Below are 57,671 nucleotides of genomic sequence, written 5' to 3'. Positions count from 1 at the left end.
CAGGGCGTACTGTTGGACGTCGTGGAATTTCGTAGTCGGGTGCGCAGTCTTCCGTATCGCATATACGAGGCCCGGCTGGCCAAGCAGCTGGTGGGCAAGCAGCATCCCCGGCACGTCGCGGTGATCTGCGACGGCAATCGGCGCTGGGCCAGGGAGAACGGATTCACGGACGTCAACCACGGGCACCGGGTCGGGGCGTTGAAGATCGCCGAACTGGTGAGCTGGTGCGAGGCCGAAGGTATCGAACTCGTCACCGTCTACCTGTTGTCCACCGAGAACCTGCGGCGTGCTCCCGAGGAAGTGGAAACGCTGTTCGAGGTCATCACCGACGTGGTCGAAGAACTGTCGGCGCCCGAACAGAACTGGAGTATGCGCATCGTCGGCTCGCTGGACGGATTGCCGGAGCTGGTCGCCAAACGGCTACGCACCGCGGCCGAACGCACCACCGGACGCACCGGAACCCACGTCAATGTGGCCGTCGGTTACGGCGGACGCCAAGAGATCGCCGATGCGGTGCGCAAACTGGTCCGCCAGGAAATCGCGGCCGGTGAGACCGGGGAAGACCTGGTCCAGTCGATTACCGTGAACGCGATCGACCAGCACCTCTACACCTCCGGACAGCCGGACCCGGACCTGGTCATCCGCACTTCCGGCGAACAACGACTCTCCGGCTTCCTGCTCTGGCAGAGCGCCTACTCCGAGATCTGGTTCACCGAGGCGTATTGGCCGGAATTTCGGCGGGTCGATTTCCTACGGGCCCTGCGCGATTACGCCGCGCGCCACCGCCGGTACGGCACCTGAGCCGGCCGGCCACAGCGGTGCGGGTCTTCCCCTCCGCTGTGTCGATGTGATGCCGGCTGTCCTCTGCCCGGAGCCGGGTGGGGTCCGACCATCGAAGTGAGTGTCCGAGAAGGTGGCGACCGGGACCGGTCGCCCGGGATCTACCTCGCGGGCGTTGTTGCTGTGTGACCTGCTTTCGGCCGGTTCGGGTTCGGTAGGGGCCCGATTGTCGCGGTGGGTGTCCGAGAAGGCGGAACGGTCTCGGTCACCCGGGGCGGGTATCGCTCAGAGTTTGCGGAGTCGAATCCTGTTGATGCTGTGATCGGAATCCTTGCGGAGGACCAGTGTGGCGCGGGGGCGGGTGGGGAGAATGTTTTCCACCAGATTGGGACGGTTGGTCGAGTTCCAGATGTCCTTGGCTGCCGATGTCGCCTCGGAATCGGTGAATCTGGCGTAGTGATGGAAATGGGCCTTGGGGTCGGCAAATCCGGTTTTGCGCAGGCTGAGAAACCTTTGCACGTACCAGTTCTCGATATCCTCGATACGAGCGTCGACATAGATGGAGAAGTCGAACAGGTCCGACACCATCAGCCGGGGACCGGTCTGCAACACGTTCAGTCCCTCGACGATGAGGATATCCGGCTGGCGCACACAGTGGAATTCGCCGGGAACGATATCGTAGGAGATATGTGAATACACCGGCGCACACACCTCCGGTGCGCCCGATTTCACCTCGGTGACGAAACGCAGCAGTTTGCGTCGGTCGTAGCTTTCCGGAAAACCCTTGCGGTGCATGATGCCGCGTCGGGTGAGTTCGGCCGTGGGATAGAGGAATCCGTCGGTGGTGACCAGATCCACGCGCGGATGGTGGTCCCACCGGGCCAATAGCGCCTGCAGGACGCGCGCTGTGGTGGATTTGCCGACCGCCACGCTGCCCGCCACCCCGATCACGAAGGGGACCTGCTTGTCGGGGTGGGTTTCGCCCAGGAAGGTGGCGGTCGCGGCGAACAATCGCTGTTTCGCGGCGACCTGTAGATGAATGAGTCGGGCGAGGGGAAGGTAGACCTCGGCGACCTCTTCCAGATCGATCTGCTCACCCAGGCCGCGCAGGCCGATCAGTTCTTCTTCGGTGAGTACCAAGGGGGTCGATTTGCGCAGCGTGCGCCACTGTTTCCGATCGAATTCCACATACGGACTCGGCTCGTTCGCTTTTGCCATTTACCCAGCGCTCCGCTCCGCCGAACATGCACAGTGGCCGTGCCGTTGTTGTGAGATGCGGTCCGTCTGTGCCCTCATGGCTGAATTCTGCGCCTTGGACGGATTCGCCTGTAAAAGGGGGTCCATTATCCGCTGGTCACCCGTAATCTCCACCACCTCTCCGGCGTGTCCGGAACGCTCGTCCACCTCCATCTTCCATATCCACTCCGGCCTGCTCCCACACCTGCGAATCCGGTTCCGCAGGCCTCTGCCCGGCCGAGCGCGCCACCGGGGTTCGAGCGTTGGAGGGGTATCGGCATCACTTTCTCGGACACCTCGTTCCTCCGAGGGAAGCCCCCGTGGCTCGGCCCGCGCCGCCGCCGAATACATAGACTCCGCTTCATGGACGCGCACCCCCTCGTAATCGAATACCTACGGCTCGGCCTGGCCTTCGACCGTCTCGAAGAGGGTTTCGTCGATGCCTACACCGGTGATCCGCGGTTGCGTCGCGAGGTGGAGAACGCGCCCGCGCCCGACCCGCGTGAGTTGGCCCGTCGGGCGACGGTGCTGCGGTCGGAATTGCCCTCCGCCGGACTGTCCCCGGAACGGACCGAGTTCCTGGATGTGCATCTGCGGGCCCTGGAGTGCTCGGCGCGCAAGTTCGCCGGTGACGAGATCGGTTTCGTGGACGAGGTCCGCGCCTATTTCGATGTCGAGATCGGCATCGGTGATCCCGACGACTACCGGGACGCACACCGCAAGATGGACGAGGTGCTTGCCGGCGACGGGTCGTTGGCCGAACGGATGGCGGCGCATCGCCGCGCCGACGAGATACCGCCGGAACGGTTGTCGGCCTGTGTGGAGGCGTTTTCCGGCGCGCTGCGGGAGCTGGTGCGGGCTCGGTATCCGCTGCCGGACCACGAGCACGTCACCTATGAGGTGGTCGGCGACAAGCCCTGGTCCGGGTTCAACTACTACCAGGGCAACTACCGCTCCACGGTGGCGATCAACTCCGATCTGCGCCAGTACATGGCGAATCTGCCGCGGTTGATCGCGCACGAGGCGTACCCGGGTCATCACACCGAGCACTGCCGCAAGGAGGCCGGGCTGGTGGCGGCGGGGCAGGTCGAGCAGACATTGTTCCTCGTCAACACGCCGCAGTGTCTGATGGCGGAGGGCTTGGCGGATCTGGCGCTGCGTTCGATCGTCGGTCCGGGCTGGGGGGTGTGGGCGCAGGAGATCTATGCCGACCTGGGGCTGCGATTCGACGGGGAACGCGCGGAGCGGCTGTCGGAGGCGTCGGCGCAGCTGCTGAGTGTGCGCCAGGACGCCGCATTGATGCTGCACGACCAGGGCCGGGACCCCGACGAGGTGGTGGGGTTTCTACAGCGGTGGAGCCTGACCTCCCTCGAACGGGCCCGTCAGTCGTTGCGTTTCCTGTCGTCTCCGCTGTGGCGCGCCTACATCAGCACCTATGTGGAGGGTTATCGGCTGCTCGGCGGATGGCTGGATCGGGCCGTCGACGCCGACGACCGCGCGGAGCGGTTCCGTCGATTGCTCGACGAGCCGCTCACCCCGGGCGCCGTCCGCGCCATGTGCTGACGGCCGCGCGACGTCGCCGAAACGGTGTGTTCCGTCGGTCGGTTGGGAGGCGGTGCCGGGCCGACCGACGCCATGGGGACCGCGCCGTGTGATGTGTCTCTCCATGGCGCGAAACCGGTCGAACCCGATGCCGGCCCGTTCATCCGGGGCTCATAGACTGGCCGGGTGACGCAGACGACCGCCTCTGTCAATACCCAGTCTCTCGGTGAACTCGACCCCGAGGTCGCTGCCGCGCTGGCAGGAGAGCTCGCCCGCGAGCGCGACACCCTGGAGATGATCGCCTCGGAGAACTTCGTTCCGCGGGCGGTGCTACAGGCGCAGGGCAGCGTACTCACCAACAAGTACGCCGAGGGCTACCCGGGTCGGCGTTACTACGGCGGTTGCGAGCACGTCGATGTCGTCGAGACCCTCGCCCGAGAACGCGCCAAGGAGCTGTTCGGCGCGGAGTTCGCCAATGTCCAGCCGCATTCGGGGGCACAGGCCAATGCGGCGGTGCTGATGGCGCTGATGGATCCGGGCGACCGGCTGTTGGGGCTGGATCTGGCCCACGGCGGTCACCTCACCCACGGGATGCGGCTGAACTTCTCCGGCAAGCTGTACGAGGTGCACTCGTACGGGGTCTCCAAGGAAGACCACCGGATCGATATGGACGAGGTCCGCAAAACCGCCCTGCAGGCGCGCCCGAAGGTGATCGTGGCCGGGTGGTCGGCCTATCCGCGGCATCAGGACTTCGCGGCGTTCCGCGAGATCGCCGACGAGGTGGGCGCCTACCTGTGGGTGGATATGGCGCATTTCGCGGGACTGGTCGCGGCCGGGTTGCATCCATCGCCGGTGCCGTACGCCGATGTGGTGTCCTCGACGGTGCACAAGACCCTCGGTGGTCCGCGTTCCGGTCTGATCCTGGCCAAGCAGGATTACGCCAAGAAGCTCAACAGCTCGGTGTTCCCGGGCCAGCAGGGCGGTCCGCTCATGCATGTCATCGCGGCCAAGGCGGTGGCGTTCAAGATCGCCGGCAGCGCCGAGTTCGCCGAACGGCAGCGGCGCACCCTCTCCGGCGCGAAGATCCTCGCCGAGCGTCTCACCGGCTCCGATGTGGCGGGCAAGGGCATTACGGTGCTCACCGGCGGTACCGATGTGCATCTGGTGCTGGTGGACCTGCGCAACTCCGAACTCGACGGTCAGCAGGCCGAGGATCTGCTGCACGAGATCGGAATCACGGTGAATCGCAATGCCGTTCCGTTCGATCCGCGTCCGCCGATGGTGACCTCCGGTCTGCGGATCGGTACCGCCGCACTGGCCACCCGCGGTTTCGGAGACGCCGAGTTCACCGAGGTCGCCGATATCATCGCGACCGCACTGGCCGGTGGCGCCGACCTGGACGCGTTGCGGGCCCGGGTGCGCAAGTTGGCGAGCGATTTCCCGCTGTACCAGGGCCTAGAAGACTGGAACCTGCTCGGCTGAGTCCGGTCCTGCGGCATATCTCGTTCTGTTGTCGACGCCGCTTCGGCCCGTTCGAGCGGTGTCGACAACAGGCATGGTCTTCTGTGAGCGGTGGCCACCGCGAGGGCGTTACCGTTGGGTGGGCGTGCTGTCGATACCGCCCGCGAGCAGAGTCGGATAGTCGCGCAGGTCGATATTGTTCTTGGCGTCCGCCGCATACCGCTCCATCAGGCCGAAAAGGCGGGAGCCGAGGAACCGGTCGCGCAGGCGGATGCCGTAGCGGGTTTTGGGAGTGAGGAAGCGTCCGGGGTTGCTGTTGCCCGCGAGCGCGGCGTAGTCACGCATGATCGCGTCGTAGCGGGCGAAGGCGACGGTGTGATCGCCGCCGGCGACGGCGAGTTCGCCGGCGAGGACGTAGGCGCCCACGATCGCCAGTCCGGTTCCGAACCCGGCCAGGGTGTTCCCGTACGCCGCGTCGCCGATCAGCGCCACTCGTCCGCGGACATAGGTGCGCATTCGGACCTGGGCCAGGGCGTCCAGATAGAAGTCCTCGTGATGCGCCATCTCGGCGAGCATCTCCGGTACCTTCCAGCCGACACCGGCGAAGGCCTCGGTGAGGATGCGTCGCTGCTCGGCTTCGTCGTCGCGGGCGTAGGAGAGTTCGGGCGCGGCGAACATGTACATCTGCTCGGCCTTGGGGCCGCCGGCGACCGCGAGTCGGCCGGGGGCGTTGTATGCGTAGGAGACCGCGCGGGCGGGGCCGTCCGTCTGCCGGGCTCGCGGTTGTGAGCCGGTGATGCAGTAGTAGTAACCGCGGTGCCGAACGAATTCTCGCTCTGGTCCGAAGGCCAGTGCGCGAACCCGGGAGTGGATACCGTCGGCGCCGAAGACGAGGTCGAAGGTGCGAGCCGGTCCCTGTTCGAACTCGACCCGGACGCCTTCGTCCGTCTCGGTGAGGCCACTGATCGAATCGCCGAAGATGTAGGCGCAGTTCTCGGCGGTTCGGGCGTAGAGGATCTCGGCCAGGTCGCCGCGCAGGATCTCGATATCCCCGCCGGTGAAGTCGCCGGACAGGCTCGCGCGCCGCTTACCCGTCTCGTCCACGAACACCACATCGGCACCACCGGTCTGTCGGGCCCGGACCGCATCGAGTATGCCCATGCGTTCCAGCACCGTGAGGTGGGTTTCCCCTTTGAAATCGACGGCTTGACCGCCGGGGCGGAGCGCGGGCGCGCGTTCCACGACGGTGACATCGAACCCGTAGCGGTTCAGCCAGTAGGCGAGGGCGGGGCCGGCAATGCTCGCACCGGAGATCAGGACGGTCTGGTTGCGCATGGTCACTCCATTCGAGAAATTGCGTCCACCGGTATCTGTTTCCGGTGGACGCGGAATAGCGTATGGTAGACACAGTTTCAGTGTCAACATATTTTCGGAAGGGGCCCGAGATGCCGGCGCCGAGCGTTGTCGAGTTGTTGTGGGGTACCGGACGGCCGCCGCGCCGCGGTCCGAAACCCTCCCTGTCGACGGAGGTCATCGTCGGTGCGGCCATCGAGCTGGCCGACGCGGAAGGTATGGGCGGGGTGTCGATGCAGCGGGTCGCCGAACGCCTCGGCTACACCAAGATGTCGCTGTACCGCTATATCCCCGGCAAGGCCGAACTCGCCGCGCTGATGCTGGAGGCGGCGATGGGAGCGCCTCCGGATCTGACCGCGGTGCAAACGCTTCCCCGCGAGGAGCCGTGGCGGGCCGGTCTGCGCGCCTGGGCCGAGGAGATCTTCCGGCGCTACCGCGCCCACCCGTGGACGTTGGAACTGTCCACCGGTGTCCGCCCCATGGGGCCGCACGAGCTCGGATGGTTGGAGGCGGCGCTCGGGGTGCTGGCCGCGACGCCCCTCACCGGACCGGAGCAGTTGGATGCCGTCGTCGTGCTCAATGGTCATGTGCGGAGCCTGGTGCAACAGGCGGGGGTCGGCAGTGTCGATGGGCTGGAGGAGGGTCTGATCGAGCAGATGGCGGAGGTGATGGCCATTGCCGGAGACCGCTATCCCCGGGTGACCGCGGTCATGCGGGAACAGTCCACCGGTGGTTCGGAACGGGACGACGCGCTGCATTTCGGCATCGATCGAGTTCTCGACGGATTGGCGGCGCTCATCGATCGTCGGGAATCTCGGCCGTCCGGCGGTCGCAACGGCCGCAATCGACCTACCCTCGGTGAATGACCGAAAAAGACGTGGATCAGGATGCGATCACCACGGTGCGCGAATTCTTCGACGCCTTGGAATCGGGGGCGGTCTCCGAGGCGCTGGAGTTGGTGCACCCGGATATCGTCTGGAAGAACACCTCGCTGCCGGATGTGCGTGGTTGCGACCGGGTCGCCAAACTGCTGCGCGGTCTCAACCGAGACCAGTTCGGATTCGCCGCCGAAATGCACCATATCGCCGCTCGAGGTGATGTCGTACTCACCGACCGAACCGACATCCTGCGCGTGGGGCCGGTTCGGATCTCCTTCTGGGTCGCCGGCACCTTCGAACTGCGAGACGGCCGAATCATCCTGTGGCACGACCATTTCAGCTGGGAGAACTTCCTGCGCGGCGCGGTGGTCGGATTGGCTCGGGCGGCGCTGCGTCGGTGATATGGCGGCGTGTCCGCGCCGTTTGCCGGACGATCGGGCGTTCTTCTTCGGGGAACACTCCGGTGGGGCATTATCGAAGTGATCTGCATCACCATCATGGAGAGTGGGCATCAGTCTTCGATTCGCCAGGAGCATGCGCTATGACCTATGCAAAGCCCGGAGCCGACGGCAGTATCGTGAGCTACGCCGCCCGATACGACAACTTCATCGGCGGCGAATGGATCGCTCCGGTCGAAGGCCGCTATTTCGACAATCCGTCCCCGATCGACGGGGAGAAATTCTGTGAGGTGGCCCGTTCCTCGGCCGCCGATATCGATCTGGCCCTGGACGCCGCGCATGCCGCCGCCGACGCTTGGGGCGCCACCTCGGTCGCCGAGCGCGCCAATATCCTCAACCGGATCGCCGATCGGATCGAGGGGAACCTCGAAGCCCTGGCGGTGGCCGAGGCCTGGGAGAACGGCAAACCGGTCCGGGAGACCAAGGCCGCCGATCTACCGTCGGCCGTCGATCATTTCCGCTACTTCGCCGGTGCCATCCGCGCCCGGGAGGGCGGGATCAGCGAAATCGACTCCGATACCGTCGCCTACCACTTCCACGAACCCCTCGGCGTGGTCGGCCAGATAATCCCGTGGAATTTCCCCATCCTGATGGCCGCCTGGAAACTGGCCCCCGCGCTGGCGGCCGGTAATGCGGTGGTGCTCAAACCCGCCGAACAAACCCCGGCCTCCATCATGAAGGTGGTGGAGCTGATCGCCGATCTGCTGCCACCGGGCGTGCTGAACGTGGTCAACGGGTTCGGGGTGGAAGCCGGTAAACCATTGGCGTCGAGTCCCCGGGTGGCCAAGGTGGCCTTCACCGGTGAGACCACTACTGGGCGGCTGATCATGCAGTACGCCAGTGAGAACATCATTCCGGTCACCCTGGAATTGGGCGGTAAGAGCCCGAATATCTTCCTGCCCGATGTGATGGCCGCCGACGACGAGTTCCTCGACAAGGCGGTCGAAGGTTTCGTGATGTTCGCCCTGAATCAGGGCGAGGTGTGCACCTGCCCGTCGCGTGCGCTCGTCCACTCGTCCATCTACGACGAGTTCATGGCCCGCTGTATCGCGCGAACCGAAGCCATCAAGGGCGGTAATCCGCTCGACGAGGCGACCATGATCGGCGCACAGGCCAGTAACGATCAATACGAGAAGATCCTGTCCTATATCGACATCGGTCGAAAGGAAGGCGCCGAGGTCCTCACCGGCGGTGGTCCCCGCAAGGTGGAGGAGTTCCCCAACGGCTACTACATCCAGCCCACCGTGTTCTACGGCAGCAACGATATGCGGATCTTCCAGGAGGAGATCTTCGGTCCGGTCGTCGCGGTGACCAGGTTCGACACCCCGGAAGAGGCGCTCGAAATCGCCAACGACACCCTCTACGGGCTCGGCGCCGGTGTCTGGACCAGAGACGCCAATACCGCCTACCGGCTGGGTCGGGGGATCAAGGCGGGCCGGGTGTGGACCAACTGCTACCACGCCTACCCGGCGCACGCGGCCTTCGGTGGATACAAGAAGTCCGGTATCGGTCGGGAGAACCACGCCAAGATGCTCGACCACTATCAGCAGACCAAGAACCTGCTGGTCAGCTACTCGCCCCAGAAGCTGGGTTTCTTCTGATATCGCCACCGCCACCGCCACCGCCACCGCCACCGCCACCGTCCTCCGGGCCGAACCGGGTGGAGCTCACCGAAGCGGCGGCGCGGTTGCTGCGGGAGCTGATCGAGCGGCACGGGCCGTTGATGTTCCACCAGTCCGGTGGGTGCTGCGATGGCAGTTCGCCCATGTGCTATCCGCGCGGTGAGCTCCGGGTGGGCGCCTCGGACGTGCTGTTGGGGCGGGTCGACGCCGATACCCCGTTCTGGATGAGTGCCGACCAGTACGAGTACTGGAAACACACCCACCTCACGGTGGATGTGGTGCCCGGGCGGGGTAGCGGGTTCTCATTGGAGGCGCCCGAAGGTGTCCGGTTTCTCATCCGTTCCCGGCTGCTCACCGACGACGAGCTCGCCGCGTTGGAAGCGGTGCCGCCCCCGCCCACCGGGGCCGAGCTCGACGTATGAGCGAGTACCGGCCCGGTTCCGAGCGCGCGGGATGTCCGGCCCGCCGGTCGTGGGCCGGACCATGGTTCAGGAGCGGCCGGTCAGGTAGTCGAGGTAGAACGGGCGCAGCGCGTCCGCCAGCTCTCCGTCACCGGCGTGGATGTAGTCGTCTATGAGCGGGACGACCCATTTGATATCGGCTTCGCTATCGCCCACCCGCCCCGCGGTCGCCTCCGCGGCGGGGATCCGGGTGAGGAGTTCCCAGAGGAACTTGATGTCGGCGTGGCGCACGGCCTGTTTGACCGCCCGATCGTGCAGTTCCTTGGAGGAGAGTTTCTCGAGCTCCGCGTTGCCGCCCATAGCGTGACTCTAATCCGCACGGGCGTGGTGTCCAGGGGCTTTCGGCTGCAAGTCGAGGCGGAAGCGCCGCCGGGCGGTACTGGCACGCTCGATTGATGTTGTGCTGCTATGGATTCATGGGTGATGAGAAGCTCGCACCGCCGCCCGGCTTCCGGACGAAACGTGTCTACGACGAACCCGGCCCGGACGATGGGCATCGGGTACTGGTCGATCGGTTGTGGCCACGAGGGCTGACGAAGTCCGAGGCCCGGATCGAGGAATGGGCGAAGGAGATCGCACCGTCCACCGAGCTGCGGCGCTGGTTCCACGCGGACCCGGACGGCCGGCGCGGGGTGTTCGTCCAACGGTATGCCGATGAGTTGTCCGGTTCCCCGGCGCGGGAGGAGCTGGAGCGGTTGCAAGACCTCGCGGCGAACGATCCGCCGGTGACCCTGCTGACGGCGACACGGGAGCCGGAGCGAAGTCATGTGCCGGTGTTGCTCGATCTGTTGCGCGGCGAGGAGGCGGGAAACCTTCGCTGAAATGTCGCCAGTTCACACCGTGGCGGTCGCTGGCCGATAAAGCTGCTGATCAGCGGAAACGTCGGTCGACGTCGCGGCGTTAACGACGAATTCACCGATATGGTTTCCCGTCTCCGGGCGCGTCGCACCCAAACACAGGTAGTTTCGATGTGGCGGGCTGCGTCGGTGTGGCCCGTTCGGGAGGTCCTGACCGTGACTGAGCAACTCAGTACGAGGGGGCCGGCACCCGGCCCTCGTGGTGGCTGACGTTTCCGTCGACACCATCAGGACCGACCGGCCCAGCGAGACTGTCTGTGTGGGTGCCGCGCAGACGATAGGAGCCTACCGTGACTGCTGCACGCTCCGTATCCGCTCCCACGGCGACCGCTCGCTCCCTCGAGAAAGGCCTCAAGACCTTCGTTGTCGACACCTCGGTTCTGTTATCGGACCCCTGGTCGGTGACCCGATTCGGTGAGCACCGTGTGGTGCTGCCGCTGGTGGTCATCAGCGAACTCGAAGGCAAACGTCATCATCACGAGCTCGGCTGGTTCGCCAGGGAAGCGTTGCGCATGCTCGACGACCTGCGGGTGCAGCACGGACGGCTGGATCAGCCGTTGCCGATCGGCACCGAAGGCGGCACATTGCACGTGGAGTTGAACCACACCGATCCGGCGGTGCTACCGGTGGGCTTCCGCACCGAGACCAACGATTCCCGCATCCTGGCCTGCGCGCTCAACCTCGCGGCCGAAGGCCAGGAGGTGGTATTGGTGTCGAAGGACATCCCATTGCGGGTCAAGGCGAGTTCGGTGGGTCTGCGGGCCGAGGAATATCACGCCCAGGACGTGGTGACCTCCGGCTGGACCGGTATGACCGAAATCGACGTGGCCTCCAATCGCATCGATGAGCTCTACAGCGAATCGGTGATCGATCTGGACGAAGCGCGAGAGCTGCCGTGCCACACCGGTATTCGTCTGTTGGGCCCCACCTCCAGTGCTTTGGGGCGGGTGACGCCGGACAAGCGGGTACAACTCGTCCGGGAGCGAGAGGCATTCGGGTTGCACGGGCGCTCCGCCGAGCAACGGATCGCATTGGATCTACTGCTCGACGAAAGTGTCGGCATCGTGTCCATGGGCGGTCGCGCGGGCACCGGTAAATCCGCGCTCGCCCTGACCGCCGGGCTGGAAGCGGTATTGGAACGCCGCACCCAGCGGAAAGTGGTGGTTTTCCGGCCGCTGTATGCCGTCGGCGGCCAAGAGCTGGGTTATCTGCCCGGCACCGAGAGCGAGAAGATGGGGCCGTGGGCGCAGGCCGTCTTCGACACCCTCGACGGGCTGGCCAGTCGGGAAGTGATGGAAGAAGTGCTCAGCCGCGACATGCTGGAGGTGCTGCCGCTCACCCACATCCGGGGCCGCTCCCTGCACGACTCCTTCGTCATCGTCGACGAGGCGCAGTCGTTGGAACGCAATGTGCTGCTCACGGTTCTCAGCCGATTGGGCACCGGGTCCCGGGTGGTGCTCACCCACGATGTGGCCCAGCGGGACAATCTGCGTGTCGGCAGGCACGACGGTGTCGCCGCGGTAATCGAGAAACTCAAGGGTCATCCCTTGTTCGCCCATATCACCCTGACCCGTAGCGAACGCTCGCCGATCGCTGCATTGGTCACGGAGATGCTGGAGGAATACGGCCCCAACGTCTGATCGACAACCGAGCGGCCCACCACGGCATCCGGTCCGTGGTGGGCCGCTCGGCCTTCTCTGGTCGATCATCTGCGATCGGCCGCGCACCACGATGACACCGCATCCCACGATGACACCGCATCCGATGCGGGTGGTTTCCGAGCGGAAACGGAACTATCGGCCGAGCGAAGCCGAGTTGGCCATGCGGGCGCGTAGGCCCACCACCGGGGTGGGATTCTCCGGTGATATTCGGGGCCGGGGCATGCGTAGCTCCACCACGGTTCGGCTGTTTCTTTCCGACGATGGGGAATTGAACGTCTTCGAACCCCGGCAATGGCGAAAAATGTGACCGGACCTCCATTCGTACACGCTCCCGGCGCGTTGACGAGCAAGGAGATCTCGGCATATCGGGTCAGCGAGTTGCTCGGCCTCGGAGCGGTGTCTCCAACAGCCTGGACCGATGGTGAAAGGAACACGGGCCTTGGTCGGCGCCGGATCGACCGGTGCCGACCATCGAGGAGCCGATTTTCGTTATGAAGATGGACACCTCGGGTGCTAGCGTGTCGAGCGGGAGCGGGATCGGGTGGGAACAAGATCGGGTGGGAACGACGAGTGCGGGGGCTACATCACCGTGCGGTAATGCGGGTCGAATCGCTTTGCGGCGGGTCGAATCGCTTTGCGATGGGAACCGGTGTCGCCTCGTCTCGGATGTGGGTGTCGAATGGTCAGCGGATGGTTTCGTAGAGTAGTCGTTACACGTGCGCTCGAAGCGTTCCGGAAGGCGGGTGCGGCAGGCGAGACGGTTCCGCGCGCAACCTCCCACGAGCTGAAACAGACTGCCGAACAGAGTGCGGGGAGCTCCCGGGATGCCGCCTTGTTCGTACAGGGGTCCGGCCTCGACAACGGCGGGAACGCCCCATGGCAGGCCGGGCACCCGGTGAATCGGGCTTTTCTCGACGACGTGCTCAATGGTCGGACCGGCCAGTTGGGCAACGACTACCAACACAAATATGCGGACTATTTCCGTCCTGGGTGCCCCGACGACGAACTTCCCGCGCATCTCACGCGCCGTCCACCTTCGGGAGCGCTGTCGGATGCGGCGGTGCCGATCGACCTGAGACGGATAGTCGTCAACTACGAAGGAGACGGTTTGGTGCCGGTCTGGCGTGATCGATGGGCCGGAGGCGCTTTTCTCCGACCCGAGCACGCGCTGTACCGGATGGACCAGCGCGGGCCGGAGTTGTTCGAAAGTGGCTTTCATCCGAAGAATCCGAACGACCTCAATGTCAGCGCCCATACCGGCGGCTTGCCCCATGGGAGTGGGTTCGTTTCGCTGAGTATGAGCCCGGAGCACACCGTGGGGCGGAGTTTCCTGCTGGACCGCGTCAAGAACGGTCGTGTCGATCACACCGATATCGAGAACCTGGTGGCCAAGGGCGACCTGGAGGAGGATTTATTCAGCGGTACCTACCGCCAGCGCCACTACATGCACGAGGTCTACCATCCCTACGGTATCGACGTCGGCGCCACCTTCCATGATGCCCAGGCACGTTACGGCCGATACGCACCCGACTCCTACAACGAGTCCGAGATTCTGGCGCCCGGTGGACTTTCCGGTGACACCATCTACCGCGCATGGCCGCGCGACATCATCCTCGACGCGCAGGGGAGGATTCTGTCGGTTCATGTCGGCGACCCCATCGTGAACCCCGGTTTCGGACACGCGGGCAGCTGAAGAGCATTGTCGATGCATCCGACTCGCAAGAACCTCGGCTCCCGCATCGGAGTCGGTGGGTCGCGCGGTCTGTCGGCGGGCCGGGGCCCGGTAACGCCATTAGGGTCGAGTCATGGAGGAAACGCAGTACCGCATCGAACACGACACCATGGGCGAGGTTCGCGTTCCCGTGCACGCGCTGTGGCGGGCCCAGACACAGCGGGCGGTGGAGAACTTCCCCATCAGCGGACGTGGGTTGGAACGCGCCCAGATCCGGGCGCTCGGTCTGCTCAAGGCCGCCTGTGCCACGGTCAATCGCGATCTGGGATTACTGGCCGAGGACAAGGCGAACGCGATCATCGCCGCGGCGAACGAGATCGCCGAAGGCCGCCACGACGACCAGTTCCCGATCGATGTCTTCCAGACCGGTTCGGGCACCAGCTCGAATATGAACGCCAACGAGGTGATCGCCTCGATCGCCGCGGCCAATGGCGTCACCGTGCATCCCAACGACGATGTGAACATGTCGCAGTCGTCCAACGACACTTTCCCCACGGCCACCCATCTGGCCGCCACCGAGGGGGTTATCACCGAACTCGTTCCCGCACTGGAACATTTACGGTTGGCGTTGTTGGACAAATCGGTGGAATGGCGCACGGTGGTGAAATCCGGTCGCACCCATCTGATGGACGCGGTGCCGGTGACCCTCGGCCAGGAGTTCGGCGGCTATACCCGGCAGGTCGCCGCCGGTATGGAACGTCTCATGGCGACCCTGCCGCGGTTGGGGGAACTTCCCATCGGCGGTACCGCGGTGGGAACCGGTCTCAACGCTCCGGCGGATTTCGGGGCGCGGGTCGTCGCGGAGTTGGTGCGGATCACCGGTCTGGACGCGCTGCGTGAGGCCCAGAATCATTTCGAGGCGCAGGCGGCGCGCGATGGTCTGGTCGAGGTATCGGGCGCATTGCGCACCGTGGCGGTGAGCCTGACCAAGATAGCCAACGATATCCGGTTGATGGGGTCGGGTCCGTCGACCGGACTGGCCGAGCTGCGACTGCCGGATCTCCAGCCGGGCAGCTCCATCATGCCGGGCAAGGTGAACCCGGTACTGCCCGAGGCGGTTACCCAGGTCGCCGCGCAGGTGGTCGGCAACGATGCGGCCGTCGCCTTCGCCGGGGCCGGTGGGCATTTCGAGTTGAACGTCTACATCCCAATGATGGCGCGCAATGTGCTCGAATCCATCCGACTGCTGGCCGCGGTTTCGCGACTGTTCGCCGACCGGTGTATTCGCGGACTGGTCGCGGAGACCGAACGGCTGCGCATCCTGGCCGAATCGTCGCCGTCCATTGTGACGCCGCTGAATTCTGCCATCGGCTACGAGGAGGCCGCGGCGGTCGCCAAGGAGGCCTTGCGGGAGAAGAAGACCATCCGGCAGACGGTGATCGATCGGGGGCTGATCTCCGACCGGCTCACCGAGGAAGAGCTCGACCGACGCCTCGATGTGCTGTCCATGACCCGGGTCGAAGATCAGGACTGACCCCTGATCGCGCCATACCGGGTGATGACGCGATCGGGGACGCCCCGGTTGTCACCGAGCCGCCGGACACACGGGCTCGATCAACCCGCGAGCCCGCCGAGTTCGGCGCGGGCTGCCTCGCCGAGTTCGCCCAGGTCGGTGCGGGTGAACACATTCCATTCGGCCAATAGCGGGGCGAACACCAGTTCGCCCTGTCGGGCCGGATCGTAGATACCGGCCTCGGCCAGGGCCTGATCGGTGCTGCGCCCATCGGGCAGGGTGAAGGAGGGAACCCGGAAGGCGGCGACCCGGTCGGCGACGGCGCGCATGGTCTGATCCGGCACCTGCTCGAAGGCGGCGCCGATGACCTCGGTGAAGAAGCGTGCCTGGAGTTCGTCATCGGCTGCGAGTCGCTCACCGATCGAGGTGACCAGCGGGTTTTCTCCCAGGGCCGCGGTATTGCGATGCCGGACGGCCGCTGCCTTCTCCTCGAAGGCAGCGGTGGCCAGGATATCCAGCAGATGCAGCGGTTCCCGACGGAAACCGGCGGTCATCTCCGCCATGCGCCGCCGTTCCAGCTCCACCGGGTCCACCGCGCGGGTGACCATGAGGTAGTTGCGGAGCAGGATGGCGTGCCGGTTCTCCTCGGCGGTCCACCGGCCCACCCAGCGCCACCAGGGGCCGGTGCGCAGGTGCTTGCCCAGTTCCCGGTGGTAGGAGGGCAGGTTGTCGGCGATCAGCACGCTCACGGTGAGCGCCAGTTTGGCGACCTCGCTCAGTTCGGACTGTTCGGGTTCCCAGTCGCTGCCACCGAGGAAGGCGAAATTGCGGCCGTCGTCCCAGGGGACGTAGTCGTGCGGCTGCCATTCGACGGCCGCGTCGATGTGGCGCCGCAAGGCGGTTTCCACCTCGACCGCGAGCGATTCCAACAGTTCACGGTCGGTCAAGAGAGTTTGCACCCCCACAACCTAGCCGGTGTTCGTCCGAGGTGGGAGTCGGCGGGCCGTGGGTGGTGGCCGATCGACTCCCACCATCATGGATCGAGGTGAGCTGCTACTTCTCGGTAACCGTGGTGGAGCGGTCCGTGGAGTTCCACGTGATGGTCCCACCCTGGAATTCGCTCTTCTTGCCCTCGGGGGTGTCCTCCTCGTCGGAGGTCGGGAAACCGAGCGGGCCCTCGGCGCCGCCGCTGCGCTCCCACTCCTCCCGAATATCTCCCCAGACGATATGGCTGCCGGTTTCATCGCTGGAGAAGATGGTGCCGCCCTCGAAGTCCTGATAGCGGCCGCCGTTGGGGGCGGTCTCCTCGGGACCCTCCGGTAGCCCGAGAGGGCCGGAGGGGCCGCCGGCCTCGTCGTACTTCTGGTAGATCGTGCCGGCGACGCTGATCTCCGAACCATCGGGTGTACGGACCTTGGTCTCGCCGGCTTCGGCCCCGGGGGTGGCGGTACCGGTGGCCGTCCCCTCGGCTCCGGTGGTTTCCGTGGGCGAGCCCTCGGCCGGGCTGCTCTCGGCGGTGGTGCCGCCGGGCAGAACAGCCGAGGTCAATGAGCCCACGGCATCCGATACCGAGGAATCGTCATCGCCGCATCCGGCTACGAGCAGGCCCGCTGCGGCGAGCGCGATGGTCAATCCGGCCGAACGTCGAACGAAGTGTTCCATTGTCCGTCCTCTCGCGAAATGGCCGGCGCGATGAGGGATACAGCTCGGGTTCACCGCCTGGCCGATGCGTGGCGGCAGCACCGCGGCGCATCCGGGGGAGTCGCCACGATGCTGCCGAATAGGGGTTTACGTGGATCTTGTCACGGAAATACCTGCATCGAACCTTATGCCAGAAATTTGCCGGATAGGCGAATTCGGCGGCCGGGTGTCGCGAGAGCGGAACGGATCAGGGCAGGGGCGGCGCGGCGTGCTCGTCGCCGTGGAAATCGACCGAGGAGTATTCCCGCAGCTTGGTCAGCCGGTGGTAGGCGTCGATCATGCGCACCGTGCCCGACTTCGACCGCATCACGATGGACTGCGTGGACGCGCCGCCACCGAAATAGCGCACACCGCGCAACAGATCGCCGTCGGTGACACCGGTGGCGCAGAAGAAGACGTTCTCCCCGGAGACCAGGTCCTCGGTGAACAGCACCCGATCGAGATCGTGGCCGGCGTCGATTGCCTTCTGCCGTTCCTCATCGTCCTTGGGCGCCAGCTTGCCCTGCAGCGCACCACCCATACACCGCATCGCCGCCGCCGCGATGATGCCCTCCGGGGTGCCGCCGATGCCCACCAGGATGTCGGTGCCGGAGTCCGGTCGGGCGGCCGCGATGGCGCCGGCCACATCGCCGTCGCTGATCAGGCGGATACGCGCCCCCGCCTCCCGCACCTGGTGGATCAGTTCGGCATGCCGCGGGCGGTCCAGGATGCACACGGTGAGATCGGATACCGAGGCCTTCTTGGCCTTGGCCACGCGGCGGATGTTCTCACCGATCGGGATGGTGATGTCGATGACATCGGCGACCTCGGGGCCCACGGCGATCTTGTGCATGTAGAACACTGCCGACGGGTCGAACATGGCGCCACGTTCGGCCACGGCGAGCACCGAGATGGCGCCCGGCGAGCCCTTCGACATGAGCGTGGTGCCGTCGATAGGGTCCACCGCGAAATCGACCTCGGGGCCGGTGCCATCTCCGACGAGTTCGCCGTTGTACAGCATGGGCGCCTCGTCCTTCTCGCCCTCACCGATCACCACGATGCCGCGCATGGACACCGAGCTGACCAACTGCCGCATGGCGTCGACCGCGGCGCCGTCGCCGCCTTCTTTGTCGCCGCGTCCCACCCAGCGACCGGCTGCCATGGCGCCCGCCTCGGTCACCCGGACCAGTTCGAGCGCGAGGTTGCGATCGGGTGCCTCGCGGCGGCTCGGTGCGGTCGATGATGCCGTCATTGGGGGGTGCCTCCTTGGCGTCGTGCGTACCGGACAATTGTCTCATCGTCGCGATGTATCCCGGCGCACACCTGGTACGCCGGTACCGGGGGCGGAACCGCTCGCGCCGCGACCGAGTGGATACTTGAGGCGTGTCGTATCAAAAGCCACGCATCATGAACGACTATCGGGACCTGCTGCTCTCGCTGATCCCGTTGGTGCTGATCGCCGTGGTCTTCGCCGGTGCGGCCAGCCAGTGCAGCTTCTCCGCCGGCGGTCCCACCCAAGGACCGATCCCCAGCTTCGACGCCGCAGCCGCGCTGCGCTCGGACGCCGAGAATCTGTCGTTTCCCATTCGGGAACCGCGACTGCCCGCCGACTGGTCGCCGAACTCCGGCAGCCGTGACACCATCACCGAGGCGGGCGGCGGCACGGTGAGTACCATCGGCTACATCACGCCTCGGGGCACCTATATGCAGCTCAGCCAGAGCAATGCCGCCGAGGAGGTATTGGCTCGGCATATCGCGGACACCCGTTACGCGAACGGCACCCGGCAGATCGGCGAGCAGAAATGGGTCGTCTACGGCGATCCGGACGTAGAACCGGCATGGATCGCCGACTTCGGGGCGAGTCGGGTCCTGATCCGCGGTGCCGGCGACGACGACGCCTTCACCACTCTCGCGCGGGCGGTCACCGAGGCGAGTCCGCTGCGGAAATGAACCGTTCGCCGGGGCGCGCGGCCCGGCGGATGCTCACGATTCGGCTTCGTCGGCGCTCTCGTCGGCATCCGCCTCCTCGGCGCGCGCGAGGGCTTCCTCGATCCGTTGCCGGGCACCGGCCAGGTGTTGCTCACACCGGGCGGCGAGGGCTTCCCCGCGTTCCCACAGGGCCAGCGAATCGTCGAGGTCGAGTCCGCCCTGTTCGAGCATCTTGACCACATTGACCAGTTCGTCGCGGGCACGTTCATAGCCGAAGCCGGCGATTTCGGCCAGTTCGGCGGCTGCCTTGTCGGTGGGGGCGGCGCCGGGTTCGGGCACGTCAGGTCCTCTCGGTGTCGGTGGTGCCGCCGAGTCGGGTGGTACCGAGGGCGGCGGCGGTGATCGCGCCGTCGCCGACGCGGATACGCAACCGACTACCGGCGGGCGCGTCGTCGATACCGCGCACGATATGCCGTTCGCTTCCATGGACTCGCTGAACCACGGCGTAACCGCGGGCCAGCGTGGCGGCCGGGCCGACGGCGGTCAGCCGACTGTGCAGGTGGGTGATGGTTGTCGATTCGGCGGTGAGCAGGTGTTCGGCGCAGCGGCGGGCGGCCGCGCGCAGGCGTTCGATCTCGTCGCCGCGGTGTTCGAGCTCACGCAGCGGATCGGCCAGAACCGGACGGGAGCGCAATTGGCTCAGCAGCCGGGCCTCCCGGTCGACCCAGCCGCGCAGGGCGGCGGCCGCGCGGCCGCGGAGTTCGCGAATCAGGGCGAGCTCGGCGGCGGCATCGGGGACCAGGCGTTTGGCGGCATCGGTGGGGGTGGCCGCGCGGAGATCGGCGACCAGATCGCTGATCGGATTGTCCGGTTCGTGCCCGATGGCGCTCACGATCGGAGTGCGGGTCGCCGCGATGGCCCGACACAGTTCCTCGTCGGAGAAGGGCAGCAGATCCTCGACGCTACCGCCCCCGCGGGCCAGCACGATGACGTCGACTTCCGGGTCGCGATCCAGTTCCGTCAGGGCCGCCAGCAACTGCGGTACGGCGCCGGCCCCCTGCACGGCGGTGTTGCGGATCCGGAACCGCACGGCCGGCCAGCGGGAACGCGCCACGGTGAGCACATCGCGTTCGGCGGCACTGGCCCGACCGGTGATGAGACCGATGGTGCCGGGCAGAAAGGGAATGGGGCGTTTACGTTGCGGATCGAACAGCCCTTCTTCGGCCAGCAGCGTCTTCAGCCGTTCGATCCGGGCCAGCAGTTCACCGATACCGACCGGGCGGATCTCGGTGATCCGCAACGACAGGGTGCCGCGTCCGGTGAAGAAGGACAGTTTGCCGTAGACCACCACCCGGCTGCCTTCCTGCAGCGGGGCGGGGGAATCGCGCAGCAGCGCCGGATCGCAGGTCACCGACAGCGACATATCGGCGGACGGATCACGCAGCACCAGGAATGCGGTCCGGGTGCCCGGACGCAGGTTCATCTGCGTGATCTGTCCCTCGACCCAGATACTGCCGAGCCGGTCGATCCACTGGGCGACCTTGACCGCCACCGAGCGCACCGGCCACGGATGGTCGGAGGAGTTGGCCGGGGCGGTGGCACGTTGAGGTGGTCGGCCGGCTCCGCTCCGGTCGACCGGTGTGCGTGCCGACGCGGGATTGTCGGTCACCGGGCTCGTACGGTGGCGATGCGGTTGGTGAGCATGGTCACGAAGGCGGCGCGGGCACGGGTCTGCTCCTCGTATTCGAGCAGGGCGGTCAGATCGTCGAGGGTCAGGGTACGCAGCCGCCCGCGCAATTGGGCCAGGGACATGTTCGGGTAGTCGAAGCGGGCGGCGACCTCCGGCAGTCGCGGCTCGGATTCCGTCGAAGCCGCGTCCACGGTGTTGTCGTGCCGGTCGGTTGCCGGTGGGGCGGATGCCTCGGCTTCGGTGGCGAGGTTGTCGGTGGGGGTCTCGTCGTCCTCGGCGACCGCGGTCGTGGTCTCGCCGGAATTGCCGCTGGTCTGGTTCTGTAGGGCGCGTAGTCCGGCGAGTGTCTCGGCCAGGGCGAGTTCGACCTCGTCGGGATCGGACACGAAACGGTCGAAACCACTGTCCCGGGTGGTCGAATTATCGGAATCGGTCGAATTACCGGAATCGGATGACAGATCTTCGTCGAAGGTGGCCCATTCGGGCTGTTCGACGGGTCGATTGGTGAATCGGTCGAAAACCGCATCGCCCTTGATCGCCAAACTGGTGACGAACTGCTGCAGGTGCATACCGGTCTGCAGTAGTTGGCTGATGGCGGTCACCGGGAAATGCGCCGCTGCCGACGGTAGTCGTCGGGTTTCCTCCAGAACATAAACGGCGGCGCCGGCGGCGACCCGGGCCAGAAACGGTGGTCGAAACATGTTCCTAAGCCTGCCCGATCGGGTGTCCGGTGCAAAAGAGGTTCGGCGACACGGTGATGATTCGGTGCGACACGTAAGCTGTGGGCATGTCCTCGGCTATACCGTTGAATGTCGGAATTACCCGCTCCGCGGGTACCGGAGCGGCCGTCGCCGACCGTAAACGTGTGCTGCTCGCCGAACCGCGCGGATACTGCGCGGGCGTGGACCGCGCCGTGGAAACGGTGGAGAAGGCCCTGGAGAAGCACGGTGCTCCGATCTATGTGCGGAAGGAGATCGTGCACAACCGCCATGTGGTGGAAACCCTGGCCGAACGCGGGGTGATCTTCGTCGACGAAACCGACGAGGTCCCCGAGGGGGCGGTCGTGGTGTTCTCCGCGCACGGGGTGTCGCCGGCCGTGCACGCCGCTGCGGCAGCGCGCAATCTGCACACCATCGACGCCACCTGTCCCCTGGTGACCAAGGTGCACCAGGAGGCCAAGCGATTTGCCCGTGACGACTACGACATTCTGCTCATCGGCCACGAAGGCCACGAGGAGGTCGAGGGAACCGCCGGTGAGGCACCCGAGCACGTCCAGTTGGTGGATGGTCCCGACGCCGTGGACAAGGTCACCGTGCGTGACGAGAACAAGGTGATCTGGCTGTCACAGACCACCTTGAGCGTGGACGAGACCATGGAGACGGTGGCCCGGCTCCGGGAGCGTTTCCCCGCGCTGCAGGATCCGCCGAGCGACGATATCTGCTATGCCACCCAGAACCGTCAGGTCGCGGTGAAGGCCATGGCCCCGGAATGCGATCTGGTGATCGTGGTGGGTTCGCGCAACTCCTCCAATTCGAAACGATTGGTGGAGGTAGCGCTCGGCGCCGGAGCCAAGGCGTCGTATCTGGTCGATTTCGCCCGCGAGGTCGATCCGGCGTGGCTGGAAGGGGTGCAGACGGTCGGTATCACCTCCGGCGCCTCGGTCCCGGAGATCCTGGTGCGGGGCGTGCTGGACATGCTGGCCGAACACGGGTTCGACGAGGTGCAGCCGGTGACCACGGCGAACGAAACACTGGTTTTCGCCCTGCCCCGAGAATTGCGCTCGGCGCGTCGCTGAACGACTGCCTGCGCCACCCGCTCGGATCGACGCGGGTGCGGCCCCTCGGGCCGCCACCCCGTTCGGGTGGCGGCTCCGCGATCACCAGGATTCGGGGTTGCGACGGCGGTCCGAACGAACTGGTTCACGAACCCGGGCGGGTTGCGCGGCCGGTGCCGCCCGTCGCTTGGTGGACACGGCCCGCGCCGGTTCGTCCGGGCGCGGGGCAGCGGCTCCCCGAGGGGTTCGGGCACGCCCGTCACGGCCCCGCTTCGCGGTGGTGTCGCGCCCCCGCACCGCCGGCGGGGCCTCGGCGACCGGAGCGGGACGACGGCGGCCGGAGCGCCGGGATGGTTCCTCGGCCTCTTCCGAGCGGCGACCACGTCTACCTGCTTCGGGTCGCTTCGAACGGCGCTCGGCCGCGCCTCGGGTGCGTTGTGACCGCCCGTCGCCGGCATCGCGACCGCGACCCGCGCCACCGCCGCGCCTCGGCTCGTCGGCCTTCGCCGAGCGGTGCATCGCAATACGCACACCGGCGATCAACAGCACCAGCGCGGTGGCGATCATCATGGTCGGGAATCGGTTCACCAGGGGAACCGCCAGGTTGAGCAGGATGTCCTTGAGGGAATCGGAGCCGCCGGTCAGCTGCCGGTAGGCCAGCGGAACCGCCACGAACAGCAGTAGCGGCGGCAGCACCATCGTGGTGAACAACCCACGAAACCGCACGGCGCAAACGGCGGCGACACAGCCCAGCACGTACAGCGCGCTGAAGGTGATGGTGAGCTCGGCGCCACCACCGAGGGCATCTATCAGAAAACCCAGGAGGGTGAGGACAACCGCGACCCCGACGGCGGCACCGGCCGGGATGCCCGGCACCGTCGGAACGACCGAACGTTGCGGCGCGGGCACCCGGGATTGCACACGTTGGGAAGCAGCCACGTGTGAACACTATCGTCCACGGCGCGTACAGGTGAGACGGCACGGCCGGCCCGGACGGTGCCGGGCCTCATCCGGGGTGGTCGTCGTCGGAAGTGGTGAGTCTCACGTGTGGCGTCCCCCATCGGTGGGAAATCCGACGGGCCGAGTGGTAACGGTGGGGCTTGGCGTCCGGCGGTGCGGTGCCCTAAGTTCGCGGTCATGCGAATCCTGCATACGTCGGACTGGCATATCGGTCGGACCTTCCACGGGGTCGACCTGCTCGCCGACCAGGAGCGGGTTCTCGAGGCCGTCGCCGAGCTCGTGGCCACGGAATCGGTGGACCTGGTGGTATTGCCCGGCGATGTCTACGACCGGTCGATTCCCAGCGCGGACGCGATCTCGGTGTGCAACCGGGGATTCGAGGTGATCCGCGCGGCCGGGGCGCAAATCGTCGCGACATCCGGCAACCACGATTCGCCCGCCCGGCTGGGGGCCGGGGCGAGTTTCGCGGCGGCCGGCGGACTGCATCTGCGGACCACGGTCGCCGACGCCGACCGGCCGGTGCTGTTCACCGACGAGCACGGCGAGATCGCCTGTTTCGGTATCCCGTATCTGGAGCCGGAGGTGGCCCGGGTGGAACTCGATGTTCCGCAGGCCCGCTCGCATACCGAGGTGCTCGAGGCGGTGCTCGGCCGGATTCGCGTGCAGATGGAGCACCGGCCCCACGCCCGAACCATCCTGCTCGCGCATGCCTTCGTCGTCGGCGGCCAGGCCACCGGGTCGGAGCGCTCCATATCGGTCGGTGGGGTGGAGACGGTGCCGTTGGGGATGTTCACCGATATGGGTTTCGACTATGTCGCGCTCGGGCATCTGCATTCACCGCAGGTGCTCGCAGAGTCGGTGCGATATTCCGGTTCACCGCTTCCGTACTCGTTCGGGGAAAGCTCCCATCGCAAGGCGGTGTGGATCGCGGACCTGGACGCCGACGGGCTCGCCGCGGTGCGCCGATACGATCTTCCGCTGGTTCGTGGTCTGAGCCGGATCACCGGAACTTTGGACGAGTTGCTCGCCGATCCGGCGCACGAACCGGCCGAACAGCACTACGTCTCGGCCACTCTCACCGACCATGCCCGGCCGGTGGATGCCATGCGCAGACTACGGGAACGTTTTCCGCACGCGGTGCATGTGGAATGGCAACAGCCGCACGGTGATACCGAACTGCGCTACCGTGAGCGAGTGAAGGGACGCCGGGACACCGAGGTAGCCCACAGTTTCCTGACGGATGTGCGCGGAGCGCCGACCGACGCGGAGATGGCGTGGATCGAACGCGCGATCTCCGCCGCGGTCCGCGATCCCGAGGCCGCTGCCGGGGCACGCGTCGCGAAATCCGGTCCGAGCGCCGGTGTCGTGGAACAACCCGCATGAGGCTGCACCGGCTGGAGATGACCGCGTTCGGCCCGTTCGCCGAACCCACCGCCGTCGATTTCGATGTGCTCGGCGCCGACGGGTTGTTCCTCCTGCACGGGCAGACCGGTGCGGGTAAGACCACGGTGCTCGACGCGATCGCCTTCGCGCTGTACGGGCGGGTGCCCGGGGCGCGTGGCGACAAACGACTGCACTCCGACCACGCTTCACCCCAGACCCCGCCGCGGGTGATGCTCGAGGCGACTTTGGGTGGACGGCGTGTGCGATTGACCCGCAGCCCGGAATTCGAACGTCCCAAATTGCGTGGAACCGGAACCCGAATCGAACAGCCCAAGGCCACTTTGACATGGTTGGACGGGCAGGGGCGAAATCTGTCCCGTATCCCCGATATCGGGGAAGAGGTCAAACGACTGCTGGGTATGAGCGCCGACCAGTTCTTCCAGGTGGTATTGCTGCCTCAGGGTGATTTCGCGCGTTTTCTGCGGGCCGAGAACGAGGACCGCGAGAAGCTGTTGGAGAAATTGTTCGATACCGAGCGTTTCGGCGCGGCCGAACAGTGGTTGGCCGATCAGCGCCGTGCCTCCGAAACCAAACTTTCCGATCAGCTGCGCAATGTCCAGAATCTGATCACTCGGATCGGGGTGACGGCGGGTATCGGCACCACCGAAACCGTCGGCCCGTTGGAAGCCGCCGAATGGTCTCAGGAGCTACTGGCCACCGCCCGCCGTGAACTGGACGCTGCCACCGCCGAACTCGAACTCCGGCGCAAGGAATCGGCCGCCGCCGACGAACGGGCCGAAAGCGAACGCCGACTCGCCGATTTGCGTCGCCGGTTGGACGCCGCGCGGCGGCGTCTGGCCGATTACACCGCCGGCGCCGAACAGCGCGCAGCGGTCCGCGGCGAGCTCGACCGTGCCCACCGCGCCGAACCGGTGGCGGCCGCCCTCGACGAGGCGCGCGCCGCGGTGGAAACCGCCCGCCGCCGCGACGGTGACGCCGCGCGCGCCCGGGCGCGGTTGACCGATCTGCTGGCCGAGCCCGCGAGCGCTGATATCCCGGGCGGTGAACTCGTTCCGGCGGCTTCCGGGCCCGTGGCCCCGGCATCCGGTGCGCCCGAGCCCGGTTCGGACGTCGCCCTGGATCTGGCCATCCGCCGTTGGAGCACCCTGCTCGGCACGGTAACGCAGGTGCGTTCCGATGCGGCCACCGCGGCCCGATTGACCGGCGAGCTCACCGAACTACGTGATACGGACACCGCGCTCCGCGCGCGCGTGGCGGAATTGACCCGTCGCCGGGCGGAGCTGCCCGCGGCCATCGCCGCCGCGGAGGTACGGGTGCGGGAGGCGGCCGAGGCCAATGCGGCCCTGCCGGGGCTGGCGGCCGAATGCGATCGACTGCGGGTCGCCGCCTCCGCCGCCGTGGATCTGGCCGGTCGACGAACCGAACTCGACCGGGCGCGTATCGAATTGGATTCCGCGCGTGCCGCTCACCTCGACGCCAGGGAGCGCGTCCTGCGACTGCGTGAGCGCAGGCTGGCCGGTATGGCAGCCGAATTGGCCGGGCAACTTGTCGCCGGTCGACCGTGCGGGGTCTGTGGTTCGCTCGAACATCCGGCCCCGGCCCGGCCCACGGAGGACGCCGTCTCCAAGGACGCCGAGGACGCGGCCGTCGCCGAGGAGCGGGCCGCCGAGGAGACTCGCGACCGGGTGCTGGGTCGTATCGCCGATCTCGAACGCGATATCGAAGCTCTGACCGCCCGCGGTGGTGATACCGACCAGGTCGAACTGGCCGCCGCGCTGCGGGCGGCCACCGAGCGCTACGACGACGCCGATGATCTGGCCGGCCACGCGGACGAATGGAACGCCGAACTGACCCGGTTGCGGACCGACGAGAACCGGCTGCACGAGGAACTGCGCGATTGCGAGACCGAACGGGGTGCGGTCGCCACTCGGATCGCCGCGACCGAAACCCGATTGCGGGAACTGGATGAACGACTCCGTGAAGCCGCAGGGGCCGATGGCGCGATCGAACGCCGTATCGGCCGGCTGAACACCCTCGTCACCGTGGCCACCGCATGGCGGGATGCCCGCACTGCTGCCCGTACCGCCTGGGAACATGTTGCGGCGCTCGCCGAGCGAGTCGAAAAGTTGGCCGAGGCAGCGGGTTTCGCTCCAGTCGACCCGGTCGAGCGCGACGGGGAAAGTGCCGAGGTCGGTGTGGAGCGCGCACTGGCGGTCTTCCGTTCCTACGCCCCCGTGATCGCCGAGGCGACCCGCTCGAAACAGTGGTGTGTCGATACCGAGGCCGCCCTGCTCGCCGCGGAACACGAACGCGCCCATGCGGAAGCGGTATTGGCCGAGCCGGAGATCGAGGCGGCGGCGGCCACCGAACCGGCCGACCTTCCGGCGTTGGAGGCGGCCGTACGGTCGGCGCGGGCGGCCTTGGACGAGGCGGTCGCCGATCGGGCGGCGGCGGCCGAACGGGTGACCGGGCTCGAGGAATTGAGCGGTCAACTCTGGGCGGCGGTGGATCTGATAGCGCCCGCCCAACGCCGCCACGAGGAATTGGCCGGTCTGGCCGAAGTGGTCGCCGGTCGGGGTGCGAACAATCGCCGGATGTCGCTGCGTTCCTATGTGCTGGCCGCCCGACTGGAGGAGGTCGCATTGGCCGGTTCCGTTCGGTTGCGGCGGATGTCCGGCGGCCGTTACGAATTCGTGCACAGCGACAAGGCGGGGCCGCGGGGACGTCGCGGCGGTCTCGGTCTCGATATCCGCGACGACTACACCGGCGCCATCCGTCCCGCCAGAACCCTTTCCGGCGGTGAGACCTTCATGGCCTCGCTCTCCCTGGCCCTCGGTCTCGCCGATACCGTCACCGCCGAGTCCGGTGGAGTGGCCCTGGACACCCTGTTCATCGATGAGGGGTTCGGCAGTCTGGACACCGATACCCTCGACGCGGTCATGGGAGTCCTCGACGATCTGCGTGCCGGCGGTCGAGTGGTCGGCATCGTCAGTCATGTCGACGAGATGCGGCAGCGCATCCCCAGCCGTCTCCACGTGGTGCGGGGCCGTAATGGCTCCCATCTGCGCACCACCGTCGCTTGATCGCACTGATCGGGAACGTCGACCAATCGTGAGAACGGTGACCGGTTTTCGCAGGCGGTGTGGAGGCGGCGCGGCGTTTGCATGGGACAGATCGGCCTCCGGGCGGTAAAGGGTCGAGTGGTGGACGAGTTCCTCGAATCCGCTCAGCGGAGCCGGAGTCGCCACTGTGTGGTGTCGCACTGACCGTTGTCGTTGTCGCCGACAGCGACAACGACCCCGTCGCTGCGCAGTCCGAGGGTGTGTGTCGATCCGGCGGCGACGGCCACGATGTCGCGCCATGACGAGACATCGCACTGTCCATGGCTGTTGTCGCCGGCGGCGAATACTCGGCCTCGTGTGTCGACGGCGACCGTGTGATAGCTCCCCGCGGACACCGCGACCACATCACGCCGATCGGACACCTGCGTCACACCGGCAGATGTGGCTCCGGCCGCGAGCACCCGTCCGTCTTCGGTGACGGCCACGGAGTGCAGACAGCCTGCCGCGACCATACGCACATTGCGCCAGCCGGCGACTTCGCACTGCCCTCGACGGTTGATTCCCGCTGCCGTGACCGTGCCGTCTGCTCGAAGGCCGAGGGAATGCCAATCACCGGCCGCTACCGCAACGATCTCGCTCCACGTGCCGACATCGCACGCCCCCTCCTTCGCTCGGCCCGCCGCGCGCACGGTGCCATCCGCGAGGACCGCCAGCGTGCGGCGCCAGCCGGCGGCGATGTCCACGACACCCGACCAGTCTGCGACATCGCACTGACCGTTCCCGTTCCAGCCGACGGCGACGACAGTGCCGTCGGAGCGCAGGCCCACCGTGTGCGAGCGGCCGGTGTTCGAGAACGCGTGCACATTTCCCGCAGCGACGGCCACGATGTCGCGCCAGGTACCGACGCCGCACTCCGGTGCCGAGGGAATCCCCGCCGTCACTACCGAACCATCAGGGCGCACGCCGACGGAGTGACGACGACCGGCGGCGATCACCGGTCGAGCCCTTTTCGACGCCATATGCGACGTGGTCGTTTCGGTCATCGGATCGAGCCCACTCGGTGACATGCCTTGTTATCGTAACTCTGAATCTTCAGTGGAAGGTTTGACGTGAAATGACCACGAGAGAACGAGTAAACCTTCAAATCAGGATTCGATGGTCAGGTCGACCCACGGCCATTACACGTCACCTCGACCTTCGGGAACCGGCCCGCCGAGGGATGTGTCCGTGCGGTAGGTACCGCAGATCTTCCGACGGCGGTGATCGCGGCGGAGCACCGGCCGGTGCTTGTACCACTACGATGTCGATTTCGAGATACTCGCCGCGGTAGGTAATCGATCCGATCAGCGTTGGATCGTCCCGCGCGGCAGTCCGTAGGCGACCTTCGGCTGCTGTCGTTCACCCCTCGTGGTCGAGCAGGCGGCGTTTGACCGGCAGCCCCCAGCGGAACCCGCCGAGCGAGCCGTCGGTGCGCACCACCCGATGGCACGGGACGAATAGCGCGGCCGCATTGCGCGCACAGGCATTGGCGGCGGCGCGGGTGGCAGCCGGTCGCCCGGCGCGGGCGGCGAAATCGGTGTAGGTCACGGGGGAACCGGCGGGGACACCGCGCAGCACCTCCCAGGCGTGCTGCAGGAATTCACCGGAATATTGGCGCACCGGCACGGTATCGATGGCGGTGAGATCACCGCGGTGGTAGTTCACGACGGCGTCGCTCACCTCGCCGAGCGCATCCCTGGAACGCAGTTCGCCGGGTCGAAGAGTGGGGTGGATCAGGACGCGCAACTGTTCTGCGTCGGCGGTCCACCCCGAGGCCAGTACCGCACCATCGCCGGCCACCAGCACGGTGAACGGTCCCAGTGGGGTGTCGATCGTCGCGTAATCGGCCGTGCGGGTGGAGGTTCCGAGGACAGGGACGGGGGATACAGTGGGAGCGGACATTATTCGCTACTCGCTTTCGTTGTTGCGGCGACCGCCGCGGGAACTGCGCGGGCGGTGAGTTCGCACCGCCACAGCTGCATGGACAGATACGAACGCCACGGCGCCCAGCGCCGGGTGTCGGTGAGGTCGATACCGTGTCGGGCGGCGCCCTGCCGGACGACGAGATCGGTGTGCAGCAGGATGTCGGGGTCGGCCGACAGCCGCATGGTCACATAGTCGGCGGTCCACGGTCCCACTCCGTCGAGCGACAGCAGATCATGGCGTAGATCCGCGGCGGTGCGGGCCGGGTGCAGGACCAGATCCCCGGCGGCCAATGCGGTCGCGGCGGCGACGATGGCCCGGATCCGGCGCGCGGGACCGGTCAATACTTCGGCGCCGTGTTCGGCGATGGTCTCCGGCGTCGGGAACAGTCGCGGAACCGGGCCGCCGACCGTCTCGCCGAGTGCGGCGACCAGCCGAGCGGTGTGGGTGGTGGCCGCCGCCACCGAGATCTGCTGTCCGATCATGGTGCGCAACAGCAGTTCCGCGCCGTCGGCACAACCCGGCACCCGAATACCGGCCGTGAACGGCGGCCCGTCCGCGGACCCGACTCCCAGCGCATCGTCGATCCCGACCGGATCGGCGTCCAGATCGAGCAGCCGCCGCAGCCGGGCCACCGTCGGTGCCAGATCGCGCATATCGCGCAGCGACAATTCGGCCTCGACATGACCGTCGCCGATGGTGAGCCGCACCGCCGCGTATCCGTGCGGGGTGCGCAGGTTCCGGCGATAGTCGTGGTTCTCCCACGATTCCAGGCCCGGCACCGCATGCGCGGATAGAAACCACTCCAACCAGCGTCGGTCCAGGGGAGCGCGGTAGGGCAGTCGCAAGGTCAGGGTGCCGGTGCCGCTCGATGCCGGGCGGCCGTTCGCCCGGCGGGCCTCCGCGCGCATGGCGGTGGGGCTGATCGCGAATACCGCGCGGATCGTCTCGTTGAACTGCCGAATACTGGCGAATCCGGCCGCGAACGCTATCTCCGATATCGGCATATCGGTGGTCTGGATCAGCAGCCGCGCGGTGTGTGCCCGGTGGGCTCGGGCCAGGGCGAGTGGTCCGGCGCCCAGTTCGCCGGTGAGGACCCGGGTCAGGTGTCGTGCGGAATAGCCGAGCGCGGCGGCGAGCGCGGGCACACCGCCGCGCTCGATCAGCCCGTCACCGATCAGCCGCATGGCGCGCGCCGCCAGGTCCGCGCGGGTGTTCCACAGCGGTGAGCCGGGGGTGGCATCGGGCAGACACCGTCGGCAGGCCCGGTATCCGGCCTGTTGCGCGGCCGCGGCGGTGGGTAGGAACGTGACATTCGTGCGTTTCGGGGTGATCGCCGGACAGGACGGGCGACAGTAGATCCCGGTGGTACGGACAGCGGTGAAGAACTGTCCGTCGAAGCGGGAGTCCCGAGTGGATACCGCGCGATAGCAGCGTTCGAAGTCCAGTGCCGTGGTGGTCACCCGTCTACGATGTCAGCCGCCGACCGGCCGAGGCCAGCGGAAATCGGACATCGCGGCGGGGACGTCGATCGGATCAACAGCACCTGGTGGCCGGGTTGCGTTCCGCTTCGTCGTAACGTTCGCGCCAGTATTCCCGCTTGCTCGCCACCGGACTTCCCGGATGCGCCCGCCGCATATGCGCGACATACCGTTGATAGTCCTGTCCGCCGAGGACACCGTCGAACCACCACAGCACCGACCGCGCGGCGCGGCCCGATGCCGCCACGCCGTCGCGCCAGGACGACCGGCCGCCACGCGGCGCCGCCGGGTCGGTTCGCGACGCCGGGACGGATGTGTCAACCACCGTGCACCTCCGCCCGCGCCGCCCCGGGCACCGCCGCCTTGCCCTCGGCGACCAGTTCGTCCCACTGCCGCTGCACCTCCCGCTCCGCGGCGGTGGCGATGAACCCGCTCGGAGCGAAGATCTTCGACGGTTCCTCCGGCGACTCCGTGGTCTCCGAGACCCCCGACCGCCAGGACCGGTAGCAGACGATGACGCCGGCGAGCGCCACGACCAGCACCAGCACCGCGAACACGATCGACAACGTGCCCTGGATGAAGGTGTTGCGGACCACCGCGTCCACATCGTCGGGTGTTTTCGCCGTCAGACACAGTTGTCCCGCGTCGCGGGCCGCGCGGCAGATACTGTGCTGTTTCCAATACCCGACCGCCGGATCGGCGGAGAACACCTTCTGCCACGACGCGGTCATCGTCACGACGAGATCCCACACCAGGGCGACACCCGGGATCCACACCCATCGAGTGAGCCCCTTCTTCACCAGAATGGTCGACACCACGACCAACGCGATCGCCGCCAACAGCTGGTTGGCGATACCGAACAGCGGGAACAACGCGTTGATACCGCCCAGCGGGTCGGTCACCCCCATCAGCAGGATGGATCCCCAGCCCGCCACCATCAGCGCCGAGCAGATCCAGGCCCCCACCCGCCACGACGGCTCCTTGAATCGCCGCATCGGTCCCCCGAGATTGCCCAGCGAATCGGACAGCATGAACCGAGCCACTCGGGTGCCCGCGTCGATGGTGGTGAGGATGAACAGCGCCTCGAACATGATCGCGAAGTGGTACCAGAACGACTTCATGCTCGCGCCACCGAGGAACTGCCCGAACACCTCGGAGATCCCCACGGCCAGGGTCGGCGCGCCGCCGGTGCGGGAGATGATGCTCTCCTCACCGACCGATTCCGCGGCCCGGGCGAAGTCGGCGGGGGTGGCCGGTGGGCCGGACAGCCCGAGCGAGTTGGTGTAGGCGGCGGCCGTTTCCGGTGCGCCACCCGTCGCGCCCAGCGGAGCGTTCATCGCGAAGTACAGGTGCTGGTCGATGATCGACGCGGTGATGATCGCCATCACCGCCACGAACGACTCCATCAGCATGCCGCCGTATCCGATCATTCGGGTGTGCGACTCCTTCTCCAGGAGTTTCGGCGTGGTTCCCGAGGAGACCAGCGCGTGGAACCCGGAGAGCGCACCGCAGGCGATGGTGATGAACAGGAACGGGAACAGGCCGCCCGCGAACGCCGGGCCGGTGCCGGTGCCGGCGAAATCGGAGATCGCGGGCGCCTGCAATGTCGGCAGGGTGACCAGGATGCCGACGGCCAACAACCCGATGGTGCCGACCTTCATGAACGTCGACAGATAGTCGCGTGGCGCCAGCAGCAGCCACACCGGCAGCACCGACGCGATGAAGCCGTAGCCGATCAGCATCCAGGAGATGGTCACCGGGTGGAAGGTGAACCAGCCGGCCCACGTCTCGTTCTGTGATACCCAACCGCCCGCGATGATCGCCAGGATCAGCAGCGCGAACCCGATCACCGACACCTCACCGACCGCGCCCGGCCGCAGATACCGCAGGTACACGCCCATGAACAGCGCGATCGGAATGGTCATGGCTATGGAGAACACACCCCACGGGCTGTGCGCCAGCGCATTCACCACCACCAATGCCAACACCGCCAGCAGGATCACCATGATCACCAGCACCGCGACGATCGCCGCGGCCCCACCGATGGCACCCAGTTCGTCCCGCGCCATCTGCCCGAGACTGCGTCCCCGCCGCTTCATCGACACCCACAGCACCAGGTAGTCCTGCACCGCCCCGGCGAACACCACCCCGAGCACGATCCACAGCGTGCCCGGCAGATATCCCATCTGCGCCGCCAGGACCGGGCCCACCAACGGTCCCGCTCCCGCGATGGCCGCGAAGTGATGACCGAACAACACCCGCCGATCCATCGGCATGAAGTCCTTGCCGTTGTCCAGGATCTCCGCCGGTGTCGCGATATCGTCGCGCGGTTTGACCACCTTGTATTCGATGAGCCGCGCATAGAACCGGTAGGCGATGATGTAGGTGCTCACCGCGGCGATGACGATCCATACCGCGTTCACCGATTCGCCACGCGCCACGGCCAGCACCGCCCACGCGATGCCGCCGAGTATCGCGATCACGGCGAAGAGCGCCTTCTTGGCGGGGGTTATCGGGGACCGGTCGACCACCCCGACGGGCGGTAGGTCGGGATCGGTCCGCAGGTGTTCGATTGTCGCCATCGGGCTACTCCTGTGCAGCGAACAAGGTCATGCGTATACATGAACGTAACCGATGGGTAAATTCCCCCGGCGGGGATCCGGTCGCGAGCGGGTAACGACAGGGGGCCCGCGGTGATGGTGCGGCCACGGTGGTTCCGACTTCCCGTACGTGGGAGTGTGATCCGTGTTCATCATGCGAATATGCACAGTGCGGAGTTGACGATGAAACCAGGCGGACGTCGACGGTGAGCGATCAGGCCAGGAGAAAGCGGGGCGCTTCTCCTCGTCGGTCGAACCGGTCACGTGCAGGTGGTATCTCGAGCAGCGCTGTCACGAACGTCACGAGGCACGGGTGTGCGGGCCGGGCCCGCGATCAGGGAAAGCCGAGGATTCGTCATGGTGAGAAAAGTGGAGGCAGACTTCGACGGCCTGCGGGCCGTGGCCGACCTGCTCACCCGCCTACGTGACAACTTCGCGGAGATCTCCGAGGAGGCCTCGGGGATCGCCGGGGATATGACCCGGGCCTGCGGGGACGACGAGTTCGGTCATGAATTCACCGGGGGTAAGAAAGGTTTCCGCGCCCAGTGCGCATCGACCATCGCGAATGCCGACGTCATTTCCGAATCGTTCGCCCAGTACAGCCTCGGTATCGATGGTGACCAGGGGGCCGTACAGGCGTTCGAGAATTCCGAGCAGGCGTCGAGCGAGGGCCTGCGTCGAGCTGTCTGACATCGTGGTCGCGGAATACACCGGTGTGGTGTCGAGCCGGGAGTTACCCCACCGCACCGTGGCCTCGCCCGGTGGGGAAGACGCGCGCCCGAGGTTCACCCCACGGCGGTGATCTGATATGGCGATAGAGTTCCCGCCCCCCGAGCTGGCCTGGGTGGAGTGGGTGGCCGGCGCGCGGATTCCGGTCGGCAACGAAGACTACGCGGAATCCATGGCCGAGCGTTTCCGCAAATTGCAGAATCGGATCGTCGAGGCCGAACTGGCGGCCATCGACGAGGCGATACACGAGCTCCGGTCGGCGTATCCGGAGGGCGCGGGAGCCGATGCGATCGGCAAAGGCCTGAAGAATCTGCGCAAGGACGCGGAAAATCTGGCGAAGGGCTTCGGAAACCTCGCGGAGGGCATCCACAGCTTCGGCGGGGAGATCTACAAGGCGAAACTCAACGGCATCATCGGTTTGGCCTGGCTGGCCGGGGAGCTGATGTGGGCCTGGGTGATGGGGCCGGGCGGACAGTTCGCGGAAGCGGCGGCCATCAGCGCCGCGCGCACCTTCTTCCGGATGATCGCCGAGCGGTTGACGACGGCGATCTCCGCGATCGTGAGCAGGTTCATCTCCAACGCCGCGGTCTCCCTGGTCGTCTCGCGCGGGCTGTACGAGGCCGTTCAGGAGGCGTTCGTCGAGCTCTTCCAGGGCACCACGCAGGAAGTCGGTGTTCAGTCGGCGGCGATCGCGCAGGGCTACCAGGATGGCTACGACGGCAGCGCTATCGCGCTGAACGCGGCCATTTCCTCCATCGCGGGCGCCACGGGTGGGATCACCGGTTTCGGTATGCACCATGCCGTCCGCCATCTGCCGTGGGCGCCCGACCGGTGGGGTGGGATGGCGCGCGGAGCCATTACCGGCGCGGTCGCGGGTGCCGCGGGCGCCCTCGGGGCGTGGGGCGCCACCGGCCTGCTCACCGGGGAATGGACCCTGGACCCGCGGATGATCACCGGGGGCGTGCTGGGCGGTATCGGCCCCAGCATGATCTACGGGTGGCGTGGCGGTTCGGATTACTCCGGCGCGCCGATGACCACCGACGACTATCGGCGAGTGGTGATCGGTCGCCAGGGGTCCATGCCCGATGTGAGTCCCGTCGGTGATGGGACCGCGGCGGGTTCGAGTACGCCGGCCGGCGGCCCGCGGGCATCCGCGGCGAGTACGACAGTCGACTCGACCGTCGGTACGACCCCGGGTACGGCCGCCGGTGTGAAATCCGATGCGGTGGCGGGCGATAGCGCTGCTCACTCGAACTCCGACGCGGGAGAGGGTGTCGGCAGAATATCGAAACCTGTTTCAGGGCAGGAAGGTCGGAATACCGGCGGTGATATCGGCAGGGCTCGGCAGTTGTCCGGGGAAGCCGATCCGGCGCAGTCCGCGGTATCGGACTCCGGCACGGCCGACGGTGCCGACGCCGGGCGCGCGACCTTGTCCTCGTCGGAGATCGCGCGGGCGGGGATGCCCGCGGGAGCGGGGTCGGCGGCCACCGATTCCACCGGGGGTGGAACCGCGGACGGCATTGCCGGGTCCGCCGCGGACCTCGTGGGCGACCATGCGCCGGTGGTTTCCGGTGATACCGGGGACGGAAGTGTTGTCGATGGTGGTGCGGCCACCGCTGTGGCCCCGACCTCCGCTGTCTCCGATACGACCGGAGGAGTGGTTGCCACGGGCACGACGACATCGACCGTGCCGGCCACTGCCGCTGCGGCGCCCGATGCGGGCGCGGGGGCCGCGCGTGGTGCCACCGGTGTGGGCGCGTCGAGCTCCGTCGCGGGCGGTGGCGCGGGGTCGCGTTCCGGTGCGGCGGGTTCTGGCGCGTCGCCCGCGACACCGGCAGGAACGACGGCAACACCGACGAGGGCGCGATCCGATACCGGGGCGTCCGCCGGTCGGGCCGGCGCGTCCGCCTCGGATGTGTCGGCGGGGATCGGTGCCGATGTCGGTATCACGGCGGGGTATGCGGATACCGCGGCACCGCGGACCGACGCGTCCCGCTCGGATGCCGCCGTTGCGTCGGACGGTGACGAGACCGTGCCGGTGGGCCCGCTGTCCGAGGACTCCGAACAGGGTGCCGCGGGCGGTGTCGACACCGATGCCGAGGACGCGTCGTCGCCGACCGGGCAGACGGTTCCGGATGGGGACACGGCTATTCGGGACGAGGAAACCGTTTCCTCCCCGGATGTCGATGCTCGGTCGGAGGTCGATACCTCGTCGGATGCGGATACGAGATCCCAGGATGATGCCTCCGATCGACCGGAGACCGACGATTCCGTCGAGCCGCACCACCAACGGGACCCGGCCGGTGCCCCCGCGGGTCCGGATACGGACGAATCGGTCGGTGATCCGGACGGCAGCGCGGACCTCGACGATTCGACCGATACCGACCGGACCAACCAGTGCGGTCCGGAAACCTTGGCCGCGGCCGCGGCTCGCCATCCCAATGCCGGTATCCGGGAGGTGGGGCATGTGGGCCTGGGCGGGATGACCGCGCAGGATTTCCAGAGCTCCGCGGGCGGGCGGCTGGTCCAGGCGGGGTCGGGGCGGGGAACCACCCCTCGGCAGGAGGCGTGGCGGCTGCGCTCGGCGGCGACCCGGGAGCACGAGCGGCTGACCGAGATGGGCGGCCAGGTGCGCAGCCGGGCCAGGACACGGGCCGGACTGCGGACCAGGCGCGTGAGCAGCGCCGAACTGCGGTTGCGTCGGGCCCAGGAGCGGCTGGCGAACGGGCAGTCGATCGACCCCGTGCTGCAACGGCAGCTGGATCGGATCGCCGAGCAGCGAGGGCAGCGGCCCGAGGAGGTGCTCGACCAGCGTATTCGGCAGATGACGAGCACCTCCGCGGAGCGGCTGCGCGCAGAACGCAGCGCCGCCGAACGGCAGGCCGAACAATTGCAGGAACGCGCCCGCGCCGAACGTGACCGGCTGCTGGCGCTCGCGGCCCGGCGCCGGCAGCTGCCCAGGTCCCAGTGGCGTGAGGTGCCCGACCGGGCACGGTTGCTGGAGGAGCTGGAGGAGCTGGGCGAGGGCGGCAGCATCATCGTGGTCGACCAGTTGCACGAGACGGACGAGCACGGGGTGAACGGTCACTCGTTCCTGCTGTACCTCGACCACGGGGTAGCGGTGGTCGAGGATTCGGCGTCGGGCGGCGGGCCTCGGCGTTTCGACCCGACCGAACGGGCCGATATCGACCGGACGTGGGTGATCAAGATTCGCGCGGACGACTCCTTCGTCGATCCACTGGCCGCCGGGGCGGGCGCCAACGACGACGAGGCCGAGGCCGAGTTGAACGATCTTCGGCTCGGCGAACAGTGGCGTCGCATCCGGACCCGGCTACAGCACGGGCTGGACGCCTTGCGGGCGGAGCATTCCCGGGCGCGGGACGAATTGGCCGATGCCGCGCGTCGGGCGGGTGTCGAGGCGCAGGACCTGGCCGCCCTACTCGATCCGAGCCGGTATGCCGATGCGGTCGACCGCCTCGGCGGACCCGCCCTCGACGACAGCGTGCCCGTGGACGAGCTTCATTCCGTTCTGGAGGCCCGGGAGGAGTTGCGCGCGGCGGTCCGCCGATATCACGATCTCGAGCAGATGCTGGGTTCGTTCGCGGATCTGACGCAACCGCGGTCGGAGGTGGACCCGGAGCGGGCGATACCGGCATTGGCCCACGCCACCGCGGTATCGGTATGGCTGTCCGCGCTCGACGATGTGCGTGCGGTCGCCGGACATCTACCGCAGGCGCAGCTGCGACGGTTGCTGTCGGCGGACGAGTACGTTCGTGAATTGCAATTGTTGCAGGGTGATCCGGGTGTGCCGCGGGATCTGGACGCGGTGGTGCGGCGCTACCACGTGATGGAAGAGCGAATGCGGATCGCCCAGCGGCATGTGCCTCCTGCCCCCACGGTCGACCCGCGCGCGCTCCTGGCGCGGGATCCGCTGCCCGAGGAGTCGGCGCGATTGGCGGCGGGTGCTTCCGTCCTGCTGCGCCGGGCCATGACCGACCTGACCGAGCAACGGGATACCGCTTTGGCCGAATTGCGTTCTGCGGCAGCGAATTTTCCTGAAATATCTTCGGATCGATTGGTGCGCAGGTCATTCCAGGAGGAACTGGACCGACTGGCGGGGTCGCAAACCGCGCAAGCGAGGGTGCTGACCGCCGCGACGCACTACTATCACGAGTTGGCCGATATGGTCGCCCAGATCTCGGTGCTGCTCGACGAACTCCGTGATCGGCAACGGCATTCGCCGGAGTGGATCACCGCGGCCGCCCGGTACGCCGCCGTGCTGCCCGGATGGGGCGATGCGGTGCGTGCGGTGCGTGACGCCGTGGCCGACCGGGTCGACGACGCGCGGTTGTCGAAGGTCATCCGTCGAGCGCAGGCGGCGATCGACCCGATCGTGTCGACCTGGGAGGAGCTCGGCCGCGAGACCCTGGATCTGGGCTCCGTGGTGGGAGTGAGCGAGCGCGGTCCACACCGGATCGGCAATCAGGACGTAATGGCCGCGGATGTGGTCGTCGTGGATGGGACGCCGATCCGTTTCGGTATCGTCGCCGACGGGGTGTCGCGGTCCGCCGACGGTGGGCGCGCCGCGTCCGTCGCCGCCGCCGCGGCCCGGGAGAGCCTGCGAAAGGAACTGGGCGAGCACGTATCCGGGACCCCGATCGATCGGGTCGGATTGGTGCGCCGTGCGATCGATGCGGCGCAGCAGGCCGTCATGGAGCTGGCCGAACGGGAATACGCTTCGATACTCGCCCGGGCCCAGGATCTGTTGGCGCAGAACCCGAACGCCCGGGACGTGCGGATGCCGCCGCAGACCACGATCGCATTGGTGTTGGTGGAGCCGGGCCGCGACGGACAACCCGGACGCTACGCGGCGGGATGGGTCGGGGACAGTCGGGTCGATGTACTCGACCCCACCGCACCGGACCGGTCGAGAACCGTGACATTCGACCATTCCGTGGCCGGAATGGTGATGGCCTCCGACGCCCGCGCCGTGGGGGTCGGCCATGTGGTGGACGAGGCGGCGGCGTACGCGGTGGCCGGGGCGGGCGGCGGAGCGATCCAGAGCGCATTGGGCTTCGGGCCGGATGGCGGCGGTCCGCCGAAACCGCACTACCGGCATCATCAGTACCTCACCGAGGGTGAGGTGTCGGAGACCGACATTCTGCTCGTCCGCACCGACGGGCTCGGTAATGCGCGGCGGCAGGCTCCCCGACTCGCCCAGGCCTTCGCCGATCATGTCGGTGATCCGTCCACCGCATTGACCGAGCTCGTCGATGGGGTCCTGCGTGCCCGCTCGGACGAGGGCAGGTCGATCGACAATATGACCGGTGTCGCGGTGTTGTGCGCACCTACCGCCGAGGCCCGAGCCCCCGAACCCGGAACGCGCGCTCCGATGGCCTCGTCGAACGAGGTGCCGTTGCGGACGGGACGGAACGGATCCGTCGAGGTCCCGCCCGGATTGCGAATCGTGTATCGGATGCTGCTCGCCGAACAGCGCAGTGCGGCGGCGATGCTGCGGCGGTTGACCGAATCGTCGCCGGTGGATCCGGCGGCATTGACGGGCGCGGACCGCCACGCCGCGCTGGATACCCTGGTCCGGTCGCTCGCGGGGCGGCCGGATATCGTGCCGCAGGAGCGGGAACGGCTGCTCGAACAGGTGCGATACACAGTTGAGCGCTACCGGCGGGCCCACGATCGGCTGCGCGCCCTGGACGAGCGGATCAGCGCGCACGGCGGCGGGGTGGACGCGGTGCGGGCACGGCCGCGTCCGGTGGCGCCCGAGGATCCGGGGTACTCGACCCGGCAGCACCGGCTCGCGCTGCAACACCAGCGGACCGTTCTTCGGCAGGGAGAGTCGGCTCGAACCATTGCGGAAGCCTGGCAGTGGACCGACCGGGAGATACAGCGGGCGTTGATCCGAGTGATGCCCGAGAGGGTCGCCGAGACCGTGGGTTTACCGCTCGGTGTGCGGGACGAGGCCCGCCGGTTGCTGCTGCGGCGCGTCGACGACCGTCTCCGGAGGCGGACCGACCCGAACCCGGACGAACGGGCCGCGCTGGACTTCTGGCTGAACCTGGCCGCTGCCGCCGAACGATGGACCGCACAGGTGCCCGGCCATCCGGCGGTGCGTCTACTCGGTTCCAACGGCGCGCTGATGGTCATCGGCGACCTGGATACGGCGCGCGAAATCCGCTTTCACGCGGTGCCGCGCCAGACCACCACATCGTCTGCGGAACTGATGCGCGCCACGGCCGCCGCGGCCTATGACGCCGGTTCGGCGCGTCCGACCGCGTCCGTGGTGTGGTTCGGGGCGGATGCGCGGACGCTGGCCCGGGATGCGGCCACGCTGCTGGATACCCGTGCCGGTGCCGGCTCACCCGGAGTGGACGTGGTGTTGATCGGCCATGACGGCACCACGGCTTCCGGCCGGTCGGATGATGAAACCACGGTTGCCGTAACCGGTTTCGAGCTGGTGCACACCGCGAGGGCCGACAACGCCCTGTCCGCGTATCGGGATCGCCTCACCATCGCGAGCCCGGATCAGGGTGTGGTGGCGTGGCGGCCCACCCATCGGGTGGATGGTCTCGTCGGCACCTGCTTCATCGAGGCCGCGCGATCCACGGTGGAAGCGGCGATCGCCGCCCGCTCGAGCAAGCCCGGTATCGATCCTGACACCGATCCGGTACTGACGCAGCTGCGGCAACGGCTGGAGTTGCTCCGGCTGTTGGGACCGCTCGACCGAGGGGTGGACGGTGGCCTCGGCGCGCATCTGGTGGGTGCGGACTGGCGGCCGAACGGATTCGCCGACTTCGACGAGATGCTCGCCGCCGTGCCCGCCGAAGGCGGTTCGCTGCTGGCGGCGGTGGCCTTCGAAGGTTTTCAGCAGCGTCACACCATCGGCGCGCACGCGGTACGGATCTTCCGCGACCGAGGCCGGGTCATGGTGGCGGAGTCCGGGCGCGAGCCGGTGGAGTTCGACCGGTGGCGTCGGGAGTTGTCCGGTGTGGTGGGTTTACACGGCATCGTCGTCGAACCCGACGGAACCGCCGAGATTTCGCTCGGCCGGGATGGATGGTCCCGTGGCAAGCCCGGTTCGGCCTTCCCGGTCGCGGCCATGGGCGCGCGACGCGACCGGGCCGGTCCCACCGATATCGATATCGGACCCGCACTGACCCGGCTCCTCGGTGCAGCCGAATCGGCGGCCCCCGGCCTGCTGACCTCGGTGCGGCTACGGGTCGAGATGCACGGGCAGACGTGGAATCCGGCATTGGGCGATCCGCGTTCCGCGGCGCGCAGGGAATGGGACGCGGCGCTGGTCGAGGCGCGTATCCGGTTGGCCGAGCTGAGCGGGGTGCGGGCCGAGGCATTGGCCGACCCGATCCTGGTCGAGCAGGAATTGGCGGATCTGCGCGACCGGAGCGGCAAATCCGATGAATTGATCGCCGCGGAACAGGAGTTCCATCGCCGCCGAGACACCACGCGGCTGCTGCACCGATACGACCGGATGGTGCTGCGCGCCCGGCGGTTCGCGGAATTGCGGGAGTTGCTGTCCGCCGCTCGGCTGCGGGCCGAATCGGGTGGCGATGCCGAAGGGCTCCAGCGGTTGACCGGTTATATCCGTCGCCTGGACCGATTGGCCGCCGATCTGGAGCGGTTGCACACCGCGACGCGGGAACAGAGCCTGCCGCAGGAGCGTCCGAGTCGCGCCGAATTCGAGCGCCTGGCCCGCGAATACGACAATGCGCGCCAATTCCTGGGCGCCCTGTTGCAGACCGAGGTCGATCCGGCGTGGTTGACGCGGAACGAGCTGGACGCCGAACTGGCGCATATTCCCGACGGTATGGACGCCGAGTTCGTGCGGGAACGGCAGCGGCGGGCGCGGGAGTTCCTGGTGCTGCGCGATCGGCTCGAACGGTTCCGGCAGCTCGACGAGACCGTGATGACCGCCAGAATGCTCGACGAGCTCTTCGACGGCCAGCTGGCCGCCGCGGTGGGCGACCCCGGGCGCACGCCGCGGCGTCGACGCGGCGTGCTGGGCCCCGAACTGATCCGCGCCCGCCATGCCGCTACCGCGACCCGGCTGCGTAATGCCCTGATCAGCCTGCCCGGTCCGGATGGTGGCGAAATCGCTCCCCTGACCGCCGACGGCTCCACCCCGACGGTGGGGCCCGCGGAATTGGCGGCATGGATCGGTGCGCGCGAACCGTTGGCGGCGCGGATCGCGCAGGAAATGCGGCGGCTGGGTCTGAGCGAGCCGACCGCCGAACAGTTGCGCGGTGATTTCCGGGAATTGTTGCGTCGGGTTCGCGCCGCCGGGGCGGACGAGACCGTTGTCGAGCGGCTGTGGCTGTTGCGCGGTTACGACATCGCCATCGAGCAACTCGAGCGGTTCCTGTCCGCATCCGACCGAATCCACCGCATCGACGAGCTGTCGCGGGTACTGGAGCGGGTGCGGACCGAACAGGCCCGGGCGACCACGCGCTTCCGCGAGCTGCGTCGGGCACTGCACCGCCGAGCACCCGCGGATATCGTCCGCCTGGTCGGAGAAGGCCCCGACTGGTTGGGCGCGCAGTGGTATGCGGAGATGGCGGAGTTCGCGCGATTGGCCGAGCTCGACGAGGCGTCCGAACCGAACCGCTCCCGATTGTCCTCCGCGGTCCGCGAGCTCGTCGCCGCGGCACGGGCCAAAGAACACTGGGACAAGACGACCCGCCGGCTGGTGCAGCGGACAGAGCAACTCGATGACGAGGCGGCGGCCCTGCGCCTGGCCACGGAGCGGGCGGCGCGCGGCGAACCGGATACGGCCGAGGTGGCAGCGCTCGAGCAGGGACTGAACGAGCATCTGTCCGCCGTGCTCGCCGAGGCCGAGGAGTGGTCGCGCGCCGCTCCCGCCGAAGCCGGACCGATCGGTATCGTGCCGGCCCGGCGGTCCGTACCGGGTCCGCGTTCGACCACCGAGCGGCTGCCCGCGGTGGGCGATGGCACGGCTCAGGTACCACCCCCGGTCGTCAATGCGCGGCAGCGCGGCGAGGATGTTCCGCCGCTGTGCGCCACCGAGGTCCTGTGGTTCGCGGCGAGGGTGCTCGGTCTGTCGATCGACCCGCCTTCGCTGTTCAACTCCGCCTCTCGGCTCGAGGACATGAGTGCGCGGGAGGTGGCGGCACGCTCCCGCGCGAAGTGGCAGGTTCTGTCGCTCGAGGAGATGCGTGCGCTGGCCGCTCAGGGTGGGATCGTCCTCGCCGCGGCGGATCACGGCACGCGGGGAAGCCATCTGATCGCGTTGTACCCGCAGTCCGCGCTCGGCAAGGACGGGAATGCGGTACTCGCCGAGGACGCCGACGATACGGTGTGGGTACACGAACGCGGTATCGACATCGAGCACGACGAGCCGTTCGACGAGTGGACTCCGCCGCATGGCGAATGGTTCGGCATCGTTTTCGATATCGATGGCACGCCGGTGGCACCGCTGCGGGCCGGTGAGGAACCGCCGGCCGGCCCAGGCCCCAAGGGTGCGCTCGGACAACGGCGGCCCGACGACGAAGGCGCCGCCGAACCGTCCCGGCCGCTTCCCGACGACACCGACCCGGCGCGCACCGCCGTACCGCCCGAGCTGGTGTCGCTGATACGAGAAGTCCTGATTTCGGGGGATCTGGTGTCGGGGGATACCGGTGAGCTGTGGGCTCTGCTGTCGGCTCCCACCGACCACGACCGAATCGTCGAAACGGCCCGGTTGCGTGGCCGGGTGGCCGCCGAACTGTGGGATATCGCGGTCCGAGCGGGTCTGCACGAGGAGCTGCTGAACCATTACCCGCAGCTGTTGGCCGTGATCGGTGCGCTACCGGCGCGGGAGGTGGCTTCGCGGGTGCGGGCGGCCTTGTGGGAGGAGATATCCCACTTGCGCGCCGTGTTGTCGCATACCCGCGACAATGCGCAACGCTTGCGGCTCGAGCGGTTGATCCACGCCGACGAAGTGCTCATCGACCTGGCCACAACCCACGCCGAACAACTGATCGACGGACGGGAACTGTCGGTGGGCCTGTTGTCGGTCGAGTACCTGCCGGACAACGCGCCCGACGGCAGCGGGGAGACGGATGGCGGTCGGGTGCAGTTACGACTGGTCATCGGCGACCCCGCCGCTGCGGAGACGGTGATCTGGTTCCATCCGGGGGCGGTGGTCGATCAGGAGATGTTGAAAGCGGCCGTCGGCGCCGCGGTCGACGAGGCCATCGAGGGGACGGTTGCCCCGCAGGGCGAGGATTCGGCCGGCACCAGGGCCGTGGTGGTGCTGATCGACTACGACTTCCGGGGCCGGAACTCGCAGCAGGTTTCGTGGTACGACATTCTCGACGCTCGCCACGACACCGATGTCGCCGGGCTCGTGGCACAGGTGGCCGCGGCGAATGCCGCCCAGGAGATCCGGAATGCCGGTGCGCGGTCCGTCGTCGTGCTCTCGGGAGCCTTCGACGGCGCCGATGTGATCGATGCGGCGAGCCGGATGCCCGGTATGCGCGCCGAATTCGACGGGGAGCCGAGAACATCGCGAACCGTGGAGGTGCCCGCGGTTCGGACCTACGCGGAACCCACCGCGGAGACCCGGCGCAACGCCGAGGCGGTGCTGCTCGCGTTGCGCACCCTGGCGGACGGACCGGAACCGGCGGCGTGGCGGGTCGCACGAACCGTGCGGGCGATGTCGAGCCTGCTCGGCGATGCCGTCCGGGTGGCGCCGGAACAGTTGGGCAATCTCGCGGGTATACCGCTGCTGTTGCGGCACGAAGCCACGATGCGACTCTTCTACGAAGAGTTACGTGGCCCCGCACAACGTTTCGCCGATCGGTGGAAGTACCTGACCGATACGCAGCGCGCCGTGCTCCGACTGGACCGCGCGGCGCGGTTCCTGCCCGGCTCGCCCGCGGTACTGGTGTTGTCGCTGGATATGGCGGCGTATTCGGGTGGGGAACTCATCGTGCTCGGCGATTTCGACAGGGCGACCCGGGTTACCGTGCTCACGGCGGTGGGCAGCCGCAACCCCGTGCCCCTGGACGAACTCGGCCGTCACGCGGTGAACGCGCACCAGAACGTCCTGCGCGCCGCCAGGGCGCAGAAGCCCGGCGAAGTCGTCACGGTGATCTGGCGGGGATCCGATATCGGCGTGTTGGCCGAACAACTCGGTGGTCTGCTCGAACCGTGGGTGCGTGATCACATCGAGAAAAAGGGGATGAATCCGCAGATCAAGTGGCAGAACTACGATGCCGACTTCCGGCGGGCGGATGATCCGGACCTGGGCGTCGGTCTGGTTCGTCTGGCTCTCGGCGCACTCGGGGTGCGTATCGATCTACTGCATCGGCTCGGACGAGAGGTCGGCGCGAACCGACTGACCGAGGCATTGGACCCCGAATCGGAGTTGCGAGCCACCTGGCGAGAGCAACTCCGGTCCCTCCGAGCACAGATGGCGCGGAGACTGGGTGTTTCCGTGGCGACGTTGTCCGATGAGCTGCTGATCACCCAGGCGATATCCGACCTGACCGCTCCCATCAAGAGAACCGACGACGAGAAGGAATTCCTGAAGCTACAGGAAATCCACCGGTTGCTCACGGAACTGGCCCGCGTCGAAAGCCGGATCGCTCGTCTGAGCAGTCTGGAGCAGGCGCTGCGGGACACCCGAGCCCGCGCCGATGGCGCACTGGACACCGACGAGGAATTTCGGCGGTTCGTCACGACCGCACTGCGTCTGGACGATCTGGCGCAACAATTGTTGCCGAAACTGGCCGAGGCGGGTCAACGGCTGCGGTCGGAAGGAGCCGGTAAGCACGCCGATATGACCGCTTACGGCCTGCGGCCGCGGCGCCGGCGACAGACGAGTGAGTCCCTGGCACGGCTGGCCCTCATATACGAATCGAGCCGTCTGCTGCTCGGCTTCTATCGGGACGAAGACCCGGCCGCCCCGATAAGCGATGGTTCGGCCACACCGGCCGATGCGCGGTCGACCTCGACGCGAACCGATACGCCGCCGGACGACGGTGAACCGGCCCTCGACCACGACCGGTATCGCGCCGCATTGATCCGGCAGTTCGAAGGCGCTCGCCACCTACGGGAACTGGTGGCCGAGGTCGATGCCCAGGACATCACCACCCACCTGCTGAGCGGCCTGCTGGATGCCGGTTTGGCCGAACTCGACACCGCGGCGCGGGCCCGCCCACCCGCTCCACGTCCGGAACTCGGCCACAACCTCCTACTCCTGCGCGGTGACAATATGGCGGCGTTGGCGCGACTGTGGGACGGGCCCGATACCGGGACGCAGGCCGAGATCGGGAAACAACTGCACCGGATCGATGCGGCGGCGCGGGCATTGCGTGACGCGCATCGGCTGCGGGTGACCGCCAAGCGGCGTTTCCTCGACCAGCGGCGCGAGTTCGTCCGGCGATACCCCGAGACCGCCGACCACCTGGGTTGGGGGCCGGGTCTGCTCGACCGGTTGCGCGCATTGCGTCTCGACACCGCGGGCGAGTATTCCGGCGACCCCACCCGGAGCGCGCTGCTGGGAGCATTGATCGAGGCGGTCGCCGACCACGACCGCGCACAGGACCTGTTCGACCGGCTCGACGGTCGGGCCCGGCGCCTGGACGAGTTGGCGGGGCTGCGCCGCGAAACCGACGCCGACCTGGTGGAGCATATTGTCCGGTTCGAGGAGCTGCTCGACCTGACCGGCGTGAGCCGCGACGAATTGGGCCTCGCCGCCCAGCGGGCCGACCGGGCCCGGCGGTTGCGTACGGAGCAGGCCCGGCGCTTGCTGGCGCTGTTGCCGCCCACGCAACGCGTGGCCGCGCCGGCGGAACTGACCGCCGCGCAGGTGGCGGCGCTGAAGCCGCCACCTGGCCGGGACGCGGCCCGGGCGGCGCAGCGGTTCCTGCGTTTGGCCGAACTGGTCGACACCGCCGACGCCATTGCCGAGCGGACCGCCCTGCTCCGGCGAGTGGATCGACTGCTGGACGAAGGGCTGTCCGAGATGGCGCGGGCAACCGGGGCCGCCGCCGACCACGGCCCCCGGCCCGGCTCTCCCACTCGCGAACCTGTCGGCCCGGCGCATCCGCGAGCCTCGGCCGACGCCCCGATGCCGGTCGTCGGCGACGGCGTGCTGCTACCGGAGCTGCCGGCGGCCGAGGAGGTGGAACACCTTCGGGGTGATATCCCGAAGATCTGCGCGGCGGACGCCCTGTGGTTCCTCCGTGTGCTCGGTGCGGATGTGGACCCGCCCTCCCTGTTCGACCGGGCGGTCCAACTGCGCGGTATGCAACCGTTGGAGATAGCCGTGCGTGCGCGGGGAAACTGGCACCTCGGTGGTTTCGCCGATATCGAGCAGATGCGGAAGCGGGCGGCGCGGGGCGAAATCGTTTTGGGCACGGTGGGTTACGGCGTGGTCGGCGCCCACGCATTCGTCCTGTATCGCGGTCCCGACGGCCGGGTGTGGGTGCACGAACGCAAGGGCGATGTGGTTGTCGACCTGCCTTTCGCGCGCTGGAAGCCGCCTTCGGGGAAGTTGTTCGGCATCGTCTTCGACGAGCAGCGCCGCCCGATCGACCCGCTCGAACCCGGTGCGACGCCGCTCGGCGCGCCCGATATCGACTACCCCGGTGTTCCGGTGACGGGCGATCACCCCGAACCCCGGCCGGGTTCGGCGCTGCGTCGGGACCGGGTGCGCGCCGCCTTGGCGCGGGCGGGTCTGTTGGATGTGGGTGAACTCGTCCATCCTGTCGGGGCTCCGGTCGATGTGGCCGCCACCCAGCAGCAGGCGCGGCGCGCCGCCGCGTTCTGGGATCGGACGAGCCTCGACGACGCCGGCCGGGCCGAGCGAGAGGCGTTCCGCACCGAGTACCCGGAGATCTTCGGCGAGCTCGAAGCCGTACCGGGAGCATGGCGCGACACCCACAACAGGGAACGTCTCGGTCGGGAATTCGATCTGCTGCGGGAACGCTCGCGGGCGGGCGAACTGGACGAAGCCGGTGCGGCCCGGTTACGGGAGCTCGGTGATATCCGGCACGCGCTGGAACAGGCCGACCGGGCGGCGCAACGGATGGGTGTGCCGGCCCGGTTGCTGTCCTATCCGGGTGCCGCGGGCACCGGGCTGTTGGTGATCGAATTCGGAGATCGACGCGCCTATGCGCAACACCTGATCTGGTATCTGCCGGAGCACGCCACGAATGCGGGCGAGCTGGCCGATCGGGTGCGCGAAGCAGCCCACCTGGCCCGAAACGAGAACACACCCGAACGCCGCACGGCCACGGTGTTGGTGGCGCGCTATGGCGAGTCGGCGGCCGGTGCGCGGGCGACCACGGTGATCGGCGAAGAGATGGTGCATCGGGTCGTCACCACCGTGGCAGGCCGCCGATTCCGGGAACCCCGGCTGGACGGACCCACCGCGGAAGTGGTCTATCGGGCGGACGCACGCGTGATCTGGGAATCGGCGGCGGACAGATTGTCCGGGATCGCGTCCGGTCGCGACCTCACATCGCAGGGCGCCGCTCGGCGGCCGGGAGACTCGGGGGGAGCGAGGAAACGGCGTCGGTCGGATCTGTGGGGCCGGATCGGGAATGTCGGGCGGACGGTTGTCGCATCGGCCGCCCGATGGTTGGGTGCCGGCCCGGGGGAATCCACGCCCGACGGACCGCTCGGCGCGGACATGGTTCGGATGCGGCATGCCGCCCGGGTCGGAATCCGGTTCCCGGGGAGCGAGACGGACCTCTCGGAGGAATCGGATGATCTCGCGACGGAGCGGAGCGATTCGGCCGCGGCGGACGTCACGCGGGCCGTGCGGATCGATCGGTTGGAGATGGTCTACTACCGGCTCGAGGTGGAGCGGGGGATGGGGTGGCCGGTCGGCGGGCCGGATGATCATTCGGTCGAAAACCATGCGCGCCTACAGGACGAACTGGAGGTGCTGCGCGAGCTGGCCCAAACGATCGATCACTACGAGCGGCAGGTGGCGGCGCAGCCCGACGACGAGGAGCTGCTGGAACAGAGCCGCCAAGAGCTGCGCGCGGCCGTTGTCGAGTTCGACCGTGTTCTGGACGACACGCTGCGGTGGGCGCGATCAGTGGGAGTCCGCACCGATTTCGACGGAACCGGCGTGGAGTTGGGTCCCTGGTTGACCGGGCTCATGGATGACGATGCGCGCAGACGGGTTCGTGCCCGGCAGGACGCGCTGTTCCACCGGCGTTCGGAGAACAGGGAAGACCTGGCGGCCCTGTACGCGGAACGGGATCGTGAGGCCGAGAAATTGGCGCTGTTGGCCGGCGTGCCCGTCGAGACCTTGTCTTCGGAGTGGGTGTCCCGGCTGGCCGACTCGCTGCGCCGGCAACACGACCTGTCCGAAACTGCGCGGTCGGCCCGAGCGTGTCGAGACCTCGACGAGAGGATCGTCCTCGCGGCGGCCGATACCCTGTCGACCGAACGGCTGGGCGAGATCGATCGACTGCGCGCGGAACTGATGCGCGTCCAAGCGCAGCTGGATGTCATAGACGACCATTTCGCTCGGATTCGGGAACGCGATCGAGAAAGCCTGGACGAGGTCGGCTTCCGGTTCACGGTGCAGCCGACCGAACTCACCCGGTTACGGGAACTCCAGCACGTCGCCGACCGGTTGCGGGGGCGCGCTGGTATCGCCGATGCGGTTTCGCGGGTTCGTCTCACCCTGATCGAGTTGATCGAGCTCGCCGAAAGACGCGAGCAGGTGCTCGAGCGTCAGCGCGGGCTGCAACGGTCGGTCCGGTATCTGGACACGCCGGCCGGGGAGTACATCCGGCTGGAAGAAGAAGTGAAGCGGGCGTCCGAAGCGATCGAGGCATCCCCGCTCGCCATGGAATATTCCTGGTTGACGGCGGTGGTGGAGAATGCCGACCGGGCGCACGTCGAACGGGATCGGGTCGGCGCGGCCCTGGTGGCGGCGCTCGGCGAGACAACGGCCGCCGAAAACGGATTGTCGGTACCCGTACCGAACTCGGCACAGGTCCATGCGCTGATGGCGGCCCGGCCCGAATTGCTGACAGACCCCGACCTGGCCGTGTACGCCACCGAATTCGCGCAGTGGGACCGGGTATTGGATGCCTTCGCCGTCCTCGATACCGCCCGCACTCGAACGGAACGTGTCCTCACCGCGCTGTTCACCGGCTTGCGGGACGCGGTGGAGAACGAGGCGCCCCCGGACCCGGTCGATTATCGGCGCCCGGACAGCGCCGCGCGACGCGGCGATCCCGATACCTCCCTGTGGGATGCCACGGAAGCCGCCTACGCCGCCGTGGGGCGCACCCCACCCACGCCACGGACCGAGGGGGTCGGTCCGGCCGGGGTGGCCGCCCGCGATGCGCCGCGGATCACCGGAGCCGACTGGGAGCCGGGCGGTTTCGGCACCTTCGACGAATTGCGTCGCCATGTCATGGCCACCAGGGAAGTGGTGATCGTCGCCGTCGTGTGGAACGGTCTCGACGGTCCGTTCGACCTGGGTATGTCCGTGGCCTGTGTGAAACGCGTCGGTCGCGATGTCGTGGTGGTCGAAAAGGGTCGGGAGATCCCCTTCCACGTGTGGGCGTCCCGGTACGGGGACGTTGTGGACGGCTTGTTCGGCATGGCGTTGTATCCCGATGGGACACCTGTTCACCCACTCGGTCTCGGTGGGCTGTCGGTGGCGATAGCGGGTCCGGACTTCGCGGACACACGCATCGGCGCTCCACCTGTCGGCCCCGACGACCGTCTGCCCGGCTATCGTGCGCCGCGTACCCCGCTGCCGGCGCTCGATATCGAATTCACCCGGATACATCGCCTGGCCGGCGCGCGGGCATGGCAATACCTGTGGAATCAGGTCGACATCGCGTTCGACGCGCTCATGGTGAGTGGTCGATTCACCGATATCCCGCCCGTGGCCCGACCGGCCGCCGAACGACGAGTTCGCCTGGAACTCATCGAAAAACATTGGAACAGAGATATTTTCGCGAAGTTCCGCGATGTTGTCCTGTACGCCATGACCGACGAGCTCGCTGTGGTGGACCTTCCGGACCCAATACGGGACCGAGTGAATCGGCTACGGCTGGCGCGGGAACGCGCCGAGCTACGGGCCGCGCCGCCGACCGAGGAGAACACGGCCCGCCTCGCGGAACTCGACGCCTGGGCCGACCGTTTGACCATCGCCGAGCATTGGGTCACCCAGGTGCCCGGTCATCCCCCCGTGTGGCTACTGGGGTCCGGACTGCTCGGGGACACCGGGAACCCGATGATCGTCATCGGTGACCCGCGCACCGCGGTCACCGTCGATGTGCTGGTGACCACCCGTCCGGGACCACCCACCCGATCGGTTCCCGACATGGTGGATGCGGACCTGATCCGAACGATGGCCGTGGTGTCGCGTCGAGCGACGGGCGAGCCGTTCTCGGTGGTGTTGTGGCACGACCGAACCGGCGGTACCCGGACGAATATCGCGGAGGAGATATGGCTGCCGCCGGCCGCGGCAGTGGACGACATCATCGCCCTGTTGGCCGTGCACGATACCACGATTCCGGCGCCCGAACCGATATTCACCGAAATCCGCGCGGACGCGGAAGATCGGCACCGCCGCGCCATCTCGCCCCTACCCGACGATCCGCACCTGGTGGTGCGGATCGCGCTGGAGTGGGTCGGTATGCGCGATATCCGGGATCTGCTGCCCGCCGCGGACGCGGATCCGGAGGCGCTGCGCCGTCGGGCCGTCGCCAACGACGAGATATGGCGGAGCTGGCCCCCCTATGTGCGCGACATCGTGCTGGAACGGCATGCGGACGTGGTGGCCCGGGCCCCCGGGTTACCCATGCGGTTGCGGGATGCGGCGAATCGCGCGCTTCTGTCCGCCGAGCTGTCCGCGTCACCCGCCGACCGGGTGCCGGGATCGACCGCCGGTCTCGAACAGATCCACCGGCTGCTGACGGACCATCGGGGATCGGCGGTGCTCCTCCTGTCGTACGCCGTGTCCGGTGACAACCGGGAAATGATCGTGGCGTTCAGCGACCCGGATACGACCGCGCGGGTGCACTGGGCCGTCTTCGACGTATCGAGCCCGAAGGCGGCATTGGATCTGGCCCGGTCGGCGTTCACGGATGTGGACGACGGCGATACCGCCCTGGTCGCGCTGGTTCGTGGGCACGGACGGCAACCGATCGTGCCCGCCGAGGAGCGGGCCCGCGCGGATGCGACGACGGTAGCGCGCGTCGTCATCGCGCACAATGCTGTCCGGCGACAGCGCGCGGCCTACCCGCATCGGCCGCGAACCCATCTCGGCAATCACCCGAATGTTTCGGCGGCCGTCACCGTCGTACCCACCGAACCCGGTATGGCAGCGGAGATCGATTCGGCGCCGAGCAGATCGGAATGGGAGCTGGGCGTCGCCCTCCGTCTCGCGCGCTCGACCCGCGAACAGATGAGGCGGCGCATAGCCGAGCTGGTCGCTCGGCTGCGCTCCGATGCCGACCCTGTCCCCGTGGCCGAGATCGATCTCGCGCCCGAGCGGATACTCGAGACGGTTCGTCGGCTGGCGACGGAGGCCACCGATTCGGATCGGGCGGTCCCCCTGTTCGATTTGTTCGCCGAGGCCTCGAGGCTGGTGGCGGCCGACGCGCAGGTGCGCCGGCTCGGCGAGTACCTGGCCGATCGCGTCACCGGCCCGCGACCGATATCCGAAACCGAAGCGACCCGAGAGCTGGTCGCCGCGCAGGCCCGGCGGGTGGTGATCGGAATGCGGGTCCTCGAGGGCATGCGGGAACTGGTGGCCGAGATAACCGGCCCCATGTCCTCGGCCGACCGAACCGACTTCGTCGAGACGCTCGGTTTGCCAACGCATCCGGACGAGCTATCCGCGAACCGGTTGGTCGATATGGTCACCGTGCTGCTGGGTCGAGCGATATCGACCGACCAGATCACTCGGATCACCGAATTCATCGCGGCAGTTCCGGAACTCGTCATCGCCGAGGCCGAAATCCGGGAGGGCCGGCGATGGGTGCGACTCGAGGGCCTCGACACCCTGGTGAGTCAGTTGGATCGGGCCGAGACCGAACTCGGACTCGTCCGACTCGACTGTCTCGACCACGGTTTGGACCCGGCCACCTTCGGCCCCACCACCCTGCGGGAGGCGCGGGCGCGCCGGGCGGCCCTGCACCGGCAGCTGGCGGAGCGACTCGGCGTCGCGGGCGCGAACCTGAACGACATATATCTGGCAGGGCGACGTAAGAGTTTGCAGATCAGCGGTGATCCCCAGCGGATCACGCCATTGATTCGGCAATACCAGGAGCAGCGTGACCGCACCGGTCTGATCGAGGCATACCTGCGGACGCAGTATCGCCACCGGCGTCTGCTGGAGCAGGCCCACCGTCTGGACACACTGGTCCGATTGCGCAGCGCGGACGCCGACAACGAGATCCGGGCCATTCTGTCCGATATAGCCGGTCGGTTCGAGCCGGTCGATCCGACCGCGGCCGTGCCGGACCGCCCCTTGCACACGGGCCCATCGAACTGTGTTCCGATAGCGCTCGATCGGTTCCTGCGGTTCCGCGTACGCCGCGGTGGCCTGACCGACATGCCCGAAATGCCTTCCGCTGTCACCGAACCCGGTCCGGAAGGGGTAACCGAAGAACAGGTCGCCGCGCGAGCCGACGCCGACTGGCGGTATTTCTCGAGCCTCGATGATCTCGTCGCCCACGTGAACAGGCACGGCGGTGCCATCGCGGGTGCCATCACCTACCGCCATGGTCGCCGTGTCGGTGGGCACATGTTCGAAGTGGAGATCGACGACGACGGCCGGTTGGTGGTGTACGAGTGGGCCGATGGGCGCGAACGGGTCTTCCGCGGGGACGAAGTGCGGGCCTGGCTACGGGAACGCAACGAACTGGGCATCCTCCGGGTGCACGGCATCGTCGTCGACGAGTACGGCAATGCCGTGATCCCGTATGTGGCCAAGGATCGCATCGCGGCGGACGATGATCTCCCGGCGGTGGGACTCGCGGGTCTGCCCCGCGACGACCGAGGTCCACCCGGCGATTCCGCCGAGCGGGACGTGGCGAACCGCGCGGCCTTGAACGCGGAATTGGAAGCGTTGCGCGACGAATACTATTCGCCGCGCGCGAGTGAACTCGATGCGATGGCCGACGCCCTCGCGGTGGTCGATTCCCAGGCGGCGGAAAACGGTATCGGACCGGTTCGGCTGTTGGATTACAGCCGCGCCGAGGACACCGAACGGGGACGGCTCGTCATCGAGATCGGTGAACCGACCACCGCCGATATCGTGATCGGGTACGTGGCCGAGACGGCGACCGGCGCCGGTTCGCTCCTGGGACAGGCCGCCTCGCTCGTCCGGTACATCGGCGCCGAGCGAGTGCGGGACTCGGCGGCGCTGATCGCGGTGTTCCGGCTCGACGACGACCTCGAGGCCACCGGCCGCGCACCGTTCACCGTCGATCTCGCCGCCGCGGACGCGGACGCGCTGGTCGGCGAGTTGTCACGGGTGATCCGACTGTGCGCCGAATCCCGGCGCCCACCTCGGATCGAGATCGTGGGCCGCGGTGATGGCGCGGCCGCCGCGAGTATGGTGCACGAGGCACTACCCGGCTCGACCGCCCGCATCGATCCGGTGTCGACGGCGCAGTCGTCGACATTCGACCTGTTGCGTTATCCGCCGCTCCCCGCGCGCGAACAAGCGCTGGCCGACAATTTGCGTCGCAGTTTCGAGCAGCCCGAATCGACCTCCCTGGATGTGCGATGGCTGTGGTCCGGGCTGGATGCCGAGCAGCGGCGAATTCTTCTCGCCGGGGCCGCCGAGTTGATCGCCGACCTGGATGGTGTCGCGGAAGCCGATCGCGCGGCCGCATGGATACAACTCGTCGCGGGCTCGATGTGGAACCGGTCGCAGGCGGTTCGGCTGGAATCACTGATCGCGTGCCTGTCCCGAGCCGAGCGGCTGCTGGGGAGCCCGATCGATGCCGGGCCGTTCGACGGCAGGTGGGGTGTTCGCCCCTTGGCGCTGCCGGTGACATCGGGCACCGATGCTCGTGTGTTCGTATTGCTGGGCAATCTGGAAACCCGCGATCACATCACGGTATTCGTCTCCGCGACCGATCCGACCCCCGATGCACTGCGGGTCGGCCTGAGCGACGCGGTGAATTACCTCGCCGGACAGACCCGCTGGGCGGTGGCCGTCTGGTACGGCACCGACGCGGGACGGCTGGCCCAGGACCTGGACCGGCTGGCCCAAGATCATCCGGATGTGGCGGTGCGGCTGGTCGTCGAGGGCGCCGGCGAGCAGCTGGTTCACGACGCGACGGCCGACGAGCGGATGGCATTGCACCGGGACCACATCGAGATCGACCGGTCCGGCGGTATGCGGTCGCCATTGTTGGACGACGACGTTCTCGGATCGGTGCTTCGTGAGCTGGGTATCGGGAACCTGAGCGGACCGAGCGTGTCCGCCGGGGTGGATATCGAACCCGGCACCGCGGCGGTCCGGGCGCAGGTGCTGCTCCCGCTGCCCGACCCAGAGGTGCAGCACACCGCATGGGACCTGTGGATCAACACATTCGGCGCCGACGACGCGAGCGCACCGGACGTCTTCGCGGCACAGTTCGCTCGGCTGAGCCGAGACGAGCGGTGGACCCTGGTCGAGGGCGTGCCCGAGCGAATCGCCGAGCGGCCCGGTGTTCCGGTTCGGTGGCGTGATCGCGCCAACCGGATGGTGCTGGCCCGTCAACTCACGGCCCTGGAGGCCGAGGAGGTGGCAGGTGTCCTCACCGAGGCGGATGCGGAGAGGTTGGCGCTGTTGCGGGACCGGGTCTCGGTCCTGCGGGAAGCGGAGCGGATCGCGGCGACACTTCCGGGACATCCACCGGTTCAGGTGCTGGCGCTGGGGTCGGGCGACGGTCCGCGACCGGCGCGTCTGATCATCGCATTCGGCGACCCGGACACGGCGCGCCGAATCAGTGTGGCGGTGGTGGGCCGGCTGGGATCGGAATCGCCGGCCGACGGAATGAACTGGGCCCGAAATGCTTTCGGCTCGCACGGCACGCAGACCGCCATCACATACCTGGGCGCGGACACCGATGCGACCACGGCCGGCCTCGCCCTGGTCGGGGATATCGAAGACCTGATGGTGACCCAACGTCACCACCGCCGCCTGGAAACCGGCCGGAACATGTCGGGGCTCGAGGTGATCGCGCGGCCCGAAGGCAGCGATATCGCCGAAGCCGCCCGCGCCGCAGCGATTCTCCTACCGTTCGATATCGACCTCGAATGGGAGATCTCCGGTATCACGGACCCGGAAGGCATCGTCGCGTACCGTTCCCCGGACACCCACGAACTACCGCTCCTGGAGCACGAACTCGAGGGTGAGGCCGCCAACTGCACCACCTACCTGATCCGCGCGCAGCGGGCTCGGTGGCCGCATCTGAACCTGGTCGAGCCGGCGGATGTCGGTCCGGAAGGACGCGACGGCGACGAACTCGCCGAACTGCTGCGCGCGGACTGGCATCCGCACGAGTTCGAGTCGGATGCGGACGGCACCGCGCACGACGAGATCGCCGAGATACTGCTCGCCATGGGTCCCGGCGCCACGGCGGCCGTTGTGGACGAGTACGTCTCCATCGACTCGCGTCCCGATGTGGTGGGCGGACATATCCGCGAAATGTTCGTCGCCCCCGACGGCACGGTAAAGGTCCGGGACTGGCGGCGGCCCAACCCGTTGGATCGCGAGGTCACCGAGGTCGAAGAGGCACACACCTGGGGTGTGCCCGCGGAGGGTGTCCACCGCACCACCGCTATCTTCCGACACCCCGGTGGCACCCCGACCGTGTCCTACGACCCGAATGTTCGGGTGGAGGGTGCGGCGCCTCGTACCAGGGTCGGTAGCGAA

33 protein-coding genes are annotated in these 57,671 nt (G+C 67.7%); 18 read left to right on the top strand and 15 right to left on the bottom strand.

What is annotated here, in order from left to right; all coding sequences use genetic code 11:
- Positions 1-12: 12 nt before the first annotated feature.
- On the top strand, positions 13-801 hold the full coding sequence (locus ON32_RS17465) for an isoprenyl transferase (RefSeq protein WP_085995223.1): 789 nt from the start codon (positions 13-15) through the stop codon (positions 799-801).
- Positions 802-1,065: 264 nt separating this feature from the next.
- Here the strand turns inward: ON32_RS17465 and coaA are convergent, their stop codons facing one another.
- On the bottom strand, positions 1,066-1,998 hold the full coding sequence (gene coaA / locus ON32_RS17460; RefSeq protein WP_040792032.1) for a type I pantothenate kinase: 933 nt from the start codon (positions 1,996-1,998) through the stop codon (positions 1,066-1,068).
- 381 nt (positions 1,999-2,379) lie between these two features.
- Between coaA and ON32_RS17455 the strand changes: the two genes are divergently transcribed.
- Both ON32_RS17455 and glyA read left to right on the top strand, forming a co-directional pair.
- On the top strand, positions 2,380-3,579 hold the full coding sequence (locus ON32_RS17455; RefSeq protein ID WP_040792031.1) for a DUF885 domain-containing protein: 1,200 nt from the start codon (positions 2,380-2,382) through the stop codon (positions 3,577-3,579).
- Between the two features lie 165 nt (positions 3,580-3,744).
- Positions 3,745-5,040, top strand: a complete 1,296-nt coding sequence (gene glyA / locus ON32_RS17450; protein WP_040792030.1) for a serine hydroxymethyltransferase — start codon at positions 3,745-3,747, stop codon at positions 5,038-5,040.
- 108 nt (positions 5,041-5,148) lie between these two features.
- Here the strand turns inward: glyA and ON32_RS17445 are convergent, their stop codons facing one another.
- Entirely contained in the window at positions 5,149-6,354 is a 1,206-nt protein-coding gene (locus ON32_RS17445) for an FAD-dependent monooxygenase (protein WP_040792158.1), read from the bottom strand.
- A 110-nt stretch (positions 6,355-6,464) separates the two neighbouring features.
- On the opposite strand from ON32_RS17445, the gene ON32_RS17440 reads away from it, so the two are divergent.
- The 4 genes from ON32_RS17440 to ON32_RS17425 all read left to right on the top strand — a co-directional run bounded on the left by ON32_RS17440 (position 6,465) and on the right by ON32_RS17425 (position 9,752).
- The gene (locus ON32_RS17440) at positions 6,465-7,238 is read left to right on the top strand and encodes a TetR/AcrR family transcriptional regulator (RefSeq protein WP_051133371.1); all 774 of its coding nucleotides are present in this window, start codon (positions 6,465-6,467) and stop codon (positions 7,236-7,238) included.
- A complete protein-coding gene (locus tag ON32_RS17435) occupies positions 7,235-7,651 on the top strand; it encodes a limonene-1,2-epoxide hydrolase family protein (protein ID WP_040792029.1) in 417 nt (138 codons plus the stop codon). The genes ON32_RS17440 and ON32_RS17435 overlap by 4 nt, the downstream gene beginning before the upstream one ends.
- A 140-nt stretch (positions 7,652-7,791) precedes the next feature.
- On the top strand, positions 7,792-9,309 hold the full coding sequence (gene adh / locus ON32_RS17430; RefSeq protein WP_040792028.1) for an aldehyde dehydrogenase: 1,518 nt from the start codon (positions 7,792-7,794) through the stop codon (positions 9,307-9,309).
- A complete protein-coding gene (locus ON32_RS17425) occupies positions 9,309-9,752 on the top strand; it encodes a DUF779 domain-containing protein (RefSeq protein WP_051133396.1) in 444 nt (147 codons plus the stop codon). The genes adh and ON32_RS17425 overlap by 1 nt, the downstream gene beginning before the upstream one ends.
- A gap of 66 nt (positions 9,753-9,818) precedes the next feature.
- Here the strand turns inward: ON32_RS17425 and ON32_RS17420 are convergent, their stop codons facing one another.
- Positions 9,819-10,091, bottom strand: a complete 273-nt coding sequence (locus ON32_RS17420; RefSeq protein ID WP_040792026.1) for a hypothetical protein — start codon at positions 10,089-10,091, stop codon at positions 9,819-9,821.
- Between the two features lie 116 nt (positions 10,092-10,207).
- Between ON32_RS17420 and ON32_RS17415 the strand changes: the two genes are divergently transcribed.
- The 5 genes from ON32_RS17415 (at position 10,208) to ON32_RS17395 (ending at position 15,515) form a co-directional block, all read left to right on the top strand.
- Positions 10,208-10,612, top strand: coding sequence for a DUF488 domain-containing protein (locus ON32_RS17415; RefSeq protein WP_040792025.1), 405 nt, complete (start codon positions 10,208-10,210; stop codon positions 10,610-10,612).
- Positions 10,613-10,938: 326 nt separating this feature from the next.
- Positions 10,939-12,288: an RNA 5'-3' helicase PhoH2 gene (phoH2, locus tag ON32_RS17410; RefSeq protein ID WP_040792024.1), complete on the top strand. Its 1,350-nt coding sequence runs from the start codon at positions 10,939-10,941 to the stop codon at positions 12,286-12,288.
- Positions 12,289-12,397: 109 nt separating this feature from the next.
- Positions 12,398-12,616: a hypothetical protein gene (locus ON32_RS17405; RefSeq protein ID WP_157224223.1), complete on the top strand. Its 219-nt coding sequence runs from the start codon at positions 12,398-12,400 to the stop codon at positions 12,614-12,616.
- Positions 12,617-13,141: 525 nt separating this feature from the next.
- On the top strand, positions 13,142-14,002 hold the full coding sequence (locus ON32_RS17400) for a hypothetical protein (protein WP_040792022.1): 861 nt from the start codon (positions 13,142-13,144) through the stop codon (positions 14,000-14,002).
- A 112-nt stretch (positions 14,003-14,114) separates the two neighbouring features.
- Positions 14,115-15,515, top strand: coding sequence for a class II fumarate hydratase (locus tag ON32_RS17395; RefSeq protein WP_040792021.1), 1,401 nt, complete (start codon positions 14,115-14,117; stop codon positions 15,513-15,515).
- A gap of 80 nt (positions 15,516-15,595) precedes the next feature.
- Here ON32_RS17395 and ON32_RS17390 read toward each other — a convergent pair whose 3' ends face one another.
- The 3 genes from ON32_RS17390 to glpX all read right to left on the bottom strand — a co-directional run bounded on the left by ON32_RS17390 (position 15,596) and on the right by glpX (position 18,426).
- Positions 15,596-16,453, bottom strand: coding sequence for an acyl-ACP desaturase (locus ON32_RS17390; protein WP_040792156.1), 858 nt, complete (start codon positions 16,451-16,453; stop codon positions 15,596-15,598).
- 94 nt (positions 16,454-16,547) lie between these two features.
- On the bottom strand, positions 16,548-17,156 hold the full coding sequence (locus tag ON32_RS17385; RefSeq protein ID WP_040792020.1) for an LGFP repeat-containing protein: 609 nt from the start codon (positions 17,154-17,156) through the stop codon (positions 16,548-16,550).
- A 226-nt stretch (positions 17,157-17,382) separates the two neighbouring features.
- Positions 17,383-18,426, bottom strand: coding sequence for a class II fructose-bisphosphatase (gene glpX, locus ON32_RS17380; protein ID WP_040792019.1), 1,044 nt, complete (start codon positions 18,424-18,426; stop codon positions 17,383-17,385).
- 131 nt (positions 18,427-18,557) lie between these two features.
- Between glpX and ON32_RS17375 the strand changes: the two genes are divergently transcribed.
- Entirely contained in the window at positions 18,558-19,124 is a 567-nt protein-coding gene (locus ON32_RS17375; RefSeq protein WP_040792018.1) for a DUF4245 domain-containing protein, read from the top strand.
- 33 nt (positions 19,125-19,157) lie between these two features.
- Here the strand turns inward: ON32_RS17375 and ON32_RS17370 are convergent, their stop codons facing one another.
- The 3 genes from ON32_RS17370 to ON32_RS17360 form a co-directional block, all read right to left on the bottom strand.
- Positions 19,158-19,442: an exodeoxyribonuclease VII small subunit gene (locus ON32_RS17370; protein ID WP_040792017.1), complete on the bottom strand. Its 285-nt coding sequence runs from the start codon at positions 19,440-19,442 to the stop codon at positions 19,158-19,160.
- A gap of 1 nt (position 19,443) precedes the next feature.
- A complete protein-coding gene (gene xseA / locus ON32_RS17365; protein ID WP_245551124.1) occupies positions 19,444-20,664 on the bottom strand; it encodes an exodeoxyribonuclease VII large subunit in 1,221 nt (406 codons plus the stop codon).
- Positions 20,665-20,768: 104 nt separating this feature from the next.
- The gene (locus tag ON32_RS17360) at positions 20,769-21,494 is read right to left on the bottom strand and encodes a lipid droplet-associated protein (RefSeq protein WP_040792016.1); all 726 of its coding nucleotides are present in this window, start codon (positions 21,492-21,494) and stop codon (positions 20,769-20,771) included.
- Positions 21,495-21,580: 86 nt separating this feature from the next.
- On the opposite strand from ON32_RS17360, the gene ON32_RS17355 reads away from it, so the two are divergent.
- Complete coding sequence (locus tag ON32_RS17355; protein ID WP_040792015.1) at positions 21,581-22,588, top strand: 4-hydroxy-3-methylbut-2-enyl diphosphate reductase; 1,008 nt, start codon at positions 21,581-21,583, stop codon at positions 22,586-22,588.
- Positions 22,589-22,669: 81 nt separating this feature from the next.
- On the opposite strand, the gene ON32_RS17350 is transcribed toward ON32_RS17355, so the two are convergent.
- Positions 22,670-23,506 (bottom strand): DUF6542 domain-containing protein, encoded by an 837-nt coding sequence (locus ON32_RS17350; protein WP_217998073.1) that lies wholly within the window; start codon positions 23,504-23,506, stop codon positions 22,670-22,672.
- Between the two features lie 198 nt (positions 23,507-23,704).
- On the opposite strand from ON32_RS17350, the gene ON32_RS17345 reads away from it, so the two are divergent.
- Entirely contained in the window at positions 23,705-24,910 is a 1,206-nt protein-coding gene (locus ON32_RS17345) for an exonuclease SbcCD subunit D (protein WP_040792014.1), read from the top strand.
- Positions 24,907-28,014 (top strand): AAA family ATPase, encoded by a 3,108-nt coding sequence (locus tag ON32_RS17340; protein ID WP_040792013.1) that lies wholly within the window; start codon positions 24,907-24,909, stop codon positions 28,012-28,014. The genes ON32_RS17345 and ON32_RS17340 overlap by 4 nt, the downstream gene beginning before the upstream one ends.
- 143 nt (positions 28,015-28,157) lie before the next feature.
- Here ON32_RS17340 and ON32_RS17335 read toward each other — a convergent pair whose 3' ends face one another.
- The 5 genes from ON32_RS17335 to ON32_RS17315 all read right to left on the bottom strand — a co-directional run bounded on the left by ON32_RS17335 (position 28,158) and on the right by ON32_RS17315 (position 34,018).
- Positions 28,158-28,934: an RCC1 domain-containing protein gene (locus ON32_RS17335; protein WP_245551118.1), complete on the bottom strand. Its 777-nt coding sequence runs from the start codon at positions 28,932-28,934 to the stop codon at positions 28,158-28,160.
- A gap of 457 nt (positions 28,935-29,391) precedes the next feature.
- Positions 29,392-29,934, bottom strand: a complete 543-nt coding sequence (locus ON32_RS17330; RefSeq protein ID WP_051133369.1) for a methylated-DNA--[protein]-cysteine S-methyltransferase — start codon at positions 29,932-29,934, stop codon at positions 29,392-29,394.
- Positions 29,934-31,418: an Ada metal-binding domain-containing protein gene (locus tag ON32_RS17325; RefSeq protein ID WP_040792012.1), complete on the bottom strand. Its 1,485-nt coding sequence runs from the start codon at positions 31,416-31,418 to the stop codon at positions 29,934-29,936. The genes ON32_RS17330 and ON32_RS17325 overlap by 1 nt, the downstream gene beginning before the upstream one ends.
- A gap of 73 nt (positions 31,419-31,491) precedes the next feature.
- Entirely contained in the window at positions 31,492-31,683 is a 192-nt protein-coding gene (locus ON32_RS17320) for a YbdD/YjiX family protein (protein WP_040792011.1), read from the bottom strand.
- 70 nt (positions 31,684-31,753) lie between these two features.
- Positions 31,754-34,018, bottom strand: a complete 2,265-nt coding sequence (locus tag ON32_RS17315; protein ID WP_040792010.1) for a carbon starvation CstA family protein — start codon at positions 34,016-34,018, stop codon at positions 31,754-31,756.
- A gap of 375 nt (positions 34,019-34,393) precedes the next feature.
- Between ON32_RS17315 and ON32_RS17310 the strand changes: the two genes are divergently transcribed.
- Together ON32_RS17310 and ON32_RS17305 are read left to right on the top strand one after the other, a co-directional pair.
- On the top strand, positions 34,394-34,726 hold the full coding sequence (locus tag ON32_RS17310; protein ID WP_157224222.1) for a hypothetical protein: 333 nt from the start codon (positions 34,394-34,396) through the stop codon (positions 34,724-34,726).
- 118 nt (positions 34,727-34,844) lie between these two features.
- A partial coding sequence (locus tag ON32_RS17305; RefSeq protein ID WP_040792008.1) for a WXG100-like domain-containing protein occupies positions 34,845-57,671 on the top strand: 22,827 nt, incomplete at its 3' end.

Origin of the sequence: Nocardia paucivorans NBRC 100373, from assembly GCF_000308675.1 — a bacterium.
In the GTDB taxonomy this organism is placed as follows: Bacteria; Actinomycetota; Actinomycetes; order Mycobacteriales; family Mycobacteriaceae; genus Nocardia; species Nocardia paucivorans.
The sequence above is the reverse complement of the archived record's forward strand: the minus strand, read 5'-3'. Positions and strand labels throughout refer to the sequence as shown.

What these genes read in the sequence shown, in the direction of transcription:
- ON32_RS17435 (WP_040792029.1), top strand. Translation starts at nt 7,235, where the DNA reads ATGACCGAAAAAGACGTGGATCAGGATGCGATCACCACGGTGCGCGAA.
- ON32_RS17420 (WP_040792026.1), bottom strand. Translation starts at nt 10,091, where the DNA reads ATGGGCGGCAACGCGGAGCTCGAGAAACTCTCCTCCAAGGAACTGCAC.
- ON32_RS17315 (WP_040792010.1), bottom strand. Translation starts at nt 34,018, where the DNA reads ATGGCGACAATCGAACACCTGCGGACCGATCCCGACCTACCGCCCGTC.
- ON32_RS17385 (WP_040792020.1), bottom strand. Translation starts at nt 17,156, where the DNA reads ATGGAACACTTCGTTCGACGTTCGGCCGGATTGACCATCGCGCTCGCC.
- ON32_RS17330 (WP_051133369.1), bottom strand. Translation starts at nt 29,934, where the DNA reads ATGTCCGCTCCCACTGTATCCCCCGTCCCTGTCCTCGGAACCTCCACC.
- ON32_RS17310 (WP_157224222.1), top strand. Translation starts at nt 34,394, where the DNA reads ATGGTGAGAAAAGTGGAGGCAGACTTCGACGGCCTGCGGGCCGTGGCC.
- ON32_RS17455 (WP_040792031.1), top strand. Translation starts at nt 2,380, where the DNA reads ATGGACGCGCACCCCCTCGTAATCGAATACCTACGGCTCGGCCTGGCC.
- ON32_RS17405 (WP_157224223.1), top strand. Translation starts at nt 12,398, where the DNA reads ATGACACCGCATCCGATGCGGGTGGTTTCCGAGCGGAAACGGAACTAT.
- ON32_RS17395 (WP_040792021.1), top strand. Translation starts at nt 14,115, where the DNA reads ATGGAGGAAACGCAGTACCGCATCGAACACGACACCATGGGCGAGGTT.
- ON32_RS17345 (WP_040792014.1), top strand. Translation starts at nt 23,705, where the DNA reads ATGCGAATCCTGCATACGTCGGACTGGCATATCGGTCGGACCTTCCAC.
- ON32_RS17360 (WP_040792016.1), bottom strand. Translation starts at nt 21,494, where the DNA reads ATGTTTCGACCACCGTTTCTGGCCCGGGTCGCCGCCGGCGCCGCCGTT.
- ON32_RS17440 (WP_051133371.1), top strand. Translation starts at nt 6,465, where the DNA reads ATGCCGGCGCCGAGCGTTGTCGAGTTGTTGTGGGGTACCGGACGGCCG.
- coaA (WP_040792032.1), bottom strand. Translation starts at nt 1,998, where the DNA reads ATGGCAAAAGCGAACGAGCCGAGTCCGTATGTGGAATTCGATCGGAAA.
- ON32_RS17355 (WP_040792015.1), top strand. Translation starts at nt 21,581, where the DNA reads ATGTCCTCGGCTATACCGTTGAATGTCGGAATTACCCGCTCCGCGGGT.
- ON32_RS17415 (WP_040792025.1), top strand. Translation starts at nt 10,208, where the DNA reads ATGGGTGATGAGAAGCTCGCACCGCCGCCCGGCTTCCGGACGAAACGT.
- ON32_RS17445 (WP_040792158.1), bottom strand. Translation starts at nt 6,354, where the DNA reads ATGCGCAACCAGACCGTCCTGATCTCCGGTGCGAGCATTGCCGGCCCC.
- adh (WP_040792028.1), top strand. Translation starts at nt 7,792, where the DNA reads ATGACCTATGCAAAGCCCGGAGCCGACGGCAGTATCGTGAGCTACGCC.
- glpX (WP_040792019.1), bottom strand. Translation starts at nt 18,426, where the DNA reads ATGACGGCATCATCGACCGCACCGAGCCGCCGCGAGGCACCCGATCGC.
- ON32_RS17340 (WP_040792013.1), top strand. Translation starts at nt 24,907, where the DNA reads ATGAGGCTGCACCGGCTGGAGATGACCGCGTTCGGCCCGTTCGCCGAA.